60 protein-coding genes, 1 tRNA gene and 3 pseudogenes (1 of these 64 only partly in view) are annotated in these 57,132 nt (G+C 52.1%); 26 read left to right on the forward strand and 38 right to left on the reverse strand.

Translation table 11 applies throughout. From position 1 onward, the window contains the following. The first annotated feature begins 84 nt into the window (after positions 1 to 84). The 13 genes from DWY95_RS10855 (at position 85) to DWY95_RS17225 (ending at position 8,997) form a co-directional block, all read left to right on the forward strand. Positions 85 to 267, forward strand: coding sequence for a hypothetical protein (locus DWY95_RS10855; RefSeq protein WP_005945116.1), 183 nt, complete (start codon positions 85 to 87; stop codon positions 265 to 267). A gap of 195 nt (positions 268 to 462) precedes the next feature. Further along, positions 463 to 2,184, forward strand: a complete 1,722-nt coding sequence (locus tag DWY95_RS10865; RefSeq protein WP_347562036.1) for a recombinase family protein — start codon at positions 463 to 465, stop codon at positions 2,182 to 2,184. After that, positions 2,171 to 3,994, forward strand: coding sequence for a DNA topoisomerase (locus tag DWY95_RS10870; RefSeq protein ID WP_118553528.1), 1,824 nt, complete (start codon positions 2,171 to 2,173; stop codon positions 3,992 to 3,994). Before DWY95_RS10865 ends, DWY95_RS10870 begins: the two co-directional genes overlap by 14 nt. Further along, entirely contained in the window at positions 3,994 to 4,881 is an 888-nt protein-coding gene (locus tag DWY95_RS10875) for an LPD16 domain-containing protein (RefSeq protein WP_117533912.1), read from the forward strand. Before DWY95_RS10870 ends, DWY95_RS10875 begins: the two co-directional genes overlap by 1 nt. An 8-nt stretch (positions 4,882 to 4,889) precedes the next feature. Beyond that, a complete protein-coding gene (locus DWY95_RS10880) occupies positions 4,890 to 5,405 on the forward strand; it encodes a YodL domain-containing protein (protein ID WP_117533914.1) in 516 nt (171 codons plus the stop codon). Next, positions 5,395 to 5,598 (forward strand): transposon-transfer assisting family protein, encoded by a 204-nt coding sequence (locus DWY95_RS10885; protein WP_117533916.1) that lies wholly within the window; start codon positions 5,395 to 5,397, stop codon positions 5,596 to 5,598. Before DWY95_RS10880 ends, DWY95_RS10885 begins: the two co-directional genes overlap by 11 nt. A gap of 173 nt (positions 5,599 to 5,771) precedes the next feature. Continuing rightward, positions 5,772 to 6,119, forward strand: a complete 348-nt coding sequence (locus tag DWY95_RS10890; RefSeq protein ID WP_005921745.1) for a DUF6054 family protein — start codon at positions 5,772 to 5,774, stop codon at positions 6,117 to 6,119. Position 6,120: 1 nt separating this feature from the next. Then, complete coding sequence (locus tag DWY95_RS10895; RefSeq protein ID WP_117533918.1) at positions 6,121 to 6,480, forward strand: DUF2500 domain-containing protein; 360 nt, start codon at positions 6,121 to 6,123, stop codon at positions 6,478 to 6,480. Between the two features lie 34 nt (positions 6,481 to 6,514). Then, entirely contained in the window at positions 6,515 to 7,237 is a 723-nt protein-coding gene (locus tag DWY95_RS10900) for an AAA family ATPase (protein WP_005921747.1), read from the forward strand. Positions 7,238 to 7,258: 21 nt separating this feature from the next. After that, the gene (locus DWY95_RS10905) at positions 7,259 to 8,194 is read left to right on the forward strand and encodes a hypothetical protein (protein WP_117533920.1); all 936 of its coding nucleotides are present in this window, start codon (positions 7,259 to 7,261) and stop codon (positions 8,192 to 8,194) included. A gap of 17 nt (positions 8,195 to 8,211) precedes the next feature. After that, entirely contained in the window at positions 8,212 to 8,508 is a 297-nt protein-coding gene (locus DWY95_RS10910; RefSeq protein WP_117533922.1) for a hypothetical protein, read from the forward strand. Positions 8,509 to 8,549: 41 nt separating this feature from the next. Beyond that, positions 8,550 to 8,816, forward strand: coding sequence for a PF20097 family protein (locus DWY95_RS10915; protein WP_117948549.1), 267 nt, complete (start codon positions 8,550 to 8,552; stop codon positions 8,814 to 8,816). A 19-nt stretch (positions 8,817 to 8,835) separates the two neighbouring features. Then, positions 8,836 to 8,997, forward strand: coding sequence for a hypothetical protein (locus tag DWY95_RS17225; protein ID WP_015565631.1), 162 nt, complete (start codon positions 8,836 to 8,838; stop codon positions 8,995 to 8,997). A gap of 68 nt (positions 8,998 to 9,065) precedes the next feature. Here DWY95_RS17225 and DWY95_RS17390 read toward each other — a convergent pair whose 3' ends face one another. Further along, positions 9,066 to 9,851: a hypothetical protein gene (locus DWY95_RS17390; protein WP_207666270.1), complete on the reverse strand. Its 786-nt coding sequence runs from the start codon at positions 9,849 to 9,851 to the stop codon at positions 9,066 to 9,068. 1 nt (position 9,852) lies between these two features. Between DWY95_RS17390 and DWY95_RS17395 the strand changes: the two genes are divergently transcribed. The 5 genes and pseudogenes from DWY95_RS17395 (at position 9,853) to DWY95_RS10935 (ending at position 18,249) form a co-directional block, all read left to right on the forward strand. Beyond that, positions 9,853 to 10,209 (forward strand): TnpV protein, encoded by a 357-nt coding sequence (locus DWY95_RS17395; protein WP_207666269.1) that lies wholly within the window; start codon positions 9,853 to 9,855, stop codon positions 10,207 to 10,209. A 1,019-nt stretch (positions 10,210 to 11,228) separates the two neighbouring features. Next, positions 11,229 to 16,094: pseudogene (locus tag DWY95_RS10920) on the forward strand (SNF2-related protein); the annotation flags it as partial. Beyond that, a complete protein-coding gene (gene mobC / locus DWY95_RS10925; protein ID WP_117506238.1) occupies positions 16,091 to 16,423 on the forward strand; it encodes a plasmid mobilization relaxosome protein MobC in 333 nt (110 codons plus the stop codon). The pseudogene DWY95_RS10920 and the gene mobC, both read left to right, overlap by 4 nt. 109 nt (positions 16,424 to 16,532) lie before the next feature. Then, on the forward strand, positions 16,533 to 16,811 hold the full coding sequence (locus DWY95_RS10930) for a hypothetical protein (RefSeq protein ID WP_117506243.1): 279 nt from the start codon (positions 16,533 to 16,535) through the stop codon (positions 16,809 to 16,811). Between the two features lie 55 nt (positions 16,812 to 16,866). Beyond that, complete coding sequence (locus DWY95_RS10935; protein WP_118553530.1) at positions 16,867 to 18,249, forward strand: relaxase/mobilization nuclease domain-containing protein; 1,383 nt, start codon at positions 16,867 to 16,869, stop codon at positions 18,247 to 18,249. A gap of 63 nt (positions 18,250 to 18,312) precedes the next feature. Here DWY95_RS10935 and DWY95_RS10940 read toward each other — a convergent pair whose 3' ends face one another. The 36 genes and pseudogenes from DWY95_RS10940 to DWY95_RS17405 all read right to left on the reverse strand — a co-directional run bounded on the left by DWY95_RS10940 (position 18,313) and on the right by DWY95_RS17405 (position 50,360). Beyond that, entirely contained in the window at positions 18,313 to 20,205 is a 1,893-nt protein-coding gene (locus tag DWY95_RS10940) for a hypothetical protein (protein ID WP_199665510.1), read from the reverse strand. Between the two features lie 688 nt (positions 20,206 to 20,893). After that, positions 20,894 to 21,109 (reverse strand): annotated as a pseudogene (locus DWY95_RS10950) (spondin); the annotation flags it as partial. A gap of 26 nt (positions 21,110 to 21,135) precedes the next feature. After that, complete coding sequence (locus DWY95_RS10955; RefSeq protein WP_006059615.1) at positions 21,136 to 21,915, reverse strand: hypothetical protein; 780 nt, start codon at positions 21,913 to 21,915, stop codon at positions 21,136 to 21,138. A gap of 27 nt (positions 21,916 to 21,942) precedes the next feature. After that, positions 21,943 to 22,587, reverse strand: coding sequence for a DUF3885 domain-containing protein (locus tag DWY95_RS10960; protein WP_008723402.1), 645 nt, complete (start codon positions 22,585 to 22,587; stop codon positions 21,943 to 21,945). Positions 22,588 to 22,602: 15 nt separating this feature from the next. Next, positions 22,603 to 22,962: a hypothetical protein gene (locus DWY95_RS10965; protein WP_006059613.1), complete on the reverse strand. Its 360-nt coding sequence runs from the start codon at positions 22,960 to 22,962 to the stop codon at positions 22,603 to 22,605. Between the two features lie 11 nt (positions 22,963 to 22,973). Beyond that, entirely contained in the window at positions 22,974 to 23,510 is a 537-nt protein-coding gene (locus tag DWY95_RS10970; protein ID WP_006059612.1) for a hypothetical protein, read from the reverse strand. 26 nt (positions 23,511 to 23,536) lie between these two features. Continuing rightward, entirely contained in the window at positions 23,537 to 24,088 is a 552-nt protein-coding gene (locus DWY95_RS10975; protein ID WP_006059611.1) for a DUF4304 domain-containing protein, read from the reverse strand. Between the two features lie 9 nt (positions 24,089 to 24,097). Next, positions 24,098 to 24,961: a CbrC family protein gene (locus DWY95_RS10980; protein WP_117948556.1), complete on the reverse strand. Its 864-nt coding sequence runs from the start codon at positions 24,959 to 24,961 to the stop codon at positions 24,098 to 24,100. Positions 24,962 to 24,976: 15 nt separating this feature from the next. After that, on the reverse strand, positions 24,977 to 31,669 hold the full coding sequence (locus DWY95_RS10985; RefSeq protein WP_118553532.1) for a DUF2185 domain-containing protein: 6,693 nt from the start codon (positions 31,667 to 31,669) through the stop codon (positions 24,977 to 24,979). A gap of 42 nt (positions 31,670 to 31,711) precedes the next feature. Beyond that, entirely contained in the window at positions 31,712 to 32,689 is a 978-nt protein-coding gene (locus tag DWY95_RS10990) for a hypothetical protein (RefSeq protein ID WP_118553533.1), read from the reverse strand. Between the two features lie 11 nt (positions 32,690 to 32,700). After that, on the reverse strand, positions 32,701 to 33,111 hold the full coding sequence (locus DWY95_RS10995) for a hypothetical protein (protein WP_117529870.1): 411 nt from the start codon (positions 33,109 to 33,111) through the stop codon (positions 32,701 to 32,703). Between the two features lie 14 nt (positions 33,112 to 33,125). After that, positions 33,126 to 33,824, reverse strand: coding sequence for a hypothetical protein (locus DWY95_RS11000; RefSeq protein ID WP_118553534.1), 699 nt, complete (start codon positions 33,822 to 33,824; stop codon positions 33,126 to 33,128). Between the two features lie 46 nt (positions 33,825 to 33,870). Next, entirely contained in the window at positions 33,871 to 34,248 is a 378-nt protein-coding gene (locus DWY95_RS11005; protein WP_118553535.1) for a hypothetical protein, read from the reverse strand. Positions 34,249 to 34,290: 42 nt separating this feature from the next. Further along, entirely contained in the window at positions 34,291 to 35,316 is a 1,026-nt protein-coding gene (locus DWY95_RS11010) for a hypothetical protein (protein WP_118553536.1), read from the reverse strand. Positions 35,317 to 35,325: 9 nt separating this feature from the next. Then, a complete protein-coding gene (locus DWY95_RS11015; protein WP_118553537.1) occupies positions 35,326 to 37,758 on the reverse strand; it encodes a hypothetical protein in 2,433 nt (810 codons plus the stop codon). A 47-nt stretch (positions 37,759 to 37,805) separates the two neighbouring features. Beyond that, entirely contained in the window at positions 37,806 to 38,339 is a 534-nt protein-coding gene (locus tag DWY95_RS11020) for an SUKH-3 domain-containing protein (protein WP_118553538.1), read from the reverse strand. A gap of 22 nt (positions 38,340 to 38,361) precedes the next feature. After that, on the reverse strand, positions 38,362 to 38,964 hold the full coding sequence (locus DWY95_RS11025; protein WP_118553539.1) for a hypothetical protein: 603 nt from the start codon (positions 38,962 to 38,964) through the stop codon (positions 38,362 to 38,364). Positions 38,965 to 39,013: 49 nt separating this feature from the next. Next, positions 39,014 to 39,424 (reverse strand): hypothetical protein, encoded by a 411-nt coding sequence (locus DWY95_RS11030; RefSeq protein ID WP_006773016.1) that lies wholly within the window; start codon positions 39,422 to 39,424, stop codon positions 39,014 to 39,016. A 9-nt stretch (positions 39,425 to 39,433) separates the two neighbouring features. Further along, positions 39,434 to 40,273, reverse strand: a complete 840-nt coding sequence (locus DWY95_RS11035; protein ID WP_118553540.1) for a DUF2262 domain-containing protein — start codon at positions 40,271 to 40,273, stop codon at positions 39,434 to 39,436. A gap of 14 nt (positions 40,274 to 40,287) precedes the next feature. After that, a complete protein-coding gene (locus DWY95_RS11040; protein ID WP_025543787.1) occupies positions 40,288 to 40,878 on the reverse strand; it encodes a hypothetical protein in 591 nt (196 codons plus the stop codon). A 12-nt stretch (positions 40,879 to 40,890) separates the two neighbouring features. Next, positions 40,891 to 41,511: a hypothetical protein gene (locus DWY95_RS11045; RefSeq protein WP_025543788.1), complete on the reverse strand. Its 621-nt coding sequence runs from the start codon at positions 41,509 to 41,511 to the stop codon at positions 40,891 to 40,893. Positions 41,512 to 41,515: 4 nt separating this feature from the next. Continuing rightward, positions 41,516 to 42,595, reverse strand: a complete 1,080-nt coding sequence (locus DWY95_RS11050; protein WP_118553541.1) for an ankyrin repeat domain-containing protein — start codon at positions 42,593 to 42,595, stop codon at positions 41,516 to 41,518. A gap of 7 nt (positions 42,596 to 42,602) precedes the next feature. Then, positions 42,603 to 42,944 (reverse strand): hypothetical protein, encoded by a 342-nt coding sequence (locus DWY95_RS11055; protein ID WP_006773019.1) that lies wholly within the window; start codon positions 42,942 to 42,944, stop codon positions 42,603 to 42,605. Between the two features lie 41 nt (positions 42,945 to 42,985). Next, positions 42,986 to 43,528 (reverse strand): hypothetical protein, encoded by a 543-nt coding sequence (locus DWY95_RS11060; protein WP_118553542.1) that lies wholly within the window; start codon positions 43,526 to 43,528, stop codon positions 42,986 to 42,988. A 13-nt stretch (positions 43,529 to 43,541) separates the two neighbouring features. Then, positions 43,542 to 43,775, reverse strand: a complete 234-nt coding sequence (locus DWY95_RS11065; RefSeq protein ID WP_015563522.1) for an immunity 17 family protein — start codon at positions 43,773 to 43,775, stop codon at positions 43,542 to 43,544. Then, on the reverse strand, positions 43,772 to 44,284 hold the full coding sequence (locus tag DWY95_RS11070; RefSeq protein WP_243082722.1) for a hypothetical protein: 513 nt from the start codon (positions 44,282 to 44,284) through the stop codon (positions 43,772 to 43,774). Before DWY95_RS11070 ends, DWY95_RS11065 begins: the two co-directional genes overlap by 4 nt. A gap of 18 nt (positions 44,285 to 44,302) precedes the next feature. Beyond that, positions 44,303 to 44,581 carry a hypothetical protein gene (locus DWY95_RS11075; protein WP_118553543.1) on the reverse strand — a complete coding sequence of 93 codons (279 nt, stop codon included), beginning with the start codon at positions 44,579 to 44,581 and terminating at the stop codon, positions 44,303 to 44,305. A gap of 13 nt (positions 44,582 to 44,594) precedes the next feature. After that, on the reverse strand, positions 44,595 to 45,977 hold the full coding sequence (locus DWY95_RS11080) for a DUF6138 family protein (protein WP_117440286.1): 1,383 nt from the start codon (positions 45,975 to 45,977) through the stop codon (positions 44,595 to 44,597). 14 nt (positions 45,978 to 45,991) lie between these two features. Continuing rightward, the gene (locus tag DWY95_RS11085) at positions 45,992 to 47,107 is read right to left on the reverse strand and encodes a hypothetical protein (RefSeq protein WP_118553544.1); all 1,116 of its coding nucleotides are present in this window, start codon (positions 47,105 to 47,107) and stop codon (positions 45,992 to 45,994) included. A gap of 15 nt (positions 47,108 to 47,122) precedes the next feature. Further along, complete coding sequence (locus DWY95_RS17230) at positions 47,123 to 47,293, reverse strand: hypothetical protein (protein WP_166437330.1); 171 nt, start codon at positions 47,291 to 47,293, stop codon at positions 47,123 to 47,125. A gap of 107 nt (positions 47,294 to 47,400) precedes the next feature. Continuing rightward, positions 47,401 to 47,712, reverse strand: a pseudogene (locus DWY95_RS11090) (SLOG family protein); the annotation flags it as partial. A gap of 7 nt (positions 47,713 to 47,719) precedes the next feature. Then, positions 47,720 to 48,508 carry a DUF975 family protein gene (locus DWY95_RS11095; protein WP_118553545.1) on the reverse strand — a complete coding sequence of 263 codons (789 nt, stop codon included), beginning with the start codon at positions 48,506 to 48,508 and terminating at the stop codon, positions 47,720 to 47,722. Positions 48,509 to 48,699: 191 nt separating this feature from the next. Beyond that, the gene (locus tag DWY95_RS11100) at positions 48,700 to 49,035 is read right to left on the reverse strand and encodes a hypothetical protein (RefSeq protein ID WP_015565819.1); all 336 of its coding nucleotides are present in this window, start codon (positions 49,033 to 49,035) and stop codon (positions 48,700 to 48,702) included. Positions 49,036 to 49,310: 275 nt separating this feature from the next. Continuing rightward, positions 49,311 to 49,514 carry a helix-turn-helix transcriptional regulator gene (locus tag DWY95_RS11105; protein ID WP_223383275.1) on the reverse strand — a complete coding sequence of 68 codons (204 nt, stop codon included), beginning with the start codon at positions 49,512 to 49,514 and terminating at the stop codon, positions 49,311 to 49,313. Positions 49,515 to 49,533: 19 nt separating this feature from the next. Continuing rightward, the gene (locus tag DWY95_RS17400; protein ID WP_243082724.1) at positions 49,534 to 50,010 is read right to left on the reverse strand and encodes a S24 family peptidase; all 477 of its coding nucleotides are present in this window, start codon (positions 50,008 to 50,010) and stop codon (positions 49,534 to 49,536) included. Then, positions 50,001 to 50,360 carry a helix-turn-helix transcriptional regulator gene (locus tag DWY95_RS17405; RefSeq protein WP_243082726.1) on the reverse strand — a complete coding sequence of 120 codons (360 nt, stop codon included), beginning with the start codon at positions 50,358 to 50,360 and terminating at the stop codon, positions 50,001 to 50,003. The genes DWY95_RS17400 and DWY95_RS17405 overlap by 10 nt, the downstream gene beginning before the upstream one ends. Before the next feature lie 113 nt (positions 50,361 to 50,473). Between DWY95_RS17405 and DWY95_RS11115 the strand changes: the two genes are divergently transcribed. The 7 genes from DWY95_RS11115 to DWY95_RS11150 all read left to right on the forward strand — a co-directional run bounded on the left by DWY95_RS11115 (position 50,474) and on the right by DWY95_RS11150 (position 56,629). Next, positions 50,474 to 50,755: a hypothetical protein gene (locus DWY95_RS11115; protein ID WP_055189751.1), complete on the forward strand. Its 282-nt coding sequence runs from the start codon at positions 50,474 to 50,476 to the stop codon at positions 50,753 to 50,755. Positions 50,756 to 51,997: 1,242 nt separating this feature from the next. Then, on the forward strand, positions 51,998 to 52,471 hold the full coding sequence (locus tag DWY95_RS11125) for a sigma factor-like helix-turn-helix DNA-binding protein (protein ID WP_118553546.1): 474 nt from the start codon (positions 51,998 to 52,000) through the stop codon (positions 52,469 to 52,471). Between the two features lie 390 nt (positions 52,472 to 52,861). Beyond that, positions 52,862 to 53,089: a hypothetical protein gene (locus DWY95_RS11130; RefSeq protein ID WP_118553547.1), complete on the forward strand. Its 228-nt coding sequence runs from the start codon at positions 52,862 to 52,864 to the stop codon at positions 53,087 to 53,089. An 87-nt stretch (positions 53,090 to 53,176) separates the two neighbouring features. Next, entirely contained in the window at positions 53,177 to 53,851 is a 675-nt protein-coding gene (locus DWY95_RS11135) for a type II toxin-antitoxin system PemK/MazF family toxin (RefSeq protein ID WP_118553548.1), read from the forward strand. Then, complete coding sequence (locus tag DWY95_RS11140) at positions 53,842 to 54,651, forward strand: DUF6551 family protein (protein ID WP_118553549.1); 810 nt, start codon at positions 53,842 to 53,844, stop codon at positions 54,649 to 54,651. The genes DWY95_RS11135 and DWY95_RS11140 overlap by 10 nt, the downstream gene beginning before the upstream one ends. A gap of 113 nt (positions 54,652 to 54,764) precedes the next feature. Further along, positions 54,765 to 55,130, forward strand: coding sequence for a helix-turn-helix domain-containing protein (locus DWY95_RS11145; protein ID WP_243082728.1), 366 nt, complete (start codon positions 54,765 to 54,767; stop codon positions 55,128 to 55,130). A 2-nt stretch (positions 55,131 to 55,132) separates the two neighbouring features. After that, positions 55,133 to 56,629 (forward strand): site-specific integrase, encoded by a 1,497-nt coding sequence (locus tag DWY95_RS11150; RefSeq protein WP_097775163.1) that lies wholly within the window; start codon positions 55,133 to 55,135, stop codon positions 56,627 to 56,629. A 62-nt stretch (positions 56,630 to 56,691) separates the two neighbouring features. On the opposite strand, the gene DWY95_RS11155 is transcribed toward DWY95_RS11150, so the two are convergent. Continuing rightward, positions 56,692 to 56,770, reverse strand: a tRNA-Leu gene (locus DWY95_RS11155). Positions 56,771 to 57,118: 348 nt separating this feature from the next. Here DWY95_RS11155 and DWY95_RS11160 point away from each other — a divergent pair. Then, on the forward strand, positions 57,119 to 57,132 hold the start of the coding sequence (locus tag DWY95_RS11160) for a hypothetical protein (protein ID WP_118553550.1). It continues 466 nt past the right edge of the window; 14 of the gene's 480 nt are visible here — the first part of the coding sequence; its start codon is at positions 57,119 to 57,121; the stop codon falls past the right edge of the window.

Genomic DNA, 57,132 nt, shown 5'->3' on the forward strand with positions numbered 1-57,132 from the left:
ACGTAATAAAACAAAAAGAGAAAAACGAATAGAATCCATCCATTCCTTTCCGTATTTGCGCCACATGAATGAGGAGGTCTGCCCTTGAACAAAGAAAAATCTGAGAAGAAGCCTACCACACGCAAACGTGCGCCGAGAAGTCCGAAGTCCGTGCGCCTGATCGTGGAACGCCATTATATCGGCAATGTGCCGATGAATACGCTTTTTCAGCGGCTTGTGGAAGAAGAAATTCGTAAAACTGCCGAATCGTATCTCGCCGCTGGCTAATTGGACGTTTTACTGCGGAAAAGGGCTTGCATCATCACGCAGCATCCGCTACAATGTGATTGATGAGGTCTCTTTTCCATTATGGAGGTACGCATGGAAAAGGACAAAAAAGTAACTGCTTTATACTGCCGGCTGTCAAAAGATGACGGTTCAAACAGCGAAAGCCTGAGCATCCGCACTCAAAAGGCGATGCTTATGGAGTATGCCACACGCAACGGTTTCGGGAATTGCCAGTACTATGTCGATGATGGTTACAGCGGCACGAACTCTGACCGCCCTGCCTTTCAGGAACTTCTGGATGAAATCCGGGATGGAAAGGTAGCGACCGTCATTACCAAAGACCAGTCCCGACTTGGACGCAACCACATCGAAACCGGAACGTATATAATGCTTATGGAGTATGCCACACGCAACGGTTTCGGGAATTGCCAGTACTATGTTGATGATGGTTACAGCGGTACGAACTCTGACCGCCCTGCCTTTCAGGAACTTCTGGATGATATCCGGGAAGGAAAGGTGGCAACAGTCATTACCAAAGACCAGTCCCGACTTGGACGCAACCACATCGAAACCGGAACGTATATGGAAATCTTCTTTCCTGAACACGGTGTCCGCTATATTGCAATCAACGATGGTTATGATTCCAACGAGCAATCTCAGATGGATATTGCCCCGTTCCGAAACATCATCAATGAAATGTACGCCAAAGACACTTCCCGAAAGATCAAGAGTGCCCTTCGGACACGCAAGAAAAGTGGAAAGTATATCTCCAGCGGCGCACCGTTTGGCTACCAGAAAGACCCTGCCGACCACAATCACCTTGTGATCGACCCGAACACCGCCCCCGTTGTTGAGTATATCTATTCAATGGCAGAGGAAGGGCTGGGGCTTCACCGCATCGCCAAGCGGCTCCACGATGAAAAAGTCTTGAAGCCGTGTTACTACAAGAAAGAGATGTTTGGCCGCTTTATTGATGATGAAAAGATGTATGATTGGGACAGTGCCTATATCAGTCAGGTTCTGCACAGCCCAGTCTACGCCGGACACATCATCTACGAAGCCAAGCCCACCGTGTCCATGAAATCCAAAAAGCGGCGTTATATTCCGTTTGAAGAACGCGCTATCGTTCCGAATACACATGAAGCAATCATCCCACAAGACCGTTGGGAGAACGTGCAGCGAATCCTTTACAGCCGTTCCAGTAGTTTTATGTGCGATAAGACCGACTACGACAATATCTTCAAAGGCATCGTCCGCTGTGCAGACTGCGGCAGAACGATGTTAGTCAAGGTCGAGCACAGGCGCAAACGTAACAGTGTTCTGGATCAGACCTTTTATTGTTGCAGCACTTATCGGAAATATGGTGCGAAAGCCTGTGACTCGCATAATTTGGAAGCCCGTGTTCTGCATGAAGCTGTCTTTGCGGACATTCAGGCACACGCAAAGGCCGCTGTGAGCAATCGGGAAGCCCTTGTGAAGAAGATTGCAAATCAGATGCACCTCCGGGTGTCCTCTGACCGGGCGCAGCACAAACGGGATTTGAAGCAGTGTAAAGCACGAATCGCAGAAATCGAAGACCTGTATGCAAAACTTTATGAGGACGTATCAAAGGGACTTCTCCCGGAGAAACGTTTTCAAATGCTTGCAGATCGCTACGACAAAGAACAGGCTGAACTGACCGAGAAGATTGAGCAGTACGAGCGGGAAGGCCGTGCTGAACACGATCAGCTGGACAAGATTCAGGATTTTATTGATGAAGTCAGCAAGTACGCTGGCATCACCGAACTGAACTATAAGATTCTGCATCAGCTGATTGACAAGATTCTGGTATCCAAAGCGGAAAAGGTCGATGGCGAATACGTCCAGAAAATCCAGATTTTCTACCGCTTTATCGGCCCATTGGATGCCATCGAGTAACAAAGTCAGAAAAGTCACCTCCGAGAACTATCCTACAGATGCAGGGCGTGAGGGCGAACTAATCTTCCGCCTTGTCTACCAGCAAGCGGGCTGCAAAAAGCCCTTTTCCCGCCTGTGGCTGTCCAGCATGGAGGAAAACGCCATCCGAGAGGGGTTCGCCCATCTCAAACCGTCAACTGAATACGATGCGCTGTACAACGCAGCACTTTGCCGGGAACGTGCCGACTGGATGGTCGGCATCAATGCGTCCCGGCTTTTTTCATGTCTGTACGGTCAACCTTTAGCGGTCGGTCGGGTCATGACTCCGGTGCTTGCCATGACGGTGGTGCGGGAGGCTGCGATAGCCGCTTTTGTGCCGGAAAAGTTCTACACGGTGGATCTGGAACTGACCAGCGGATGCACGGCATCCAGCCGCCGCATTCCTGAAAAATCCGTTGCAGAAAACCTGCTGGAAGCCTGTCGAAGGGAGATGGTGGCAACGATCCAGCGCATCACCCGCAAGGAAAAATCCGAGAATCCGCCGCCGCTGTACGACCTGACCACCCTTCAGCGGGACGCCAACCGCCTGCTGGGGTACAGCGCACAGCAGACGCTGGACTATGTGCAGAGCCTGTATGAGAAGAAACTTACCACTTATCCCCGGACTGATAGCTGCTATATCACCGACGATGACGAGGAAATGCTGGAGGTGCTGACCGAGGAACTGGAAGGCTTTTTTGACATTACCCCAGAAGATGTGGACGAGGCTGTACCCCGGACACGGCGCACCGTCAACCGGGAAAAAGTCACCGACCACCACGCCATCCTGCCCACCCGCAGTATGCTGCAAGCCGATCTGGAAGCGCTGCCTAAAGGCGAGCAGAACGTTCTGAAGCTCATCATCGCCCGGACGCTGATGGCAGTCAGCAAGCCCTTCCGGTATCTGGAAACCCTGCTGACCACCGAATGTGCCGGGGAGGAATTTACCGCCAAGGGCAAGGAGGTTCTGGAAGAAGGCTGGAAAGCGGTGGAACGTAAGGTGCTTGCCGACATCCTGAACCGAAAACAGGAACTCACCGCCCTGCCCAATGCGGCAGAAAACGAGTGCGGCATCCTTAACGCAGAGCTGAAGGAGGGTCAAACGTCCCCGCCGAAGCACTTTACCGAGGACACCCTGCTGCACGCTATGGAGACCGCCAGTGCGGACAGTATGCCGGAGGGCGTGGAGCGTCAGGGCATCGGTACCCCGGCAACCAGAGCCGCCACCATCGAAAAACTGGTGCAGAAGGGTTTTCTGGAACGCAAGGGCACCAAGAAAAACAAGGTGCTTCTGCCCACGGACAAGGGCAAAGCCCTCATTACTGTGATGCCCGAAGAGATCCAATCCCCGGAAATGACCGCCGATTGGGAAACGAAGCTGCTGCGTATTGAGCGCAGCGAAATGGAGCCGGGTGAATTTATGACTGAGATCAATACGATGATTACCGAACTGGTAAAGAACACGGAAATGAAAAAAGGAGCGAATGCACTTATGAAAAGCAAGATTATTGGTGTCTGTCCGAACTGTGGGAAGCCTGTCGTGGAACGTGAAAAGGGCTGGTTCTGTGAGAACAGGGAGTGCCGTTTCGTTCTGTGGAAGGACAATGCGTTCTTCAAGCGTCTGGGCAAGCGGCTGGACGCTCATGTGGCGGACAAGCTGCTGCGGGATGGGCGTGTCCGCCTGAAGGACTGCAAGAGCGCCAAGGGCAAGACCTACAATGCCACCGTGCTGCTGTCCTGTGAAGCCGATGGCCGCAGCAAGTTTTCGCTGGAATTTGAAGGTGGGTGCTGATGGAGCAGATAAAAGAAGCGGTCTACCTTATCAACGATGAACGCTATCTGCATCTCAGGGAAAACGGTGCAGGGGTCGGCTTTGCCACTTATAACAAGGTAACTGGCGAGCCGCTGGAAAGTGGGCAGATCTCGGAAAAGAATCTGCCGCCAGATGGACAAAACACCATCCCTGCCGCCCGGAACTGGTATCTGTTTGAACTTTCGGACGATGACCGTAAGGCCATCCAACAGGAAAGCGTAAATATCCTCGAAAACATCCCACAGGCGGGCATCGGCAGGCGGCGCATCTGGGAGCCGGAAACGCTGCCGAAGGATATTCGTCTCATCAACAGCCACTATGACGACCTCTACCGCATTCCCGATGGCGGAGTGATTCAGGTGGATTACCCGGATGGGCGCAGTTTTACGGCACGGGTGGAACATCTGGATGATTATCACTTTGACATGGGCGGTCTGGGCAATGTGTTCCACATCTGCCAGTTTGCCGAGGTCATGGAGCGGAACCATGCAGACTTCTACCCCGAAATTCAGACACAGGACGAGCAGGCCGCATGGGAACTGGGTGGCAAAGGTTATCTTGCCATCCAGTCCTGTGAGGATGGATGGGACTACACCATTTACCACAGCGATTTTTCCGTGATGGACGGCGGGCAGTTGGATGCCCCGGAACTGACCATTCAGGAAGCCCGTGAGCAGATTCTGGAAGCACACCACATGGAAAAGGGGCGGCGGCTGTTGCAGGACTACGATGCCGTCATGGATAAGGTTGCGGAAGCCGAGGAACTGGGTGCAGACCATCGCCCTTCCACACTGGAAAAGCTGGCAGAACTGGCAAGTGATACGTCTGCGCCAAAATCCTCTGCACGTTCTGCACCGGAACTGTGAGGTGGATGATGCAGCAAAAATGGAACCAGAATTTTGACGATGAACCCATGACGGACATCCCGCAGAAGTTTCTGAACGCAGGGTGCGATGTTTATATGGTGATGCAGCTGCGGCATGACGAAAAAATCCTCGATGAAAGATTTGCTTCCATGCGGGAACTGCATCGTCGGGGCAAAACGCCAGACCCGGAGCATTACGAGGTCACCTACTATGCTGATCTGCCCGCCATGTGGCAGGATGTGCCGAACAACGAGGTTTTGGAAGAACTATTTCAGATGTTCAACCTCTCCCGTCCGCAGGATTTTGAGGGGCACAGCCTGTCGGTCAGCGATGTGATCGCACTTAAACGCAATGGCGAGGTGTCTGTGCATTATGTGGACAGCATCGGCTTCAAAGATTTACAGGGGTTTCTGGACAAGCAGCCGGAACGCCCTTCGGTGCTGATGAATCTCAAGGAAAAGTGCGATGCCCCGGAGTGTAACCCAACTGGAAGCCGGAAAGCGAGGACTGAACATGAACTTTGACCATGAAGAACTCATGCTGATGATGCTTTACAACACCGGCACCCGACTGGGGCTTATCCACGAACTGCGGCTCATGCAGTGCTACCTGATGCCGGATGAAACCGCCCTGCGGGAACTGTCCGAGGGTGTTATCGAAAAGCTGAAACTGCTGACCGATGCGGAATTTGCCGAACTGGAATTTCCACTGGATTGACTTTTGCCGCCTGCGGGCGGCGTACATAAAGTATTTTGTTCTTCCAAAAGATATGCTATAATCAAATCAGACAAAATTCCTTTCTTCAAGCGATTTCTCCGCAATTTTCCTGTGGCTCTGCTCGTATCAAAAATAAGGGACCGATTTTTAATTGTCAGAACGGAGGAACCATTATGGCAATCTTTGAAAAGACCATCCGAAACAAGAATTTTGACAAACTGCTTCGGAAGCTGGAAAATGAAATCCCGGACAGCAGTTGGTCGGCAGATTTAGAGGCAGGCAGTGATTTCAAAGAGGGCGATGCCCGGTGCAGTGTCCGTGTGTTTGAACGGTACAGCATGATGGGCGGCAACCGCCTGAGTCTGACACTGACCATGTTCCAGAATGGAGATAGCCCGATTCGGCTGTCTGCAATTACAGCGGGCGGCAGTCAAGCGGTGTTCTTCAAGGTGAACACCCTCGGAGAAGAATCTTTTCTGGACGATGTAAAGGACCTGCTGGAAGAAATTTTGGAGGAATAAGATGTTTTACGCTGGAATTGATCTGCTGTTCAGTATCCTGTTTCCCATCCTGTTCCTTGTGGTTTTGGGCATGATCCTGTGTGCCATCATCGGAAATATCAGCACATGGAATAAGAACAACCATTCACCGCGGCTGACCGTTCCGGCAACGGTGGTGGCAAAGCGCACGGAAGTTTCTCGCCACCATACGGACAATACGATGATGCATACGTTCACGACCTATTATGTGACCTTTCAGGTGGAAAGCGGCGACCGCATGGAACTTACCGTAAGTGGTTCGGACTACGGAATGCTTGTGGAGGGCGACATTGGAAAGCTGAGTTTTCAGGGCACCCGCTATCTTGGGTTTGAGCGGAACTAAGCGTTCTCCTACATTATATAGTAAGGAGTACTGTATGAACGATCTGTTTATCCAAGGGCTGACCATCGACTGGAACAGAGTTCGCCCATACAATTATGTTCGTCAGATTCCTGCCATCAGTGGAATCGACACTTTTACATTCCATAAGCCCATTACGTTCTTTGTTGGCGAAAATGGAAGTGGAAAATCTACGCTTCTGGAAGCAATCGCTGTTGCTTACGGCTTCAACGCAGAGGGTGGAACGAAGAACTATTCATTTTCCACATACAACTCCCATTCGGAACTATGTGAGGCTATGACGATTTCCAAGGGGTATCGCAGACCAAAGTTCGGGTATTTTCTCCGAGCAGAGAGTTTCTATAATGTAGCCACCAAGGAAATCGACTATTCCGATGACGATCATCCCTCCAAAGGCTATCACCAAAAATCACACGGTGAAAGTTTCCTCGCCATTGCGCAGGACTACATGGGTGCAGATGGAGTCTATATTTTTGACGAGCCGGAAGCCGCTTTATCCCCGCAGCGGCAGCTCACGTTACTGATCAACATTTATCGGTGTGCCCAAGAAGGGGCGCAATTCATTATCGTATCACATTCACCCATTCTCCTCGGAATGCCTGATGCTGAGATTTTTAGCTTCGACAATGGCACGATTCATCCTTGTCAGTATGAAGATACGGACAGCTACGTTATCACCAAAACATTTGTAAATAATCGGCAGCATTTTTTGAACCAGCTTCTGAATGAAGAAACGTAATTCCGGGAAAGGACATTCCATATGAATGATTCTACGTTGAAAGAGCTTTGGCAGCAGGTCGCTGAAAAGAAAAGCTGCGAAGCAAAGCAGAAAGAACTGACCGCCCAGAGAGATACGCTTGCTGACCGCCTGAAAATGCTGGAAAAATCCAAGCTGGCAGAGCAGGCTGATGTGGACCGTCTGGAGGGACACAGCCTTGCCGCATTTTTCTATCAGGTCATCGGAAAGATGGATGAAAAGCTGGACAAAGAACGGCAGGAAGCCTATGCAGCCCGTGTCAAGTACGATGCGGCTCTCCATGACCTTTCTTCCGTTGATGCTGATTTAGCACAAATTCAAAATAGGTTGGCACGGCTGTCCGATTGCGAAAGGCAGTATCAAGCTGCTCTTTCCGAAAAAATCAAAAGCATCAAAGCATCTGCCCACCCTGCCGCACAGCAGGTTGCGGAAAGCGAAAGCCGTATTGCCGCGCTGAAAGTCCAAAAACGGGAGCTGCTGGAAGCTATCAACGCCGGAAAGACCGCCCTGCATACGGTCAATGAAGTTCTGGAAACCCTCGACAATGCCGAGGGCTGGAGTACATGGGACGTAATGGGCGGCGGTTTGATGGCCGATCTTGCCAAGTATGAGGAACTGGACGATGCACAGGAACAAATCGAACAGCTCCAAGTGGAACTGCGGCGGTTCAAAACTGAACTTTCCGATGTTGAAATCACCGCAGACCTTCAGGTTACGGTGGACAGCTTTTTGAAATTTGCGGATTTCTTCTTTGACGGCCTCTTTGCAGACTGGGCAGTTCTGGATCACATCAATCAGGCACAGAGCAGGGTGGAAAACACCAAGGGTCAAATCAAGCGAGTCCTCGCACTTCTGAAAAAGATGCGCGAAGATATTGACGTCCAAATCGCTGACGAAAAAGAAAAACAGGAGCAGCTTGCGGTGGAAACCGAACTGTAGGTTTGGAGTGTCTGTGTATGAAACGAAAATTCCCAAAGATTTTGGATGTCGCTATTCATTCCATAAATCTTATTCTTATCAATTATGCGCTATCGAATATGATGGCTTTTTTTCGGAGCAGCCTCCTTTACATTTTGTTTTTCACCTCTGAAATGTGGGTCTTTGTCCAATACCGAAAAAATATTGAAGAATTGAGCGACAGTAAAGCTCTTGCAAATCTTCTGCTGATAATCTGTGTTGCTATCGAAATCGGGCTTTTGTATTTCTTTGGGATTGTTTCTGGCGAACTGATTCCATTTAAGATCAAGTGGTGAAATCAAATCTTTTAGTGTACTATTGATTAGGAGACGCTGATATGAAATGTCCTATTTGTGGAGAAGAAATGCTTGCGGGAGGATTGATTTCCGCTGGTATCTCAGTTGGGTGGGTTCCAAAAGACGAGTTTGATAAAAAAGGACTTAGAAGAATTTCCTATCAGGAATGGCACAGTATTGGCAATTCCAGCATTTTATTAGGACAGACAAAGATACCAAACGCTTTTCTATGCAAAAAATACAATAAAGTCATTGGCGTGTTTGATGTTCGCAAAACATTTTCTCATTATGAAGCTGTAACTTTATAGATTAAGGAGATGAATTCTCATGAGTTATGGATGGGCAACTGTTTTCACTTTAGCGGCATGGTTTGCAGGGCTTGTGATTGATGTAAATGTGCGGGTCGGCGACCTCGGTTTACGAACCGTGCTTCCCGTCATCGTGATGGGGTGCTGCGTTATGAAGTACATAAAGGACAATAGCAAATAATCTTATCTCAATACACTTTCCAGCGGGCAACCCCAAAATGGTTGCCCGCTATTTTTATACCCTAAAATCTAAAAAAGGAGGCAAAAATGCCAAGCAAAACCGAAGAATATCTCGCCCTTGCCCAGCGCACGGCCAACGGCCTGACCCGGTATTGGGAAAGCTGGACGGACTACCTGACCACCGCATCCCGGCTGTACAAGTACCCTTTTGCCGACCAGCTCATGATCTACGCCCAGCGCCCGGATGCCACCGCCTGCGCCGACTTCGACATCTGGAACAATCGGATGAACCGCTATGTGCGCCGAGGTGCCAAGGGCATCGCTCTGCTGGACGAATCCAGCGGCTTCCCCCGGCTGCACTACGTCTTTGACGTAAGCGACACCGGGGTGCGCCGCAATTCCCGTGACCCGGAGGTGTGGCAGCTCGGTCCCGATTTGGTGCAGCCGGTTTCGGAAATGTTGAGCAAGACCTACGGCATCAGCGGCGAGCGTGTCAGCCAGCAGCTTGCGGATGTTGCGGGGAAACTGGTGGCGGATTACTGGGACAACAACGGCGGGGACATTCGTGCCATCGTTGACGGTTCGCTCTTGATGGATTATGATGAAGCCGGGGTGGAGATGCAGTTCAAGTCTGCCGCCGCCATCAGCGTCACCTACACGCTGCTGGAACGCTGCGGCATTGAGCCTGCCGGGTGGTTCGACAAGGACGATTTTCAGGCAATCTACAATTTTTCCACCCCGGATAGTGTCTACGCCCTCGGCGCAGCCGTCAGCGACATGAGCCGGGAGGTGCTGCGTAACATCGAGCGCACCGTAAAAACAACCATTCGCCGCCGCAATGCAGAAAGGAGCCAATATGAATACGAACAGCAGGAACGTGACTTACTCGACCGTCGGGGACTACCAGCTCCCGAACCTAACCCTGAACCAGCCCCGGAAGCCGCTGGGCAAGTACGGCAGGCTGCGCCGGACGTACCTGATGCAGTATCGCCCGGTACTGTACAATTCGATGCTCCTGAACGGGACGCTGTACCCGCATCTGATGGAACTGGAGCAGACAGCAGAGAGCCGGATGCAGCAGACCATGGAGCAGCTTCTGAAGCAGGACCCAGCCCCGGACAAAGCGCAGAACCAACTGATGTGGGTGCAGCACATGAACAGTCTGAAAGCGCAGGCAGAGGAACTGGTGATGACGGAGCTGATCTACAGCTAAGTTTTCTGGATGCGAACATCCCCACCGAAGCCCAGCAAATTGAGAAGATCGACCAAGCGGAGAGCGAAAAAACGCCCTCCGCTTTTGTTTTGTCGCAGGCTGAAATTGAGAACGAGCTGCGGCGGCATGGTTCAGGGTTTACAGGCGGCAAACAGCGCATTATTGCGCTGTACCAGACCCAGCCTGACCGCAAACTCTGTGCCAAAGCACTGGCAAAGGAGTACGGCATCGGTGGGCACTCCCACGATTATCTGGATGGCAGTCGAGGCTTCGTCAACCACGACTGGAAGGGTCTGGAATTTGTTCATTATCCCGACCACCAGAAAATCACCCTGAAATGGGCGCAGGTGGAAAAGTATATCGACCTTATGATTCAGTCCGACCGCTATCTGACAGATGAGGAAAAGGAACAGCGTGCTACCAGACAGGAAGCATCCAACTACAATGTCGGGGATGAAGTTGTGGTAGACCTGCCCACCAGAACGATTGAAGGTACCATCGGCTATGTTGGCGAAACCGATGTGCGCATCGACACCAGTGCGCACGGGCAGTCTTGGGACAATGAGGTTATTAACAAGCAGCAGTTTGAGCAGGGGCTGCGACAGAGTGCGACTGCTCAGCGTGTGGATAAAATGCTGGCGCAGGCAGAAGCCATCGCCAAGGAATCCGAAGTGCCTGAATACGAACGTTTCTCTGTCCGAAAAGTCGTTGACGGTAAAATGCCGCTTTTTGCTATCTGGGATGATCTTTATGATGACTACTATGAAACCAATCACGCCGTTCCACAGTTTTCTAACGAGAAGCAGGCAGAATCTTATCTGGAAAATCTGAAAAAAGAAGTTGCAGACAGAGAAGCCGCCGAGTGGCTCAAAGTCGAACACGCAAAATTTTTAGCAGACAAGGACGAGCCGGAGCCGTCTGACGAAGAACTGGACGAACTGCCCATCTCTGCTGTAATGGACGGAGAGGTGCAGACCTTCCCGGATGCCGCTGCCTTGGATGAAGCCTTGAACGCTGCGCCTGCCGGGAACTTCCGCATCACAGACGACCATTTGGGCGAGGGCGGTGCAAAGCAGAAATATGCCCGGAACATCGAAGCCATCCGAACTCTGTTTCGTTTGGAGGAGGAGCACCGGGGTGCCACCGCCGAGGAACAGCAGGTGCTTTCACAGTATGTGGGCTGGGGCGGTCTGGCAGACGCTTTTGACCCCGGCAAAGATAGTTGGGCAAAGGAATACGCCGAACTGAAAGGGCTGCTCTCCGAGGACGAGTATGCCGCCGCACGTTCCAGCACCCTGAACGCCCACTACACCAGCCCCACCGTGATCCGTGGTATCTACGATGCGGTGGAGCGCATGGGTTTCCGCAGCGGTAACATTCTGGAACCTAGTATGGGCGTGGGCAACTTCTTCGGTATGCTGCCGGACACCATGCAGGACAGCCGTCTGTACGGCGTAGAGCTGGATTCCATCACCGGGCGCATCGCCAAAAAGCTGTACCCGCAGGCCGACATTACCGTGGCGGGCTTTGAGACCACAGACCGCCGTGATTTCTACGATCTGGCGGTGGGCAACGTGCCCTTCGGCAACTACAAGGTCAACGACAAGGCGTACAACAAGTTGGGATTCAGCATCCACAACTACTTTTTCGCCAAGGCCATTGACCAAGTGCGTCCGGGCGGCGTGGTGGCGTTCGTCACCAGCCGCTACACCATGGATAGCAAGGACAGCACCGCCCGCAAGCACATGGCAGAGCGTGCTGACCTGTTGGGAGCTATCCGTCTGCCGAATAATGCGTTCAAGGCAAACGCAGGCACGGATGTTGTGAGTGACATTATCTTTTTGCAGAAGCGTGACCGCCCTGCGGACATCGAACCTGCATGGGTGCAGCTTGGCAAGACCGAGGACGGCTTTGCCATCAACCAGTATTTCGTGGACCACCCGGAGATGATTCTGGGCGAACTGACCACCGAAAGCACCCAATACGGACGGGAGGAACTGACGGTTGCCCCCATCGAGGGCGCAGTGCTGGCCGACCAGCTTGCCGAAGCGGTACAGCATATTGAGGGCCAGTATGTTGAAGTCGAGGTGGAAACACCAGATGTTGCGGATGCAGAAGTCGAGCGCAAGACGCTCCCCGCTGACCCAGATGTAAAGAATTTCTCCTATGCCGTGGTGGACGGTGAGGTGTACTACCGAGAAAATTCGATTATGACGCAGGTGGAGTTGTCCGATAATGCCAAAGGCCGTGTAGCTGGTATGGTGGAGTTGCGGCAAATCGTCAACGAACTGATTGACCAGCAGTTGGACTTCCCGGACGAGGATATTAAGGCATCGCAAGCAAAATTGAACGCCGCCTACGATGCCTTTACCGCAAAATACGGGCTGATCAACGACAAGAAAAATGCCCGCCTGTTCGATGATGACAGTTCCTACTATCTGCTCTGCTCTTTGGAAAATCTCGATGAGAATAAACAGCTCAAAAGCAAGGCGGATATGTTCACCAAGCGAACGATTCGCCCGGAGCGCACCGTCACCAGCGTGGACACCCCCAGCGAAGCACTGGCAGTGTCCATTGGAGAACATGGCCGTGTTGATCTGCCCTATATGGCGGAACTTCTCGGCTCTCCCGGCGATTATGAGCGTATTACCACAGAGCTGCAAGGCGTGATTTTCAAAGACCCTTCTGCGGATGCAGATGAGCCGGAAGCAGGCTGGCAGACTGCGGACGAGTATCTTTCCGGCAATGTGCGGAATAAACTGCGCATGGCTCAGCTTGCCGCTGAAAGCCACCCGGAGTTCAAGATCAATGTGGAGGCTTTGACCAAAGCGCAGCCGAAGGACCTTGAAGCATCAGAAATCGACATCCGACTGGGTGCCACATGGCTGAATCCCGCCATTGTGCAGCAGTTTATGATGGAGACTTTTCAGCCGCCCTACCGCATCCGCTATAACAACCTGATCCAAGTCCGCTACTCTCCATTTACGTCCGAATGGCGCATCGGCAACAAATCTGCCGCCGGAATGTATGATATCATGTCCACCGAAACCTACGGCACCCACCGGGCCAACGCCTACAAGATTTTGGAGGACACCTTGAATTTGCGGGACTGCCGCATTTATGATACCATTGAGGAGGACGGTAAAGAGCGGCGTGTCCTGAACCAGAAGGAGACGATGCTTGCCCAGCAGAAGCAGCAGGCCATCAAGGATACCTTTGCAGGCTGGGTTTGGCAAGACCCGCAGCGGCGGAATCTGCTGGTGAAGCAATATAACGAGTTGTTCAATAGTACCCGGCCCCGCGAGTATGACGGAAGCCATATCCATTTTGTCGGTATGAACCCGGAGATCAATCTGCAGGAACATCAGCGCAATGCAGTTGCTCATGTGCTTTATGGTGGGAACACCCTGCTCGCCCACGAGGTGGGTGCCGGCAAAAGTTTTGAGATGGCAGCTTCGGCAATGGAATCTAAGCGTTTGGGCCTGTGTCAGAAAAGCCTGTTCGTGGTACCCAACCATCTGACCGAGCAGTGGGCCAGCGAGTTCCTGCGGCTATACCCCAATGCAAAGCTGCTCGTTACCAGCAAGAAAGACTTTGAACCCGCCAATCGAAAGCGTTTTTGCGCCCGCATCGCAACCGGCGACTACGATGCCGTCATTATCGGCCACTCGCAGTTTGAGAAAATCCCTCTTTCTGCGGAACGGCAGGCACGGATCATCGAAGATCAGATCGAGGAAATCGAAAAAGCCATTGCAGAGGCCAAAGAACAGTCCGGTGAGCATTTTACCGTGAAACAGATGGAAAAGACACGGAAAACACTGGAGGTGAAACTGAAAAAGCTACAGTCCACCGACCGCAAGGATGATGTGGTCACATTTGAACAATTAGGCGTAGATAGGTTATTTGTGGACGAGAGCCAGAACTACAAGAACCTATATCTTTACACCAAGATGCGCAATGTTGCTGGCCTTTCTACCTCCGAAGCACAGAAGTCCAGCGATATGTTCGGCAAGTGTCGTTATCTGGATGAAGTGACTGGCGGGCGCGGCGTGATTTTCGCAACGGGAACGCCCATCAGCAACTCCATGACGGAAATGTACACACTGATGCGCTATTTGCAGTACAGCACTCTCCAGCAGAAACAACTGACCCACTTTGATGCATGGGCTTCTACGTTTGGCGAGACCACCACGGCCATTGAGCTTGCGCCGGAAGGAACCGGCTACCGTGCGCGCACACGTTTTGCCAAGTTCTTTAATCTGCCGGAGCTGATGAATATGTTCAAGGAGGCAGCGGACATCAAGACTTCCGACCAGTTGCATCTGCCTGTTCCGGAAGCCAAGTTTGAAACTGTCGTGGTCAAACCCTCGGAAATCCAGCAGGACATGGTGAAATCCCTGAGCGAACGTGCTGCTGAGGTGCATAGCGGTGCGGTTGACCCCTCGGTGGACAATATGCTGAAGATCACCTCGGACGGACGTAAAACCGGCCTTGACCAGCGGCTGATGAATCCGCTCACCCCGGATGACCCGGACAGCAAGCTGAATGCCTGCGTCGACAATGTTCTGCGTATCTGGAACGAAACCAAAGAGGATAATCTGACGCAGCTGATTTTCTGCGATATGTCCACGCCCAAGGGAGACGGCTCGTTCAATGTCTACGATGATATTCGCACAAAGCTGCTTGCCGCCGGGGTGCCGGAATCGGAGGTCGAGTTCATCCACAACGCTGATACTGAAGGTAAGAAAGCGGATTTGTTCTCCAAAGTCCGCAGCGGCAAGGTGCGTGTCCTGCTGGGCAGCACTGCAAAGATGGGCGCAGGCACCAATGTCCAGACCCTGCTGGTGGCCGTGCATCATCTGGATGTAGGCTGGCGACCGTCCGATATGACCCAACGCAACGGCCGAATCATCCGTCAGGGCAACAAAAACAAACAAGTTTACGTCTATAATTACGTCACGGAGGGGACATTCGACGCCTACCTCTGGCAAACGCTGGAAAACAAGCAGAAGTTTATTTCGCAGATCATGACGAGCAAATCTCCGATGCGCTCCTGTGATGATGTGGATGAGCAGGCTCTTTCGTATGCCGAGGTCAAGGCCCTATGCGCAGGCGACCCGCGCATCCGGGAAAAGATGGATCTGGATGTGCAGGTAGCAAAGCTCAAGGTGCTGCGCTCGGATTACCAGCACCAGAAATATCGTCTGGAAGATAAGCTGCTCAAGCATTACCCGGAGGAAATTCAGAAAGCGAAGAACCGTATTGCGGCTCTGAAAAACGATGCCCAAATCGCAGACGCACACCCGCAGGATAAGGAGAACTTCTGCGGCATGACGATCAAGGGCATGGTGTTCGATGAGAAAAAAGCCGCTGGTGAGCGGCTGATGCTCGCCTGCAAGGAGATGCCGAATGCGGATATGATGCTGCTGGGCACCTATCGCGGCTTTGAGCTGAACATTCGCTTTGACAGTTTCAAGAATGAGCATCAAATCGTTCTCCGCGGCGAGCTGAGTTATCCGGTACCGCTGGGCGATGACCCTCGCGGCAACATCGTCCGTCTGGACAATGCCATCGGCAATTTTGCCGACCGCATTGCCGATGCTGATGCCGCACTGGATTCTCTGGAACAGCAGAAGCAGGCCGCAGAGGTTGAAATCGCCAAGCCGTTTGCGCAGGAGGAAGAACTGCAAACCAAATCTGCCCGCCTTGCAGAATTGGATGCGCTGTTGAACATGGAGCATCAGTCCAGCCGGACAGAACCCGAAGCGGAAGAAAAGCCGGATGCCCGCCCCTCTGTGCTGGCAGCTCTGGAAGAAAAGGCTGATAAAGTGGAGCCTGTCCGACCATTCAAATCTTACTTGGATAAGGATGGTGATGCCCGGTGACGGAGCACCGTGACCAGCAGATCCATTTTCGTGTCAGCAAAGTCGAACTGGAACGCATTCGTCAGAAGATGGAAAGTTGCGGTATTTTGAGCATTGGCTCTTATCTGCGAAAAATGGCTCTGGATGGTTACTGCCTGAATCTTGATTTACCACAGCTGCGTCGGATGGCGTACCTTCTTCAGAATTGCAGCAACAACCTGAATCAGGTGGCGAAACGGGCCAGTGAAAGCGGGCAGCTCTATGCCGCCGATTTAGAGGACTTGCGTAGTCGGTTGGATGAGCTGATAGCTATTGGCAAGCAACTTCTCGCCAAACTCACCGAACTCTAAAAAATTTCCCGCAGTAGGAGGCTGCGGGTTTACATAACGGTTGACACCCTTGCAAGGCAAGGGGCGATACCTTTATAATAGGGGCGAAAAAGAAAGGCTGGTGTTTGATATGAGGTTTTTATTCAAGATGATGCTTGCCCCGATCTCTCTGTTCGTGGCTTTTCTGGCTCTGATGGCAAAGTGGCTGCTTACTCTGTCCAGCTATGTTGTCGCGCCGTTGATGCTGTATATCTTTGGCTGCGGCATCTACACCGTCTACCGCCAGACTTGGGATCAATTTCTGATTCTGCTGGTTGCCGAATTTCTCTGCTTTGTCCTTTTTGTCGGCGCAACTGCAATGGTGGAGGGCGTTGAGAAATTCAGCGGTTGGCTCCGGGACCTGATTTGATTTTGAATCTTCTTGCCGCCTTCGGGCGGCTTTTTCATTTAGGAGGTGATCTGCTCTGGCTGCTACTCGTCTGATCGCACTGCATCAGCACAAAGGAAAATCTATCGCCGCCTGCCTGAAAGACCGCACTGATTATGCGCAGAATCCCGACAAGACTGAAAAAGGCGAACTTGTCAGCAGCTATCAATGCAGCCCGCTTACTGTGGACGAGGAGTTCATGCTCACAAAAAAGCTGTACGAGCAGGCCACCGGGCGCAGCCAAAAAAGTAACATTATCGCCTATCAGATACGGCAATCTTTCCGACCTGGTGAAATTACGGCTGAAGAAGCAAACCGCATCGGTTATGAGTTGGCCTCCCGGTTTCTGAAAGGCAAACACGCTTTTATCGTTGCAACGCATACCGATCGGGAACACATTCACAATCACATTATCTATAACTCGACCACTCTGGACGGCACAAGAAAATTCCGGGATTTTTTCTTTTCCGGTCTGGCAGTGCAGCGGTTGAGCGACCTGATTTGTCTGGAGCATCAGCTGTCAGTCATTGAAAAGAAGCCTTACCGGGAACGGCAGAAGCGCATCACTTACCCACCAAAGGAGAGCAACCGCGACCGGCTGTGCAGTGTAATCGACGAGATTTTGCAGCAGAAGCCCACCGACTACGAAGATTTTCTGCAAAAGCTGGAACAGCAGGGCTATGAAATCAAACGCGGCAAATACACTTCCGTTAAAGGCGCACGGCAGAAACGCTTTATCCGGTTAAAGACACTGGGTGCCGGGTACAGCGAGGATGAAATCAAAGCAGTCATTGCCGGAAAAGCCGAACACCGCCCACATCAGAAGCAACCTCCCAAAGAGCAGCCGTTCCAGTTGCTGGTTGACATTCAAGCAAAACTTGCCGAGGGCAAAGGTGGCGGCTACGAACGCTGGGCGAAGAAGTACAACTTGAAAGAGATGTCCAAAACGCTGATTTTTTTGCAGGAGCAGAAAATCGGCAGTGCGGATGACCTGAAAGAGCGTGCTGATGCTGCACTTTCTCGCTATCACAAACTGGGCGATTCCATCAAGGCCGCCGAGAAGCGTATGGCAGAAATCGCCGTCCTCCGGGCGCACATCGTCAACTATGCCAAGACCCGGCCTGTATACGATGCTTACCGCAAATCCGGGTACAGCTCCAAATTTTTGGAAGCGCACCGGGAAGAAGTCACGCTGCATAAGACGGCGAAAGCCGCTTTCAATGAATCCGGCCTGAAAAAGCTGCCCAAAGTGAAAGACCTGAATGCAGAGTATTCGGCTTTGCTCACCAAGAAAAAAGCACTCTACCCAGAGTACCGAAAGACACTGGATGAGATGCAGGAAATCGTAAAAGCACAGAAGAATGTGGAACTGTTCTTTGCGGAGGAAAAGGACTCCAAGCAAGTCGAGCAGATCCGATAAAACAGTCCCTGAGAACTTTGCCGCTTATCCGGCAGGGTTCTCAGGGTCTTTTTTGCTTATTGCTCAGTCTATACTTGGAACGGCTTTTCCGGCAGTTTCAATTTGTTTGGCAACCATATTTTCCAATTCCCCCGTAATCGTTGCACAATTTGCAACACGATAATTCCAGAAGTAAGAAACGCCTTCACACTCCTCAACGGACAAATCGCTGTTGACCAAAAGCAGTCGGTCGGAGGTTACTTTCAGCTTTTCGCACAGAGCAGCATATTTTCCATAATCAATGCTTCGGCTGGACGATTTGGCTTCCACCCAGAAGAATTTTCCGTTGATGGAAAACGCAACATCCAGTTCATGCGTGCTCCCTGCGGATGCCGCTTCTGAAAGAATCACATTGGAGCAAAGCGAAACTTCTGCGCCCTGCTCCTCCTGATAGCGATTCAAAATCTGCTGAACCTGATGCTCCACAAAAAGTTCCAGCCACTTCCCGCTCAGGAAATGCCGGACAGTCTCATTTTGCGCAAGCTCATAGACGATATTCTGCGGATAGATCACAATGGATGCAAAAAGTCCCATTTTATCCCACGTCTGAGCGATTTCCGAAAGTGTGGCAAACGAATTCTTGGAAGTACCCTTTGGGATACGAAACGAAAAAGAGCCGTCACTCTGCATATGTGTCCGAATAAACTGCAAGAAATCCACCACTACCGGGTCGCAAAGAGCTTCGCCTGTTTTCCATGCCATCCGCTGAACGGCAATCGGCGGAAGTTTTTTCGGTACGACCTGCTGAACGATTCTATACCCACAGCGTTCCAGATGCTCCAATGCGGTCAAAGGCTTCGGAGGGATTTTTTCTTTAACTTCGGACTTTTCTGCACCGGATGTATTCTCAGTCAGATAGTTAAACTTCCATCCGTATTCCCAAGCAGGCGAACGGGTCAACACACCAACTGCATGAAATCCGCTGTCCGGTTCCTCCATCGGAAATGTGATTTTGTTCTTTTGGATATTGATTTGGAGCGTTTTATTTTTCAGCGCTATCTGATAAGCGTCAAGAAGGAATTCCTTTCCCTTATATGTCAGCTCACTGGAACTATTTGCAGAAAGGCCAGCATTTTTTGCCAAAGAGAGAAGCAGACAGGTCGCTTTGGGCAGCTCAAGGATATGCTCCATCTGCGCAGTGTCCGGAATCACTTCCGCATTTGCGTTATCGGGCTGCGGCAATTCGTCTGCCGGAGTCTCCTTTGCTGGTGCAGAAACTTCGGGTGTCATTTTTGAAGCAGCCTCAGATTTTCCAGACTTGGGCAAAGGTTTCGGCTCCGTATAGACCTCAGCAATAAATAATTCATAGGAATCGATGCACGAAAGTTTTCCTGCCGCTGCAAGTCCCACATAAATCGCAGCCGCCCGTGAGGAATCGCCATAATACTTTTTAGAATCCGCTGCGGCAGCAATATCAGAAAAAGCATTATATCTGCTCAGCGGCTCCGCCTTTTCCGGGAACTGCTTCAACGCACGGCAGTAGAGCCACTCAAAGAACGAATCCATGTACGGCTCTGTCGGATACTCGTTTCCTTCCAGAGAGTAACGTAGCAGCTCTCCACTGGTTCGCAGCCGAGTGTCCTTATGGACTTTGGGTGGCTCACAGGTCAGAAGGTCAGCGAATGGCCCACCATGTTCAAACACTTTGGTGGCTTCAAAAACCGTGCTGATGGGTACATCCTGCGCAACAGAATCCAGATGCAGCAAAAGCCGCAGAGAAGAAACAGCTTCACCCTCCGGCTGAACGGATGCAGAGCTGACTTCCAGAATCGAAACATCAGGGTCTGTTGTATGGACGGCATCATGGACGGCACGGATATTCTGCCGCTTGCTGCCTTTTATCCATGTGAATGTCACCGGCTGTTCTCTGCAATAGGGATAGCCGGATATGGGAAAACAAATGGTTCGTGTTGCCATGAACACCTCCAACTTTTTAGGACAAACAAGTTTATGTAAATCAAGTATAGCACAATCCCGGATGTGCTGCATAGCACTATTTTCTGCTTCCGGGAATCCATCTGTGCAAAAAGTGCCGATACCACAGGCATCGGCACTCAGATTAAAAAGCATTTTTCAAAAATGTGCAGCCTGCATCCACTGGATGCAGAACACAAGGGGTTTGGGCACAGCCCAACAAGCATTTTGAATTTGATTTTTAGAAATCGGATTCAAAAATTGCAAGTTGGTACCAGCTTGCACTGCTTGCCACAACAATGCGTCCTTTTTGTCCGCAATTTGTAATTTTCAGATTGGAGAAAAACGCCATGGCAAAGACGAAGGCTGAAGAAAAAGCTCTCAACCTTGATTAGATTTTGTTTAACTGCCGGGATTATCTGCGCGCTGCGCGCAACTCCGGCTCGTTCTTTGAAAAGCGTGATATCCCCCGCAGTACAGCCCCGAAGTTCTCAAAAAGGTCATGGAACAGGTAGAGAACTTTGAGGAGAACAATTAAGCATTTTCTCGTTTTAACGTGGGATTAGATTGCTGTAGACCTTAATACAAAAAGATAGATAATGAAAATCTGGTGTCTGCTGGTACCAAAAAGCAGTTTGGCATCCTGAAAGACCTGATGAACCGCTCCGACGTGGATATCATCGTCAATGCCTGTGAAGCCCACCTCCACATTCCCATGGCCGATTTCGTAGTCTATGTAGTTGTAGCGGCTCCGGTCAAACCAGATCTGATAGGTCAGCCCGTTTTTCATTTTCTTTTTGAAGTCGCCCTTTTTCAGACGCTTCCAGCCCTTTTCCTCCAGGCCCAGGCCGTTCCACAGGTAGTCCAGAAGTTCCTGAATTATATCTGCCGGCCGTTTTTGTTCCACGGTCTCCACCCCCTGACGAATTCTCTTTAATAGTCAAGCAGGATAGGCACCTGCTGCTCCTCGGCAAACCGCATGGCCCGCCAGAACACGGAGAAGGCAAACTTGGCCAAGGATTGGGTGTCATACTGGGTGTGTTCCGGGATGTCTGCCTTGCTGTACTGTCCATCTGAGTCTACGGTTCCGTCTACCGGGTATCCCTCCGTGTCTGCCCAACCAAGGATAGTGTCCTCATCGGCCTGCCATGCCAGCTGGTTCAGCTTTTCCAGCTCCTTCCGCAGTCCGCCCAAGGTGGCGATCATCGTCTGATCATCGGTGGGCAGAGGGCCTTGGAATAGAAAGCTGTCGGTGAGGGGAAGCCACCAAGTCGCGCCCCGAAGCAGGGACCACACCCGCTCCTCGTCCGATGCAAGGCGGGCAATCAGGGGATGCTCCCCGAAGTCCCAGTCCTTCTCCACGGTGAGAGGCACCGGTTCCTCGTATGTATGACAGGCGGCCACCAGCAGCATAGCGCCAAAGGCATCCCAATCCGGCTTATCGGTGTAATAGGGCCGCTCGTTGTCCTCCGGCCATGGAGTGTAGTGCGGCTGGTTCGGCTGGGAAATGGCGGCTAAGATCTGATCCCGCCAGTCCTCCACTGCCGCCTGGATCTCAGCCGGGGACAGCTCCTCCTCGTTGTCGGCGGGTTCTCCATCCGGGGTGATCCGGTTAAAGGTGTATCCGTTTTCCTCCGCCCACTGCTGAACAACAGTTTTCCAGTTGTGAGAATAGTACCGGGTCAGCGGCCCGGCGTAAATATCAAGTCCCATAGCAATGTCTCCTTTTCTGTTATGCAGTCATTCTTTTGCTGGAGCGAACATCTGGTCAATCTTCTCCAGATCGTATTCCAAAATCCAGTCATGAAATTGATGATAGAGAGGCAATAGCAGCTTCTGTGAGCCGCCCAGCACATCCAGCCCACGGTCATCGTACAAATGGTAGAGGAACGGCCCCGGCCCAGCCAGATAGACGCTGGACACAAAGCCGTTCCAGCCGCCGATGTCCCCCAGAATGATTTCCCGAAGAAGCAGCTCTGGTTGAAAGCTGATCTTGCTGAGATCCCAGTAAAACTGCACTTGTGCATGGGTATCCCCATCTTCATCCTGCTCTGTGGCCGAAAGTTGTTCATCGGGAACTGGGAGGCCCACTCGCTGCCGGATAACGGTCAGCAGGGACTCGGCGGGTTCTTCATCGGGATACCCGTCGATCCGCAGAAGGTCCGGCACCGCCGGAAGTGCCCGATAGATCGCGGCGGCTCGGTCCAGCGCCCCCTGAACATAAGCGGGGTTGGTTTTCAGCTTCGCCGCACGCCTATCCAGATAGATTGGTTCCTCCCCGCCGATCTTAAAACGAATGCCCACCGGTGCATGGTAGAACAGAGGGTGTTCCAGCCCAGCCATGCCCAGATCATGTAAAATGTGTTCAAACCGCTTTGCCAGCATGGTATCCCTCCGTTCTCATGTCATTTCATACAGCAGAGCAGCATCGCCCTGCACCAGTTCCAGATGGGAGCGCAGCGTATTAAGCCCGCTTTGCACCGCCTCGGTGGGCAGATCCCAGTCCGGGGCAATTTCAGCGGCCAGCTCCGGGAGATCCTGCTCCCGCAGAGCTGCCAGCAGTTGAGACGCCAGCTCTCCCTCCAGCAGAGCGCAGTCCAGGGTGTCTTCCGTCTGGGGAGCAGGAAAACGGACATCCAGATCCAGTTCGCTCTCACACCAGTCCCAGATGGCCATATAGACCGCGCCGGAGCAGTCACCGTCGGACAACTCCTGCCGCTGGTTATTTTTTATCAGATAAAAGGACGCGATCTGTGACATGGTGGTTCCTCCTAAATGTTATTCGCTTCCATCAGCCCTTCGGCCTGCAACCGGATCACATAGAAAGCCCGCACCCAGTCCAGTTCCTGCTCCATGGAGTCCTCCAAAGCCAGCAGGCGGCGCTTGCCAAGCCTGCGATCCAGAAGGGCAAAGATACGGACAAGGGGATTCTCGCTGACAAGGCTTTTCTCGATGCTCTGGTTGTCAAAGATCCCAAACGCCTCATAGAACACCTTTTGGTCAAAGGTGCCCTGCTCCAGCGCATAGGCATGAGCCTGATTGATGGCCTCTTTTGCGGAGTCGTGATCTTTCAGCGTGGTGGAGCGCAAGTGATGAAATTTCGTCCACACATTTTCAAAATAGGTGTAGTAGTTGCTCCGCAGCACTTCCACGCCGTCCACACGAATGGCGGCCCGGCCCTCATGGTCGGCGCTTTTGCTGTAACTGGTGGCAAAATACTGGATGTGGCCCCGGAGTGCCGGGCACAGGTAGTCATTCTCCAATTTGTTCCGGATTCCACTCCAAGTGGATACTCTACTGTTTGACATAGGTGTTGTTTCCTTTCTGCTGATTCCTACTGCTTTTGGAGATACTCCCGGAAGCATTCGATGAACTCCCGATTCCGCTTAGGGACATCGAACCCCTTCCGATGGGGGAAGAACCCCTCCTGTTCCACATCGTCCAGCAGCTTGGGCAGATTGGAAAACCGGGCAAAGAATGGTAGTGCATAGTCCTGGATCTGCCCGGAAATTTCCTGGATAGAGCGTTCCCGCTCCAGCAGAGTAGATACCTCATAGCGGGGGAAGTCATCATACCGGTGGGTCAGCCGGGCGATGGAGGTACCCACGATACCATCATAGGTTTCCTCCGTCCCTTCCTGCTCACTGCGCCACTGGGCAATCACCGGGGAACTCACATCGAAGAAGGCAGTAAAAGTGGTGGAGCCAAAGCGGATGGAGGGGGAAAAGTAAAAGGAGAACACAAAGATGCCGTCTTTTTTGTAGATGTCATTTTTGCTCTTGCGGTATTTGTAGCCCAGCGGGTTCAAAGGCTCCGCGATCCGCTCACAGGTATAGACGAAGATCTCACGGGGCTTGGTTCCCTTGGGAAAATCCTTCTTCTCCATGTTGCCACCTCAATCAAAATCCATCCAGACCAGGTGTTTTCCGCAGTGGAGGCACTGGAACAGATAGCATTGCAGATGCCCGCCATTGACGGATTCCCGGATCATTCCCTTCTGCTCCTCGTCCCACATGGGGTCGTCCAGCACCTCCTCCAGCACACCCAGTGCCCGCAGTTCTCTGGCGCCCACATAGCCCCAAAAGGCGCAGTAATCGCCACAGTGGGCCCGCCAGTATTCCTGCTGCCAGCCGGAGTAGCCGGGAGTACGGTGGATCAGCTCGTCCAGCTTCTCCGGATCGTCTACGCCATCGTCCACAGAGAAATCATCTTGAAAGCTGCCGTCATATTTCCGGGCCGCCTCGCCGCTGGCGATACACGCCGGGCACAGATATGCAATATCCTCCACGGAAAAGAACGGATTGGTATAGAAAATATGGGTCGTCTTGCCACAGCAGTCGCAGACAACGCCGTCTGCGGATTCCTCAAAAGCCCCAGTTTCCAGAGGGTTTGGGTGATACCGGAAGGCGGGCAGGCCCAGCTGGGCCTGCCGTTCCTTTTCTTTCTGCTTTTCCTCCGGCGTTTTGGGCTTGGGGAGGGCATAATGATTGCCCCAGTTTTCCGCATAGTCCTTCAGCGTGCCCAGCCGCTTGAGGGTCTTTTTATCGGAACGATTTCCAATTTGGCAAAGCAGCTCGTAGGCGTCCTTCTTAAAGTCCAGCAGGTCATATACATCCACCAGCACTTCTTTGGCCTGCTGATCCTCACTCTGCTCAAGTTCTTCCTTGAAGGTATATAGAGCGCGGACACTGTCCGGACCTTCATTGGTCGCAACAAACTGTTTTTTTAGTTCGATATAGGTTTTCTGATATTCTGTCATTGGTCGCACCTCCCATCAATCCCACCAGAAATACCAGACGGTGGACTGCCACAGGACATCTGCCAAGGAGCCAATGCTTCCATCCTCATTCTGATCCAGATCTGGGCAGAAACCATATTGCTCCACAGCCACCTCCATAGCTCTTTCCTTGGAGATCGGAGTTGGAAGTTCAAACTCCAATTCATCGTGGCTCATGGCGGCAGGGATGGCACCATGTTGCTCGAACCAGTATTTCGCCACTGCCATCAGGTCCGGTGTGTCGGGACACTCATTCCAATTTCCAAAGGGCAGGTAGGCGAAGATCTCCCAGGGGTCCTTTACCGGAATTTTAGCCAGAATGAGCGGATATGTCATTCCGGTATCATCGTTCCAATAGTTTGCGAAGCGGTCGTTGGGTTCTCCGCCCTCCATCTCGCCCAGGACTTCCTCCTCCCAGTCCAGATCATCGTCCTCGGCTTCTTCCTTGCGCTGGCCGGTCAATTCCTCCAAAACCGCCTTTCCGTCCTTGATGGGAGCGGAGAGCATCTTCTTCCGGTACTCCTCTACCGTTTTGAGGTCAAATTCATAGCAGTCCGCATCATGCTCCGGGTCGGCGTTCATTACCAGACATTCCAACAGCGTTTCATCATCCGCCTGGATAAGTACGGGAACAAAGCCCTCCCGTACCCCCAGCCGCTGGGCGTAGCTGTATGCCGACATGATGGGGTCATCATCTGCCATGGATGGGAAATAGGTACACTCGCAGTCCAGATACTCCATGATGGCCTGAGCAACCTCGGAAGGCTCCAGCGTGTCCTCGTCGAAGTCCTGTCCCTGCCAGTTTTCAAAGCGTTCCTCAATCACTTGAGCCATGGTCTGATAGTATTTCTCATCAAATGGGATGAATAAGTATGCCTCCTGTTGAAATTCATTGGAGTGGTATCGGGACGGACCAAAATATTTCAGGGCATAGTCATCAATGTCGGCAGGATAGTAGGGGCTGTCGCCCTCTCCGTAGTAATAGCCTGCAAAGGCACGGCCTTGCTGATTGAACAGCACAGAGAACAGACAGCCGTCCAGCTCATCCCGGATAAACTCCCTCAGATCCACATTGGCAGGATCAGCTTTGACCTGTTTGGTCACTTCGCTGTATTCTTTCAAGAAGTCCTCGCCCATCAGGTCGTTCTCCATACACCAGCGCAGGTAGATGGCCATGTGGTTATAAGCATTGATGGGGTCAATAGGCAGTTCCTTCTCCTCAATGCTCTCGATATGATAGGAAGCATCGTCCATCTCACCGTCAAAATCATCATTGGAAAGGGTGCCACGGGTGATAGCATCCTGACGATCAGGCTCCACCACAAAGCTGATGCCGTTCATTTTGCCCAGCAGGGCGTCCGCGTCATGGGCCAGCTTATATTCCAATTCATCCCGGTAGAGAGGAATCACCTGATAGAAGTTGACCTCCTCGCCGCCCGGCAGAGTGCAGACCTCGCTGCCATCTTCGGTATCCTGGGGACCAGTCAGAATGGCGGCGCACAGCTTTGTGTCCTTTGCAAAATCCTCCTCATTGTCCATGGTATGGCCGAAGCCCAGCCAGGTATCGCTGGCAATGGGAAGGCGGGCCAAGGATTTCAGCAGGCGGATGGGCCAGTACCACTTTTCGTCTTTCATGGACTCCTGATCCAGCTTCCAGTCCGCAGGCAGGGCAATGGCCAGCTCCGCCCGCTCCAGCTTATATTCCGCCAGTTCCTCCGGCACATTCATCCGGTGAGCGCCCATGCCCATGGTGACCAGGGTGCAGTAGTCCCGCTCCTCAGAGGGCGGCACCACGCAGATGTCCACATGGATGTCGGGAGAAACCAGCTCATGGAACACATTCTCGAACTTGCCGAAATACTGCTCAATGTGCCCCTCGACGGCTTCCATCTCCTCCTCGGTGTAGACTTCGGGATTACTGAATTCTTCCTCATCCTGCGTGTCATCATTGTCTGAGTGGTCGCAGCTGTCATCCTCCGGATCTCCCTTTATAGGCTCGTAACCGATCTTCAGGGTCATCTGTTCCTCCGGCAGGGAGACGCCGGGGCTGCGGGTGATGGTGTGCTTATCGTCCGCAGAAAAACCGATGGTCTCGCCGTCTTGCAGTGTCACATCACACGCCAGCACATAGGAGGCAAGGCTGGCCAAAAAGTCCCGCAGTTCCTCCGGCTCAGCGTCGGTGTTCAACACCTCCATTTCCTCCTTGCCAAACACATCCATGCCGTAGGTGTAGCCGTTTAGGCCCCCCTCGCTCCGGTACAGGCCGAACCAAACCCAGTTGAAGATGGGCAGTTCGTCCTCTTTGAGCATATCGGCAAGGCCCTCATAGAAACGAGGCTCAAATACCACGCCGCTGGTGTAGACACCGGTGGCATATTTCTGCTTGCAGCACACTGCCATCGCCTTAGTGAACAGCTTACCCCGTTCCAGCAGTTTTTCCTCCTCGCCCAACACAGCCACCATGATATGGGCCTTGTGCGCTTTGGCCACCTCTACGGCCTCTGGCCACATATAGTTGTTTTCGGCGTTGATCTCTGCTTCATTGTCCGGGATGTGACCGTGGAATAGTGTCACGATCAGCATCATATTGCCGACCCGCATTACCACAGCGTCATCGCTGTTCTCAACATCTTCGTCGCCCTCATCCGGCTCCTCATCTACGATACCCCATTCTTCCCGCAGATCTCGAATCAACTGCTCCTTGTCCCACTCTGCTTTGGAGAGGAGCACAGATCCGGCAAAGGAACCCTTATGGTCGGTTTCCTCCTCGTCGGCGTCATCCTCAAGACCCTCTGCATCTTCATCCGGATCATAGAGGGATTCATGCTCCAGTCCGCGGATAAATTCCTCAAAGCTATCTGCCAGATGGGTAATTTTATAGTCATTTTCCTGATCCACATGGACTACCGCAGGCTCTCCCTGGGGACCGCAAGCCCGGTAGTCCAGGAAAATCATATCGTGTCCGGCGCTTGGACAGTCGCAGATGGCCACACCGATGGCAGGATACTCCCACTCATCGATCATAAACTGGCTGCCCAGCTCTCCACAGAGGGAGCAGCTCTTTTCCCGTCCGATTCCGAAAATGCCGGTGATGGCCACATGATCATCTGACCAACAGGTAGGCTCATCGCAGGGATAGCAGGTGTTCACCGGAATGCCGCCGTTGTGCTGCTTCATCAGCCAGATGTAGGCGGCGGGCAGCTTGTAGCCCAGTTCCTCCTCCACGCTGGCAATCAGCTCATCGGAAGGCGGATCACTGACATATTCTTTCAGTGCATACCAATTATCATCCCAGAAGTTGGTGAGGTCGAAGCCCTCAAATGGGGTATCACCGGGCACGAATTTGGCCTTCTTCTTCCGGCTGCGCTGGCGTTTCCGGATCTCCGCCTTACACTCCCGAATTACCGCCGGAGCATTTTCATCCTCCGGGTCCAGCTCCGCCCACCGCTCGGCGTAGGGAATGGCCTTTTCCTCCTGGCCGTAGAGATACTGATAGCCATAGGCCATCCGCATATTCCACTGGGCCTTGTTCTGGCCTTCCTCCCGGACGGACTCCAGCACCTCAATGGCCCTCAGAAGGGCTTTGTCTCCCTTGGATTTCAAAGTACCTTCGTCATGGTCCCCGATGATGGCGTAGTTCTCCAGTGCACGGGCCAGGGCGTAGGCGGTGCGGTAGTTCCTCCAGTTCTCCGGGATGGCATTCAGTGCCTGGATACAGCGGGTGTACTCATCCTCGTCGTTCCACTGCTCCAGCTGAGCGAAGAATGCTTCGGCGTTCTGTTGGGTGTAAGGAATATAGTCCATGCCCGTCAGCGTTTCGTCCAACTCGTCATCCTGATTCTCAGTTTCTGTCCCATCATCTTGTTGCTTTAGGGATACAGAACCGGCTTCACGGCGGAAGGTGTGGAAGATGGCCCATGGGATGTCCGTGCCTTCAAAGAACTCTTTCGCCATGTTCAGCGCCTCTTGGATGTCCCAGGCGATGAAGTCCACATAGCCACAGTAGAGGCCGGTAGCCCCGCCGGTGAGAGTGAGCACTTCCGAACCATCCCCGCCGGTGAGCACTTCCTCCAGTTTGTCCCGGAAGTCGAAAATTTTCTGACTGCCTTCCTCCTCCCGCAGGGTATCCAGGGGATAGCAGAAGAAGCCCGCCACCGCGCCGTCGGCATGGGGATCGTCCATAAAATCATTGTCGGCATTCAGATAGCCGTTGATGAGCGGCACACAGCAGGTGGAACCGGCCATTACATCCAGCCGCCAATCGGCGTCCGGGTCCTGTTTGGGTTCCATTTTGTAACCAAGGTAGCTCTCCAGATAGGCTTCCGGGTCGGTGGAGAGCTCCAGGCCCTGCTCCCGCAGTTTGTCGGGCAGCTGGGACAGGAGGAAGGACGGCTCTGCCTTGGGTTCCTCCAGCACATCAAAGCTGTCTATGTATCTCATGTGGGAGATCTCGCCCAGCACTTGGTCGGTGAGGGTAGTGAGCATCCACCAGGCCCGGCCTTCTTCCTCCCGGAGCATAGGCAGCAGCTTTTCGCAGTAGGCGGAGATGGCGAAGCTGTTTTCACCCTGCTCCTCCAGCCAGATCTGCACATCCTCCCCGGAGATGTCCCAGCCATCCTCAGTACGCAGGCCGATGTTCTGGAGAGGCTGACGGCCCACAAGGATATTCCAGTGCTCCAGCACCTCCTTGGGGGCGTGCTTCTGGAAGTAGACCAGCTCAAACAGTTTGACCTTATCCCCCTCCGGGGTGAGGATCAGCTCATGCTTTTCGCCGTTGAAGCCCATCTCGAAGGAAATCTCGTCAAAAACCAAATTCAGGGTTTCCTCCATTTGGGCCACGATCTCCGCACCGCGGGTGTGATCTTTGTCCTCGTCCATCATCTGGCGCAGCTCTGCTTCCATCTCGGCAAAGGTTTCCCACCAGTTCTCTGTCCGTTCCCGGAAGCACTCCCAGAACTGCGGCAGAGAAATACCCTTTTTGCACGAGTCAATTAGTTCCTCCATGTCCTGTCGGGTGTTGAGCTTAGGATCATCACCTGGATGCAGTTCCAGAGCTTTTTCAAAATGCCGCAGAGCGCGGCCCTCCTGATCCAGATAATAATAGGCATACCCCATACGGAAATTCCAGGAATAAGTATCTCCCAGTTCCTCCTCATGGGACTGCATCAGTTCCAGTGCCTGGTGAAGCAGCTTCCTTCCCTCCGGCTCGCTGGAGTCCGCCAGATTGTTGTAGGCGCGGGCCAGCTCCATATCCATTTCCGGGGTACGCTCCTCGGCAGAGATTGCCTCCAGTGCGTCAACGATTTTCTGGTGTTTGTCCTCCTCATGCCACTTCTGGCACTGCTTCAAAATATCCATATCAGGGTCCTCCTCGTCCTCATCTGGTTTCCAGTCTTTGATCTGCTGGAACACGCCATTTTCATCCCGCTCAAAGGCGCAGGGAGCGGGGGTGTTCAGCAAAGGGATGATGTCGGGATCGTCATTGCAGATCGTGTTCAGCTTGTAGATCCCGGCGTTGTTAGGGTCGTCCATGTACTCGTCGCTCTCATCACCGGCGGTAAAGCGCCAGCCGCTGTCCCAGCCGCCGTCCGGCTCCTCCCTGTAGCAGTAGCCCACCTTGCGGCCCTCTACTGTGATGCGGTTGGTGGCGATGCAGCCATCGGCACCCTTCCAGTCAGGGAGCAGAGATTTCACATCCTCCGCTTTCACATGGTAGTCCCGGTTGCGGCCAGCGGCCTCGTACAGTTCCTTCCGCAGCGCCTCCACATCCCGAGCCATCTCCTGGATCTCCTCGTTGTCCATCATCTCACTGAGGTCATATTCCAGCGGATTCTGGGCAAAATCCGCCAGGGACTTGTTCATGGCGTCGTGTTCCTCTGGCGTGGCGGTGATGCGAATGCGGCGGGCAGGGGTGTTGTACTCGTCCAGATCCTGAAGGTTTACACTGCCGCTGACGCTGCACTCCAGCAGGATGGCGGCCAGATCAGTGACCACATCAATGGCGAAGTGGAAGTCCATCTCCACGCCATCGGAGTGTGTAAACTCCAGATACTCCACGGTCTGGCGGAAGTCCCAGTTTTGTTTGTCCAGCCCAATCTTGGCAAATATCTCGCTGAGGGGGATCTCCTCTTTCTTCTGGTCTTCCAAAAATGCCACAAGGTTCAGACTGTCATCGGAACCGCCAATAAAGTTGCCCCAGTATTTTTTGATATACATTTGTCGTGCCTCCTGTTCTGAATCCAGTCGATCAATGAGCTGATTCAAGTGTTCCAACCACGCAGGAGCGATCTCACCGCTGTCCTCGTTCTTCCAAAGATCCACAATCTCACGGATGCCGTCCTCGTCCGGCACCTCGTTTTTGATGTCGGTGAGCTGCCGCAGCAGGAAAGCAAGGGCTTCTTTGGATGCTGTGAAACCGGTGACTTTATCCCATATAGCTTCTTCATGATCGTAGTCCAGTTTGCTGTTATCCTTCCATTGGAAATACAGCTCCGCCAGAGCCATCGCAGTATTGTCAAAGAGGAAGTCGATTTGTGAGAAGTCAGATCCCAGCATGACTTCCTCTTTCATCAGTTCGATCATCTCGCCCAGATCCATTACCGGATGCTCCGGTACATATTCATTTTTGAGGATGTCCAGTACATCCAGCCCTTCGTCACGCTCTAATGCTTTTATGCCCCATGCTCCCATGTCGGCACCTCTCTTTCTTTATTTCGTATCAAGCTTCTATTGTCAATCATGGTTCTCCACCCGGATAATGGGCCGGTAGAAGTCATAATCTCCGTTTAGTTCCTTGTCCTCCTGCACTTCCGGCTTACAGTGGGGCGAACAGGGTAGGAAACCGAGAAATGGGCCCAGCCCGCCGCAGATATTGCACCCGCCGTCACCGCCGCAGGTGGTAAGTCTATCAGCCTGCACCACTTCCCGCATATAGGGATCGTAGGCGATGGACAGGCCGAAGAAGTTGGGTTCCTCCATATCATAGGGTCGGTTCTCATCCTCATCCATGTCCTCAAACCAGCGCAGACGCATGGAGTAGTCTAACCCATCTCCCCATGGGAACAGGGTCCGACATCCGCCGCCGCACAGGTAGGCCCACTCGTCCGCTGTGGGCAGCGAAAGTCCCTGCTTTTCCAGCCCGGCAAGAAGCGCATCGTAGTCTGTGCAGTGATAAATCCAGGTCTGAAATCCATCTTCTGTCCGTTCTATGCGGGCCGACTGATGCAAGGTAAGACTGCTGCTGTCACTCCAAGCAAAATCACGGAATTCCTTCAGCCAGTCAGGGTGGGCAGTCAGCCTAGGATCGTCCATCTTGACCGGCTCCCAGCACAGTTCCTCCAGCTCCCGGCCCACCAGCATGGGGCCAATGACCGCCTGCCGAACGGGAGCCATGCTTTCCCGGATCATCTCCTCCGGGTTCTGCGGTTCCATTTCCCATTCCCGGAACAGATACTCCAATTCCTCCCGGCTCTCCTGATTCAGTCCCACGGCAAACTGCTCCCAGCCCAGGGTGACGGTATCGCCGGGAACAAAGACAAACTTCCGGCCATCTTTTTCGAATATGCCGGTGGTGCTGCTCTGGCCCCAGCGGTCAAAAGTATGTAGATCAAGAAAGGTCATATTATAACGAGCAGCCAGGCTTTCCATCAGTGTCTGCTTCTCGGTGGTGTCCATTTGATTGAATTGGGGACGGGACAGTTTTTCGTTCATAGCAAGTCCTCCTACAGCCTATCCAGATTCTCCTGCAAATCGCCCTGCATCAAGTGCTGGGCAATGGCTTGGTTCAGTGCCTTATGGGGGTGATAGGCTGCCTGCTCTACATCGTGCAGGCACTCCTCCATCAATGCCTCCGGAGAAATGCCTTCCCGTTTGCCATAAAGATGGCCGAAGGCATAGCACACGGACTTGAGAAAGCCGAAAATATAGTCGTGATTTCCACGCATACTGGGCAGGTCGTTGAACGAGCCCATACCTCCGTATGCCCGAAGATGGTGGGCAACCTCCCGCTGCTGGTTCCAGTCCTGAATGTCCCGCTCCAGCCAGCCGATCCAGTTTTTGAATTCCGGGTGGTCTGTCTGTAAAATCGACCGCAGACAGATCAGAGCCTCAGTATAAATATCTGTCTGTTTCATCAGATTCCTCCCAACTATTTTCCGAAATGCTCCAGATACAACTCCCGCACGGAATAGGGGCCTACAAGGTCCGTTTCCTGCCGGCCATCCCAGGAATACACATGAATTTTGCCCTCGTCCCCAATGTACTGCTGCTCCTCAAAGGCTGCTGGAAAGGGAAAGCTCTCTACCATGCTCCAGTCGATCCTGGGTTTCAGCTCATCAAACTCCTCGCGCTTGAGCCTTTTGAAGTTAAACACCAGTGCAGCACCAATCCCATCGAACAGCAAGTCTGCGTATTCTCTGGGGGTGATGCTCTCGCTTACATTGGCAGCGTCAACATTGACATCCAGAACTTTGTTGCCGCAGTTTGTCCAGATTTTATCAGGAGAGAACCAAGTGGTGCGATACTCAGTGTCTGCAAAATTCTCACGGGGATACCATCCGTTTGCGCTGTCCGGCTTGACGCCTTCCAGAAGCGGCCCATTATACGGGGAAAGCGGATAATATCGGTGCCGCACCGGATCAAATCGGTGAAAAGAAATTTTCAGCAGATACCTATGCTTTTCGCTGCGCATGAGCTTATGGGGCTTCACGATATGTTCTTCGATCAAACTCCAAATGTACTCATCCACACGGATGGATACACGAGGGCGACTGAATAATGTGATTTTGTAGTGATCCTCTCTGTCCATTCTCTCCGTATTGAACCAAATACGATGAATTTTAACCATAGTTATCCCCTCGCATGATTTCTGCAAACGACACTTCTGTTTCAGCCTAAAAAAGCAGTTCACCGAAAAACAGCCTGAGAGTCACGGCAGATAATGTTTCAAGCTGTGGCTTGCTGAGAGGAGTGTAGTGAAGGACAATTTCTCCATACAACTCCGTGTTGATGTGGTGTTCTTCCAGATACCGCAGAACCTTTCGGTTGTTCCGCATGATATTTAGACGAAACCTGGTATTATCAAGGGCATATTCAAAACAGTCCGGGTCAATCAACTGACCATTGGCTGGATCATTCATTTCCAAGCGGAGTGCTTCCGCGCCGGTCTTGCGGGAGAGTGTAAAGTAACCATCCTCCAGTTCAAAGGACAGGCAGGACAGCCCTTCATCATTGTCCAGCTCCCAAGTCATTCTTTTTGCAAATAATTCCATTGGCTTACCTCATATCAACGCTATCATACTCAGCCCTCATAACTACTCCAAGGTCATTTCACAAAGAACCAGCTTGTCTTTCTCATCGCTGAGAAATGCCCGATTTCCCCATACATCCAGCACATGGAAGGAAGCGTATCCACGGGGCATGGCAAGGTCGATCAGCACCAAATCCGAAAGGCACAGCACCTTTTGTTTACCCTTCCAGTCATCATTCTTAAAAATGGGAGATAGGATCAGGCAAGTCCTGTCACCGGAGAATTTTCCGCGCATCCCATGTTTTCCGGGCAGGCGGCTTAAATTATCTTTACCCCACAGTTTCTTTTTGAATAGTCCGTTTTCCTCCAGTTCCAGATACCAATAGTAGCCCATGAGAGAAAGACCCGCCGGATTGATAGTGCTGCTTTCCAAAAAGGCATAAAACTGTCCATTCTGTTCCAGTATGGAGCCAATCATAGGATAGTTGTAGTGAAAGTCTGCCTGGGCAAAATTGCCGCCAGCTCGCTCTACCGCCGCCAAATGGGTCTGTCGGGTTCCTGCTTTGCTGTATACACAAGAGCCGCTTTCTGCCCAGTGTGCAGTTATGGCTTCAAAGTCTACCGTCAGGCTGGTAAAACTGTTGGTCGCATCAGCGGAGTTGTCCACTCGGCACACAATAGGGAAAACGCTATGGCTTCCGGTGACTGCCACCGGCTTGGGAATACCCTGGGCACACCAGTTATCCATGGGGATCGGAATCCACTCTCCATCCATCTGCGGCATCCACCAAAGGGATTTACTGGCTGGGCAAACCAACAGTATTCCTCTGTCGCATGAGAGCAAGACAGGAACTTCCCAAACATCTTGCTGCTCTTTCGGCTCTGGGCTGGGAATCCACCTGGAAACTTCGCCTTTGACCCACAAAACGCCGCTGCACTTTTGCAAGAGATGATAGGTCCAAAACACAATTTCATCCTCGCTGCGGGCTACCATACCCTTGCATCCAGTCGGGCTGTATTTGAAGGAAGTTCCCGTCAGTTCAAATTCCTCGAACTCCCAGTTCTTTATCACTTTTAGTTTCTCTTTCATACTTTCACCTCACAGCAAGTCTACCTTGATACTGCACCGTTCCAGAACCGGCAGCACCTGTTCTGGCTTGGAGGACATGAGAGTAATATGTTTGAGATTGGGGAACTGGCGCAGTTCCGCCTCAGTAACGGTATTAAGATCAAAGGCTCCATCCTCGCCATCCCAGAACGGACAGAGCTGGGTATAAATCTCGCTGCCGCCATCCATCTCGATTTCTGTGACCTCCGGTGCCAGCCGCTCCGGGACAGGGTATTTCTCCAGCCACTTCCGAATCTCTGGGATGGGTTCATACCCTTCCGTGTCAATGTCGATTTTGCGTCGGCTATACTCTCTGGCAAACTCATGGGCATCCAGTTTAGGAGCCAGTAAGCCTTTCTCGTACATCAGGACTTCCATGACCGCCAGCTTGAAGTTGAAGCTGGTAAAGGTGAGCACTGGTTCAGTCGGCTTGGATAACTTGTATTTCTGTGCTTTCGCCGCCTTTTGCTCTGGCTCTTTCCAGCTGATCTGCACCATGGCGGAGAGGGCCTCCAGCTTTGCTTTCTGCGCTGACTGCTCCTCTGAAACAGGACCCGGCAAGCGGGTATAGACGGTAAAGCCGCCTAATTTGAGGGTATGGGCAAATCCGGCGAAATCCTTCCAGCTGGCCTCTCGGTAGTCCTTGGACCCGATCCAAACCGCTCCGTCAAATGTCTGCCGGACCGCATACTCTCCCTGTGCCGCTACCCGGACACCAATGGCTTTGATGGTCTGCTCATCTTCGTCCAACCAGCCCTGTAGTCCAAGCTCGTCCCACAAAGCAAGTGCCTGGGTATAGGGACTCTCTCGGCCAGTCATGGGGCTTTTCCGTGTTCCATTTTGCAGGACAATGTGGGCAGGCCCCAACTTTTCCGCCAGCTGCGACAGGGTAAACGGCGGCGTAAATACCGACCCCAGGATGGTCAGGCTGTCTTTTTTGAGAATGATTTTTCGCTCTGTGGCCTTGGGCGGTAGGAAGATGGGCAGATTTGGGTATACTTCTTTGTACTCCCGCCATTCCAGCTTTTTGGGCTTGTTTGCCGTCCGAAGGAAGCCCCAGAAGTCGATGGGATAACGGAACACCGGCCCAACCCTGTCCCGCCGGGTAACGATGACCACCGTGCCATCGGTGAGTATTCCAATGTGCTGCATTTTCTCCCCGCCGAACATTCCCGGACGGATACGCAGCACTTCACAGGTGTTCCTATTGATGAGCTGAGCAAAGTCATCGGAGAGGATTTCGCCGTTTCCCTGCACCAGCAGCCAGTCCCCGGTAAACCAGCGAAGTTTCAGCCCCTCGCCCATTCCGGGCAGGGGGGCGATGCGGCACCGCCCGGTGTCCATGTCCAGTTCCAGCAGGCATTCTTCCATCCGCCCCTTGCCACTGACTGCGTGGATCATGGTAATGCGGCCTGTGCCGGGAACGGGAACGGCCTCGGAGAGATGGTCGTATCCGTCCAGAGAGAAGGTGTGTTTTGTTACCTTGCCGTTTTCCCAGCGGTAAATCTGCCCCTTGTACCACTCGTTGGAAAAGTAGACCCGGCCCAGCCCGTCTGTCACGATGCCACAATGGTATTTGGTGCTCCATCCATCTTCCGGCAGGGGCCAGTTTTTCACATCCTGACAGGTGCCCCGGTCGGTGAGTTCAATCCGTGTGGCGTTGGTGGGATCGCCCACCCAGAGGGAATGGTCAGCCCAGCACAGGGTCCGGGGCGGACCGTCATATCCAATGGGGGACGGCTCGAACCAGTTGAGGGTAGCCGGATTCTTGCTCAGTAATGCCCGCCCAATAGTCCCGCTGCCAGCGGCTCTGGACGCGGCATAGAGTCCATTTTCTGCGGAATAAGTGAGGCACCCAAGGTGCGACAAACTGTGGGCGCGGGTCACCTGGGGCGGACGCTGGCGCAGATCGGCCACACAGCCGTTTTTCCATTCTTCTGCATCCTGGTTTTTCCATTCGCCCGCCGCAAAATCACCCGCCAGGGAGTTGAAGAAATAATCGTACTCATCCTGAAGTATGTATTCCTCGCAGGGCATCAGCTTCCCAGGGTCCTGCTCCTTGGCATGGTCGCCCCATTTTCGCCCTTGCTGTTTCATCAGGTGGCAATATTGCCCCTGCTTTTTGCAGTAGCGTTCCCATTCGCTGCGTTCTTCCTCTGGGATCAAGGCAAACAGATACTCGTCCTCATCATCCAGGTTATACAGCGCCCAGCCGAAGGCAGACAGCTCCTGCCCCAATGCCGCCGCCCCTTTTTCATGGGATAGCTTCATATACTGAACGCCAACGGCATCAAAGCGTTCATCCAGCAGCGCCGGGACCTGCGCGCCCCATTTTTCTCGCAGTTCCGCCAGAGTGTCCTGTACGGCTCCGTCAAATTTCAAAATGTCCAAGGCATCAGATATGATTTGTGCCCAGTCTGGCATAAAAGTACCCCCTCTTTTTGAGGATTTCAAAGTTTATTATCCAGTGCTTAAACAGTTTTCATGGCAACGGAATCAATCGTGCATTTTTTTAGTTCTCGCTCAATCAAGGCAAAAATATCTGAAAAGCACTCAATCTCATCCTGGTACTCATATTTCGCATACAATTTCCCGTACTCGGAGATCCAGACCTCCGCCGGGTAGTAGTAGCCAATATGACCGATAGGCTGGCATTTTTCACCGGCAGCCTGTTCGATCTCTGCCAGTTCACAGCCGGACATATCCCGGAAATAGGCGTCCTCCAAATGGTTTTTGATCCCATTGACTAGGTAAGGGAATAAAGCAAACTCAAAGTCAGCTGCCCATTTCAGCTTTTTCTGTGCCAAGTACCACTCGCAGCACAGGCCGAAATATTTGCGATAAAACCGCTGGGTGGTCTTCATCATCGGGACGCCATGATCGGCGTAATACTGCTCCGCAATGGAGATGTCCACACTGCGGCCTTCGTACCACCCGGCGTACTCCATCAGCTGCTTAACCTTGCTGCCCAGATCGCCAGAGATAGGGATGCGTTCTTTGATCATGGTAGTATCCTCCTGTTTTTCGTCACCACAGCCGATCGATCTGGGTATATATCTTATTCGGTTCTCTGTCCGTAAAACTGGTCAATGCGTCGGTGGGTTCTGCAAGCGGCATCACATTCAAAATATCCAGTACATAATACCAGACCCCAGTGTCCCAGTCTCGGAACCGCCCATTGCAGACAGCTCGACCATAATCACCAGGAATCAAATCCAGTGCCAGCTCATTGAGAGGCTGTTTCTGCCCGGTCTTATCGTAGGTATATCGCTCCGGTATCGCCCCGATGTGCCAATCATTGCGGTAACGCACATGGATTCCGGGCTCCTGCTGAATCAGTTCGAAAGGGTGAAGCCGTATTGTGCCATTCGGCTTCCATTCCATCAGCCTACGACAGTCCCTATCGATCTGAAATCCATCGGGCCTCTGTATGATAGATGCAAAGTGAGTAGGCAGACCAAAAGGATAATAGGAGAAGAAGTCTTTCGGCAGACGCATGGCTCTGGGATACTGGTTCCGCTGTGCGGCCGCATTTCCGCCCCGGCAGTCTTTATACCATTGCAGGCGGATCTGCTGAACCAGAAGTGTGGGCAGATGCTCCAACTGATGCTTATTCTGTTTCATCGCCATACCTCCTTCCTTGATAGATCCCTCCAATGGTCTTCCATGTTTCAGGCATTTACAACTCTGCTGCAAACTCATAGGAAACCGCAATGATGTTGTAAACATCATCGTATGTAAACAGCCGGTAGTGCCGATAGATGCCTTTGTCAAAGTCCTCCCGCACTGGCAGAGACTTCAGCCAGGTGCTGTCCTCAATTAAATCGAAGGAACTGCCATCCAGATACTCCGTCCCAGCCATATTTTCATAGGTGTCCAATTCACAGGTAAAATAGGCCAGCACCTGCCGGAAGGTGAGTGTATAGGGAAACCAGTCTTTTTCGTCCCTGCACTGGGAGATTAGATGGCCATTGATGTCCCCCGTAAAGGTCAGATTGTTCAGAGCATCCTGTTTCACCTGATCCAGATAGATGCAGTCCCGTCCCTTCAAAACACCTAAGCAGGTATTAACAGCAGTCGCTTTTTCCATAGACAACTCCTATCCCTCAATGTTGGCAGTTTTGAGGCCCTTTTTCAAGGAGCCGTAGACCGTCACCGCATGGTCGGTAAACATCTCGTCGCAGTCAAACCAGGCGGTGAAGCTGCCGCCGGAGGTGACGGACAGGCTGGTCATGCTGATCCGCCGGGCCAGTTCTTCCTCTGTGATGGGGTCGGTTTCCGGGTCACGGGGATTTTCTTCATCCTGGGAGAGCCAGTTGTTGGCCAGCTCGGTCAGGTTCTTTGCCGCAAGCTCCCGCATGGCCCTGTCCCAGGTTTCGCAGTCGGCCAGCAGCTTCTTGGCGGCACTGCGGGCGCGGGTCCAGGAGGGCTTGCTCTCGGCATTGACCTCCAGAGAAAGGCTTACACCCTTTCCGCACCACTGGATTTCGCCCTCGAAGGTATCATAGTCCTTGTCCAGCGTCAGTTCTCCCAGCATCTCGTCCTGGAGCACCACAGGCTTGTGGTACTCGTCCAGAACGGCCTGAAGTTCCGGGCAGTCCTCATGGGCCTTGACCACCTGGGAGATGCACCAGGGCCACGCCACCAGATCCTTTGCCCATTCTTCCTTCATTCGGCGGATCTTCAGGCGGCAGATCTGCTCCTTGCCAAAGCATCCCCAGCCCTTTTCGCTGTTACGCTCCTCATCGCTGACCGGCCAATCCAGCCGCTCCTCTTTGGTGCTGACCTTGCCGGTGTCACAGAACACCATACCCAGTGTCACAACGGTCATTTCCCAAAAGTTGCCTTTCCAGTTAAATCCGCCCCCAATGCAGCGATTGATCAGAGCGACCACTTCCTGCTCCTCGGGCTCGTACATCTCATAGAATTCTTCAAACATGGGTGTGATCTCCTTTACAGCAGTTCCCGCACTGCGGCAGCAGGCTGGGCAAACTCCGCCGGGACTTGCTCCAATACATCCTGGTAGGCTTTCACCGCTTGCCAGGAGTAGTAATAGAAGCTGTAGAACAGGTCATCGGGGAAGACCTCGTCCTCCTCGTAGCGCATCTCATCTTCTTCCTCGTCGTATTCCTCCGACCACAGATATTCTTCCTTCAGCAAATCGGAGAACAGCGGAAGCGCCTCGGCGTGTTCCATCTCATCCCCACCGTGGAAGCACTGGAGGATGCAGGCAAAGAAGTCCAGCAGTTCCCCGGCCAGGAAATGGGCCACGGGGTTCTGCCCGCTCTCTGCGAGGGCTTTCTCCAGAATCCGGTTCAGGAACACCATGCCGAAGGGGGTAGCGTGCCACAGGGTACTCTGGTGCTCCATGTTGGTGGTGAGCTCATAGAGGGACTTTTTGACTGTCTCTATATCCTCCATCTGCTCCAGCACCGCCAGATGCGCGGGAAAGTCCGTCCCCCGGCCATAGGCGGTGGTGAGCCGGTGCCACGGGACATCCGTGACCTTGAGATGGGTGATATAGGTTCTGTTTTCTTCTGTCATGTTGCCGCCTCCTTATTCTGCTGTTTGGCTGCGGTACTCCTTCTCCAGAGCGATGTACCACCGTTGCAGCATGGTTTCCAGACTGGTTTTTCCTTTCCGATCATAAAAAGCAAGGAACTTGTCCAGCAGCGCAGGAAACAAATTCTTACCGATATTTGTCAGATCCTGATTGAGATAGACCATCCGCAGGATACGGCCCTGCCGGTCCAGAGGGTTCTTTTTCAGCAGTTCCTTTTCAAAGCAGAAGCGCAGAAACACCACATTCTCGTCGTAGAAGTCCTCCACCACAGCCGCGCCAATGCTGGTGTATGTGATGTCGTACACCAACCGGCTCCAGTCAAATTTCTCGGCATAGAGCAGTTTCAGCGCCTTCTCCCAATGTTCCTCCGGGATCACCAGCATCCTGTGCTGGGCGGTGCTGGAGTAGCCGCAGTAGACGGGTTCCGGCTGTCCCAGCAGCTCACTCACGCTGTCGGCGTAGACGAAGCACAGCTCCTCATCGAACAGGCCGCCGATGAAGTTGCCATTGCAGTACAGCATATAATTCTTGGACTTGGCTGGAGAATAAGAGAGGCTGTATTCCTGCGAATCCAGGCTTTTATGTACTTTATTTAGAAAGTCTATGGATGTCATGGCTTTACTCCTCAAACTCACCCTCGATCATCCCGTTCAGATACCGGCCGGGATCTGCGATGAAGTCATCCCATTTGGCCAGAGAGTGGAATTCCTCATGCTCGATGTCCAGATACCACAGCTTTTTGTCCCTGGGGCTCCACAGCAGCAGGTAGTCGCTGTAATTGTCCATGGCCGCCATGAGGGAGAGCAGCTTCTTCCGTTTCCAGGTCATCTCCTGCACATCCATGTAGGCGTACAGCTCCGCCCATTTCACCCATTCCTGCTCCGGGAATTCCAAACGCAGGGGGCCGGTTTTCAAGTATTCCACCAGCTTGGCAGGCAGCTTGTAGGGCATAAGCTGCCGGACCTTTTCTTGTTCGTTGTGCCAGTCCTCCGGCTCCAGCGCCTTCAGGTAGTCGGCCATCTCTTGATTCTTGTTTTGAACTGCCACACTGTAAGGCCGGTCGCCGTATTTGTCAACAAGGGTGATATTCGCTCCCTGTTCCACCAGCCAGCGCACCATGGAGAAATTGTTGGAGCGGGCGGCCTCGGTGACAGGGGTGGAGGCGTAAGGGAACACCATGTCCGGCTTGTGGTAATTGATGTCTGCCCCTTTTTCCAGAAGCAGTCGGGCAAGTTTGGCATTGCCCTCGGACACAGCGGCCCGGAATGCCTCGCCGCCAAACTTATCCACTGTGATCCCAGCCTGCTCCAGCACCGGGATATTCTCCGGGCGCTTGCCCCAGCGTACTTCCTGAAAGGCCCGCTCTTTCTGCTTCAGGCTGAGTTTTGCAGCCTGTCCAGCAAAGAGCGCCACCACCTCCGGCCCACAACAGCGGGCAGCGGTAAGCAGCAGGGGCTGTTCCTCTGCCAGACCGGGATCAGCTCCATGCCCCAGTAGGAAGTGAATCATGGGCACATCATTCCGAAAAACCGCGATCTCCAGTGGTGTGAGTTTGATATACTCGCTGAGCTGAATGGGGTCATCTAAATCCAGACCGCCCTGGAGCAGTACCTCCAGCTTGGAAGTGTCATAGTCACAAATGGCGGCAGCCGTTTCCGGGAGGGTCTCCCAGCGGCCAATATATGCAATTTGGTACATAAGGCACCTACTTTCGTTGTTGTTTCACTTTATAGGGAACGGTTCGGCCCAGCACCCGGCCCTTGCCAACGGCATTGGCTCCCTCATAGATCAAAAATTCCGCATTGTTTTCCAGCGGGGCATAGTCAATGGTATCTGGATATAGGGGTTGGGCATTTCCCAAAGCTGGTGTATCAAATGTACACTCGGTTCCGTCCAGAAAGCATACACCCAAATATTCTGTAGTTCCTGTGACCACAAAATGGGGACAATACTTTCCGCTGACCAGGCTGGGTGGTATTTTTCGTTTGCCGCTCCAGAAGATGACCTCCACATGGAGCACCGCCCGGTTTTCATCTGTCCCGATCACGCTGTCGCCCTCCTTTATCCCGTCATCTGGCTGCGGTATACTCAGGCCAGCTCTGCGTCCAGGATCTGGACTGGTTTTCCTTTCTCGTTCACATAGTAAAGGGCGATATAGTCGATGCCGTCCCGCTTGGCCTGCTCCCACGGCATCCGTTCACCGTTGATCAGTTCCACGGTATCCGCCTCATCCGGTTCAAAGTTCTCTTTTTCGTTCTCATAGTCAATGCTGTACCCCAGCTCCAGCACCAACTTGGAGGCGGGGATCTCATACCGCTTGAGGGGGCGGTGCTCCAGCTCGGATGGATCATGTTCATCGCAGAACATATTGTCGTAGCCATGCCGTCCACCGTCAAAGATGACGAACTCCTCGCCGCTCTCCGGGTCACGGGCTGTCACCAGTCCGGGGGCCTCGTCGCTATCTATGATATAGGATTGGGGTTCTCCTTTCACCGTGAGCAGATCTCCGTAATACCAAACCTCCAGCAGTTCATTGCCGGTGGTGGAACAAAGTATCACGGTGGGCAAACGCTTCTCCGCCCATTCTTTCACATGGCCGATGAGCCAGGTGGGATATTTCTCAGTCATCATAGTCTTTCTCCTCCTATTTCAATTTCAGCACAAATCCCCAGATACTCACCACAATCAGGAGAACACCCAACAGAAAGAACACCACCCGCCGGTATCCTCTGCTGTGGCGGTGGGCATCCCGCGTACCAGTGGGGTCGCAGAGCCAGTTCCAGTTGCGGGTCGCTCCAATTAAAATCACGGCCCCGATGAGCACCGAGGCAATATACCAATGCTCTTGCAAAAATACTGTGATCTGTTCGCTGTTCATTTACATATAACCCCCTTTTCATCATCGGGAGTTTCCCGCCGAATAAATTCCTCCCGTTCTTTCAAATCTATTTCCAAGGCTTTTTCCTCCTCAAGATATTCCTCGCAGTCCCGAACCAGCTTTTGGGCGGCTGGGTCATCCGGGGCCAGGGCCAGCCAGCGTTTTGCGTATTCATAGGCGATGGCTGCGGAGCTATATGCCATCAGGCAGGAGTAGCCCATCCGGGCGTTCCAGTAGGGATCGTTCTCACCCTGGGTGCGGACGGACTCCAGCAGTCGGATGGCGTGCTGGATGAGATTTCCGTCCACTTCACTGTCGGTTCCGTGCTCTCCATGATCTCCCAGGACCGCCAGATTGCTGTAAGCCCGACTCAGCTTGACGGTCAGCAGATAGCCCCGCTCCTGTTCCGGGATGGCTTCGATGGCCCGGATACACCGGGAATACTCGTCCTTCTTATTCCATTGCTCAAGCTGCTCCAGCAGTTTTGTTTCTTCTGTCTGATTCATCATTTCACCGCCTTTTCTGTGTCATGCTTTGCCTTTTTTGAAGTGTCCACTGCCTCGCCAGGTGTTGACCACACAGGTGAAGATCTGGCCGCAGTGCTTGCACCTAATCATGTGAGCCATAATTTCGTCTGCCCAGCCATCCTCTGTCTTTACCTTCTCCAGTGGGCAGGTGGATTCCTCTTGCATCAGTTCAAATTCCCCCTCCGACACCAACTGCTGAATGTAAGCAATACAGGCCAGATAGTCCTTTGGGGCGTCAAATTTTCTCCATGTTTGAATGTTTCGGCAGTGCTCGCACATAGTGGACGCCTCCTTACGCAAATACCTGCTGGTATTTCTCTTTCAGTTCCTTGGGCGCTGTCTTGATGACCTTGCTGCCGCCGTTTTCAGAGGCTGTGCCCCAGATGGCCCAGAGCACATCACGCCACAGGTAGGCCAGCGCCCTTTTGTCATTGCCGGATTCTTCCGGCAGGTAATATTCCAGATGCCCTTTGATCTCCAGCAGAGCATCCAGGCTCTCCTCATTGGCGATCAGGGCGCGGAACTCCTTTGCGGGCTTCAGATTCTGCATGGACTGTACTCCGTGGACCAGCACCGGCAGGGACTGGGCAGTGAACCCGTACTGCTTGAACAGAATATGCAGGAACTTCTCCTGCAAAGAGGAGTGCTCGTCATCACATCGATCCAGGTAATCGCACACCAGCCGCCACCACTTCGGCCCTTCCAGTCCCAGGGCGAACACGGCAAAGGTGCCAGGCATGGCGCAGGCTTCATCCGCAAGGTTTTGATACCACTCAAACTCCCGCATAGCCAAACGAGCGTATCGCTCCATAGCCGGATGAAGATCAGGGTGCTGCACAGCACAGGCAAAGAGCTGATTGACGCCCTTTTGGGGCAAGCCGGGAATGGGCAGATAGAGTTTTTCCTTCCCACGGAACTCCACCGAGTAACTGCGGGGAAATTCCTCCTGCTCCAGCACCGCACACAGGTAGTCCAGGATTTCAGCATAGCACTCCTCCGTGGAGTCCCTGGCGGTGATGCGGATAGTGGCAAACGCATCATTGGCCGATGCGTTGAAATGCTCCGTCTTACGCTGCTGGATGTCCTTTGGTAATTTGCCGCTGCCGGCTGTTTTCAGCTGCTTCACCATATCTGGGCGAAGCTGGGAGACCAGGCCGAGGATGTGCTCGGTGGTGAGGGATTCAAAACTCTGCCCGTACACCGTATGGCAGACCGCCACATAGCAGGCAAAGCGCAGCAGGCCTTCATCCACATCCTCCGGCCGCAGCTCCGGCCACACAGTACAAGGCGGGTAAGGCGTAAAATCATCCTCTTTTTCTCCAGCCTCAAAATACCTTTCCTGCACCTGCTTTTCTATGTATTTCTCCAATGTATAGCGGATCTCCTGCCAGCCCACCAGCCGCCGCATGGCGTCGCAGAGAGAGGCAGCATCCTCACAGGGAAATCCTTTCAGCGGCAGCCCGGTCAGATACCGCTCCAGCAGCTGATCCGGGAGAAAGGGTGTTCCGTTATGATTTCGCACCACAGTCGGGTAGGCGGAGTGATTTTCACGAGCGGTTCCGTTCAGCACATCCTGAATGCAGAGATCCGCCTCCGCCAGCACCTCCAGGGAAGTGTCCGGCTTGTGGATCAGATAGTAGCGGTCATGTACGCCATCACGCTTTGGCAAACTCATGGCAAGGTCTCCTCTCAGGTTTGCTGATGCTGCATGGATACGATTTGGCAGTCTGGACAGAATTCCACATAGAGCGTGCCCTCCGCACAGTCAAACACCGTATCCCACTGAATCTGGGCCAGATATTTCATAGGTTTCCCGCAGTGGGGGCAGGTCGTATATTCCGCGTCCTGTACCCAGTTGGCAAAGCCACCCACCGTGTTCACATCTTGGCGGGCCGCACCGTAAAACAGGGGCACGGGCGCTTCGCCCAGCACAAAGGGATTTTCCGTGAGGGCCTTGTAGTCCTCGGGACTGACATAGCAATCCGTTTTCTCCGCCCCGTCAAAGAGCTCGGAGGGAAAGACTTCCACGCCGCCATCCAGGGTAAAACTGTTAAAGGCTGGACCTTTCAAGAATCCCACACAGTTGGGGCAGCAGGTGGCAGTCAGAATACCATCCAACCCCAGAAATTTCAGCCGCTCATCCCGGCCATCCAGCACCAGCATGTCCACCATGCGTCCGCCACAGTGGGGGCATGTGTCCTCCCGTGCCCGGCCAATGCGGACGGGAGATTTCTCGCTGGTGGTTCCTTTGACCATAGGATAGCAGGTATCGAAGTTGAGCTGGATTTTCTGGCCCTCCTTGTCGAAGGTCCAGCCTCCGATCTGCGCATAGCTGGATGGGTCTACATAGAGGCCCTTGCGCCAGGGCCGGGGATTTCGCTCCAGCTCCAGCAGAGTCTCCATTGCCTTGTCATCTCCTTGCATAGCAAGGCAACTCATCAGGTTGGAGGCCGCGCTGGAATATTCTGCGGACAACAGCGCATGGATCAGACCATCCCGCACATCGGCGGGAGCATGATAATAGATCTCACAGGGCCAGAACACCTCTGCGGCCAGTGCCACTCGCTGAATCTCCGGGGTGATGGCATCATGGTAGCCAAGCAGCTGCCAAAAGTCGGCGAACTCTGGGTCCTCCATATCAGCCAGCCTCTGGATGTTCTGTATCAAGTTTCTTTGTTTTTCGACAATTTGTTCCGGCATCCAGGCCAGAGCAGCTTGCCGTTCTTGCTCGCACTTACATTTCCAACACAATCCCTCATAACCCAATGGGGTTCCACAGCTGGGGCAGGTATATTTCAGACTCATGTTCTCATACTCCTTTCAGGCAATAAAAAAGCCCCACGCCGCACTGTCATAAAGACAGGCTGACGCAGGGCATGAAGAAGCCGCGTTGAAGGAGCCGCATCCACCAGCAGATGTAGTTTCTTCAACAACCAAAATAATTTTTTCGTATCTTAAAGCAGCAAATTGCTGTCCAATATATTTGTTCATAGCGGCACCATTTGTTCTGAGCGTAGTTTTATATCTTATTATATCACAGCACCCCTTCAATGAAAATATTTTGTTGGAAATGCTAATGAAAAATTTTTGTGAATTTGTTAAGGCGCAGGGGCTGTTATCTCCATAGTGTCTGGATGGATCAGAGTGATTACTTTTCCCTGATGCAAGGCATAGTTGACTGTCTGTGCTGTACCTGAGCGCAGCTTTTTCTGATTATCAAACACACCGATAAGGTACTCTGCATGATCGACCATATAATAATTTCTTTTTTTATAACTGGAAACATCCGCAGAATGTGAAATAACAATAGAATCGTTTGCGTTTTGGATCAGCTTTTTCAATCTATGTTTACTCTGATCCGGCCATTTAGAGTCATAGCCGATGAAGGGAACTACAACGATAATTTTAATATAAAAGTCAATATGCTTCATCCGGTTCGGTAGGTGCTGCGGTAATATCGCGGTAGAAAGTGGCCCATGCAGCTTCCTCATAGGGGCGTACAAAAAAGAAGCCAATGCTCAATGGAATTGTCAGCAGAAGAACAAGAGAAATCGCCAGAGCCTCTGAACCGGTGAAATATTTGAGAACCAGAAAACCCTCGGCATACAGTGGCATCGAACAGAGCAGCTCCCAGCCAATGAAGCTGAAATCCAGACAGAACAGCCGCCATTTGTTGCCATTCATGATCCGCCGGGATTCTGTGATCGCTTCATTTGCAGTCAACGAAGGATGCTCGGACATGATGTAAGGTGTCATCGCATAGCTGTATGTTTTCACGATTCCCGGAATCACCAACAGCAGCGACCAGAGGGCGATGTACAGACCCTGCAGGAATTTCATGCAGAAGCCATCCCACAGACGGTCTTTCTGAGAGAACAAGTCCGAGATGGCAGCATCATTTCCATCTACAAGGTTCAGATTAAAATGAGCATATCCCAGTTGAACTGCACCGCCCACGATCAGTTGGAGGACTGCCCACAGAACAATGCCGGCAAGCAGAACAGCAAGCAGCCGACCGCCGTTGGGCTGGGAGAACAGTTCAAAATGGATGTCCTTTGCCTGATTGGAATTGGATACGGCACTGTTGGAACTGCTCACAATGGTAGCACCGAGCGCACTGGCGGCAATACCTGTCAAAACAGCAGTTTTCCATTTTCCGCGCAGGGCATCGAGAGCGAGCATACGATAGTCGGCAGATACTTTCATAAAAGCAACCTCCTGTCTGAAAACGGCAAGGATTTGTGAAATAGGAAGATGATATGCCACTTTAATTTAGATACGTTTGAAAAGCTGAAAAAATTGCAGCATGAATGAAAAAGAGGCTGTTACACCGGTTTTATCCTTGTGCAACAGCCCCTTCCTTTACTTCAGCAGCTTGTCCAGTTCATCATATTGCATTACTGGAGCTTTGCAAGGATTTCTTCAGCCGTCATACCGCTGGCAAGCAGCTTCTTCAGCACATCTTCTGCTTCGCCCTTCTTTGCTTCTTCTGCTGCTTTTGCTTCGGCGGCAGCTTTTTTGTTTTCGGCTTTGGCAAGTTCCTTGGTGGCGGCTTTCAATTCTGCTTTCTTGGCTTTCAGCTGCGTCTTCAGATCATCGAGATTTGCAGTCAACGTAGCAACCTCAGATTCGATTTTCTCTTTTTTTGCGGCCTTTTCTGCAATGACTGCTACATAATCAACGCTGGCCTTTACAGTACGAGCCTTATTCTTGCTTCCCTTGGGTCTTGCCATAATAATTTCCTCCCATAAAGTGAAATAATTTGATACTTACAAGTATATTTCCAAATAGTCAGAATTGCAATAGGTAACATGAGCCGTCTTCAACTGCCAATGCAAATCTTATTCGGTATGCCCGAAGATCGTCGCAAATGTATTCCTTCAATGGTAACAATCATGGAGATTAGTGTTTATCTGGAGATTACCAAAGGATAAATAGAAGCAGTATTAAAGCCGTTCACCACGCAGATTTTCCAGCGTGGCGAACGGCTTTTTTGCTGCCCCTATATTTACAGGTAGGAGGAATCGAAGAAGTCTTTTAATGTAATTCCTAAACCCTGACAAATTCTTTCAATCGTCTCTACGCTTAACTGCCCTCCCCGACGGGCGGTGGTTTGAATCGTGGAGTACGATATTCCGCATTTCTTTGCCAATACACATAGATTCATATCACGCACTTGCATCAAATCCTGAACACGCTTGATCGTATCCACAAAAACTCCTCCCATCTTTTTAGTTCAAAACCTTTCCAACAATTTCGAATCTTTGCTCCGGAGATATAAGGATCAGCGAATATTTGGTGTTAAGAGAAACCAAAACCGGTTGGTTATGCACCACGCCATAGCTGTCGGTAAAGAACTCTGCTTGGGACTTATCTGGGGTATGTTCATCGTATTTTTTCAGATATCCGCAGTCATCATATACGAATATCCCGATATCTCCGCATTCAAGTTCTTCGCAGCGCTTTACCCATACGATCTGTCCGCTATGATAACGTGGCTCCATACTATCACCGCTAACGTATATCCCGAACTCGGCACCAGCCGGAACGCTACTGGCAGGCACTTGTATCTGCTGGAACATTTCACCCTCAAGAAAAGCTCCTAGACCTGCCGATACTGGCAACTCTGATACTGGCATCATTATGCAGTCGATTTTCGCAGGCTCTTCTGCGTCTGGCTGGTAGCGCCGGGATGCAATCAAGTCCATTTCGTACTCGGCAACTTTTTTTGCCCTATATCATTTAGAAGAGCGGGCTTCTGAAAATTCCTCGTAAAGTAGGAAGGTCCCTCTTTGATGTTCAATGCGTAGCAGATTGCAACTAGTTGATAGATGCTGGGGGTGGTGTAACCTTTTTCCCATTTGTTGATTCCCTTGTCACTGACATCGACGCCATAGTGACGGAGAAGTTCAGAGAACGCCACGAGTGAATAGCCATTCCTTTTTCGTATGCTTGCGAGAATCAGACCAACCTCATTACTGTCCCTTGCAGCGACTGCATCATAGCACACCGTAGATGGGGCTATGTGCATTTTGGTGAGCGCAGTTTTCTTTTTCATAGCAAGAACACTCCTTTGTGATCCGGTAAACGAAAAACAGCTCGTGGCACGCAGTATGATTCGCAAGTAATGCACGCTGCATTCTGATAAATCTGCAAAAAGGAGGAATTCTGATGTGTGGTGATTACAACCTTCGCCGTGAGAAAAGATACGTCGAAGTGGATGTTCGTTTTACTCCTGACGGTAAGATCCGTCCTCTTGCCATAAACTATGACAAAACTCGCACTTATGGAATTGACCGTGTTTTGGCAGTCAGGCATGGCACATCGCGCCTAGGCGGAAAAGGTCACTGCTTCACCTGTCTAATCTGCGGGCAGAAGCGAAATCTTTGGCTTGAGCAGGGCAAGTGGTTCGTGGAAGCCTACTGCTCTGTGCCGGAAAGCCGTGCTTCGTAATGGCAAGGTACTTATCCCGCGCAGATCTTTCGCACATAGCGGGTAAGTATATCGACCAGTACTATGCCCGTTTCGGGATCAGCAAAGATGACCCAGAACCCATTGACCCTGAACGGCTCGCAAGTTCTGTTCTTGGGCTGAATGTGAAAATGCTGCCGCTATGCAGCGATGGAAGTATTCTAGGATTGACTGTTTTCCAGAAATGCGGTTTTACCGTAACCTTGGGGGACGGGACAAAGCTTGTGGAGGTGTTCATGCCGAAGGACGTTGTAATCGATTCCGCCCTTGCGGCAGACGGCTGCACCGGATGCCGGAATTTCACGATAGCGCATGAGGCGGCTCACCATATTCTGGCTGACTAGTTTCCGAACGACTACGGAAAAGCAGTCAAGTGCCGTGGGCACATTGCCTATCGGGAACGAAACGGACAGCCCTCATGGGAAGAATGGCAGGCAAACACCCTTGCAGCAGAGCTGCTGATGCCAACATTTCTGGTCAACGCCGAAATAGAACGGGCAGCGCTGTGCCTGCCGAATGGAATCCTATACAAATCCGCATCTGACCCGAACTATGAAAAAATTCTGGAGATGGCTGTGCGGATGGGAGTATCGTGGTCCGCTATCAGGATCAGACTACAGCAGATGCAGGTCATAAAAGGCAAACCCATCCACTGCCATCCATTGGACATCATCCGATTTGGAGAATAAACATGATTCAGTCAAATAATCGTCCTTTCAAAAATAAACCGCTGAGCAATATACAGCAGGCACAATTCAGCATCGGCTGGAGGTTTTGCCCCGTTTGCGGACACAAGCTCTACCAAAAAGGTGAGAGCTGTTCAGGCACTATCCGCATAAAGTGCCTCAAGTGCGGCAACGTAGCAACGGTTGATTTAGCCTATCGCAGGCGTTGATTGCTTTATAGGCAAAACTCAATTTCAAAAATCGGGTGCATTGCACCCTGAGTATGGACTGTTCGTCACCGAGTAACGGGCCATTGCCGCAAGGCAATGTATGAAACGCGCACCAAATAGCCGGGCAACAGCTGATAGAGTGATTCTGCTTTAGAACCGCTCTGTTAGTTGGTTGTCCGGCTATTTTTTAGCCTTCAGGTAGCCTGCTCCCGTAAAAAGGAGCAGGCTTTATGTTTGTCCGTTTTTCGTGGATGCCCCAAGCGGCGAAATATCCGTAGCTTTCTAAATTTTCGACTTTTCACGACTTATCGAAAATTTGGAGGTTTACGATGTCTTTTAATAAGGGCTATGAGTTGAAGAAGTTTGAAGCACACTGGGAAAAGCTGTGCATCGAGTACGCGACTGCGGGAATGACGGAAGATGCTATCCAGAAGATGTATGACTATGACCGTCAGCAGTTCAATTCGGAGCGTACCTTCATCGAGCGGACACAGGAGTTCACTGCTCCTGCGTATGAAGGTTCCGAGGAAGAAGCATCTCCCTTGATGTTGCGCTATCAGGAGGCTATTACCACAACGGATACCTATCACGAAACTAAGAGCAAATTTGCATGGATCGGTGAAATCGAGAACGAGCGGTTGCTGTCTGCTCTTGAAAATTTATCGGAAGATGACCTCAAACTTTTGACGCTCTACGCCTATGAAGGTTACAACGAGAGCGAAATTTCTAAAGTTTTTAATATCTCACAGCCTGCAATTCATAAGAGAATAATGAAAATCACTATTTTTTTGAAGAAGTTTTGATTTTTTGTTATAATTTGACCATTTTCGTCGGCTACCAAGTGAAGGGACAATTTCCCAAGCGGCACCTGCCGCAGGGCAAAACGTCCGACCTGCGCACCTTGAAAACTGAATAGTTCCGTCATCTGGTACTCCGATAATGATACTTCCGTAATTCGCGGCCCGGTCACAAAGCAGACGGGGTGGCTGAAATGCCAATGAAGCGGTACAAGTCCGCTGCCAGATGTTCATGCCCCACTCGCAGGGGGCCGAGGGCGAATATGCGAGACCTTTAATCATATTGATCCGGGAACTGTCGGGCACGTTCCACGCATCCGGCAGTTCCCGTTTTTTACGTATTCTTATTTATTCTTTACCCGAATATCCACTTTTGATACATAGGAGGACACTTTTATGGACGAATTGAACCCCACGGTGCGCGAGCAGGAGATCTACGAGGAGATGGAGCTGACCCCTGAGATGGTCAAGTCCATCCGAACCCTCTGCGGTACCTGTCTGCGGCACTTTGTGGATGCAAAGGCTTTCAAGATCGCGCTTGTACCCAGCGTAGACCGGAGCATGGACACCTGCACCGTCTGCCAGATGCGGCGCGGCTACGATTATGTGGTCATGCACCGCTGACCCTAACAATACCACCATACCTTGAACGAAGCCCGCTGCGGAACATCCGGCAGCGGGCTTTGCACATAACAACATGGAGGTACAATTTTGCAGCAAAACTGGAAATTCCAACGCGGAGATATCTTCTTCACCCATTTCGGGGCGAGCACCGGCTCGGAACAGCACGGTGACCGCCCAGCGGTCATTCTTCAGAATGATGTGGGCAATTATCACTCTCCGACCCTGATCGTTGCGACCATGACAAGCAAGGCGGAAAAGAAAGTAAACCAGCCGACCCACTGCCTGTTGGAAAACGCAGGGTTGAATATGCCGTCCGTTGTGCAGGCAGAGCAGATCTTCACCATCGACAAGAGCCGGGCACTGAAGTATCTGGGGCATCTGACCCCAGAGGAGATGCGCAGGGTGGATGATGCAGTGCGTATCAGCCTTGCGCTGAACCCCATGGGCAGCATCCAGCAGATGGAGCCTATCCGGCGCTCTACGGCGCTTTACGCGCCGCCTGAGGTGGTGGATGGCAAACCACCTGTCTACCCCTATACGCCCATCAAATCGTCTTTTGAGAACGCCGGAAGCATCGAGGAAATGATGCTGTACACCGAGTTGCAATCCGCGGTTCATGCCGTGATCCAGCGGTTGGAATACAGCTTCACCTTCAATCCCAGCCTGCTCACCAGCCCGAAGCGGAAGCAGCAGGTGGCTGAGATCTTAGAGGAAGCCGAGAAGTACATTTGGAGAATCAAGGAGGAAATGCGATGCGCCTGAACGAAAACAATACTTTCATTGGTATCAACCCGCCGTACCAGCTTTCGGTCATCCACAGCAGCAAGCTGATCTATCCCCGCGAGATCTACCAGCGGGGCGTAGAGCGCAAGAGGGTGGAGCTGATTGCAAGGGACTTCAACGAGTACATCGTTAACGAGCCGAAGGTCAGCTTCCGCAACGGCAGGTACTATGTAATGGATGGGCAGCACACCATCGAGGGCTGCATCCTCCTCAACGGCGGCGAGGACCGCCCGATCCTCTGCAAGGTCTACACCGGTCTGACGATGGAGCAGGAAGCCCTGCTCTTTGCGGAGCAGAACGGTCACGCCGCACCCCTGTCGGCGGGCATCAAGCTGCGCGCCAAGGTGGTGGGCGGCGATGCGCCTTCCAAGGCGTTTGTCGCAGCCACTAACCGGGCGGGGCTTTCCCTCAACTACGACAGTATGCAGCTGAGCGACTACCGCATCGGCTGCGTGGGCACGGCGCTGAAGCTGTACGACCAGCTGGGCGAAGAGATCTACTGCGAAGCTCTGCGGCACATCGTGGAAGCGTGGGAGGGCAAACCGGATTCCTTCCGGGCGGCTGTCCTGCGGGGCGTGATGTACTTTGTGCAGCTGTATCATGGGCAGTACAGCGAGGAGCGGCTTGTCCGTGCGCTGAGCGGCGTCCATCCCATGGAGCTCTACCGTGTCAGCCGGGATAACCCCGCCAAGCTTCCGGGCTGGCGGCGGTACGTTTACCCCATCTACACCACCTACAACGGCAAGTGCAGGAAAGACGCACTGCCGATGAAGTTCTAAGCTCAAATATCTCCTTTGGCAAGTGAGATGGTCCCCGAAAAAGACCATCACACTTTACATATAGTATTTTCTGCTGAATAATCGACATATTGAACTAGAAAGAGAGGACAGGAATGAGCGAGATCGCAGCCTGCACTTTGATTCAGGAAGAGCCTGACCGAAAGACGGAGAGGTACCTGACGATGTTCAAGGGCTACCCGGATGTGGTGACGGTGGAGCATCTTCAGGAAATGCTTGGCATCTGCCGGAAGAATGCGTATCTGTTGGTCAAGCAGAATAAGATCCACTCGGCGCGTGTAGGACGCAGCTATAAGATACCAAAACTCTGCGTGGTAGAGTACCTGCTCGATCAGGATCGGCAACTTGGAGGGATGCACCTTTCAAACTCCCTTGTGCCATCCTTGCAAAACACTCCAGAATCTTCTAAACTTATGATGCCTAAGCAAAGGACGTTTGGCTGCGAACAGAAAGGAGCATAACTATGACAAATGTGGCCGGACATTTAAGAGAACAAAACGGTATGTATCAGATGATTCTGAGCTGGAAAGACACAGATGGAAAGCGCAGAACCAAATCCATCAGCACAGGACTTCCTGTTAAAGGAAACAAAAAAAGAGCTGAATCTCTGTTGCGTAAAACACAAAAAGAGTTTAACCCTGAAACGATGCAGCAGGTTTCCGACCTGCCGGTATCGGAATATCTGAACCGCTGGCTTCGGGAAAGCGTGATGAACCTTCCGCCCGAAACCTATGGCAGATATGCTTATGATCTGGGAAGAGTAGTTGTCCCATACTTTGAAAAGAAGCGGCTGTCTTTGAAAGCACTCTCTCCGCGCGATCTGGAAACGTTCTTCCGCTATGAGCGTCAGCAGGAGGAGGCCAGTGTACAGCAGCTTCTGGATTGGCACAAGGAGTTGACCGATGCCCTACAATATGCCGTTGACAATAATTGGCTGAAGGTCAGCCCCATCAAAGAAGTTGACCCCTGCCTTGATAACTCCCCGGTACTTTTCACCGACTTCATCACGGACTGGTTGAAAATGATGAAGTCACGAGTGGAAATCACAACCTATACCAGCTATGAAAGAGCAATCGTTCACAAGATCGTCCCATATTTTGAACCGCTCCACTATACATTGCAGGATATGGAACAGCATCCCAAATACATCCAAGACTTCTACCAGCATGAGTTGGATCGTGGCCTTACGGCAAACACCGTCATTCACTATCACGCCAACATCCGCAAATGCTTGCAGTACGCTTTTCAAATCGGCATGATCCGTTCCAACCCGGCAGATCGCGTTGAACGTCCTCGTAAGGAAAAGTTCAAGTCGGAGATTTACAGCGGTGAAGAACTGGAGCAGCTTTTCAAAGCGATTCAAGGTGACCCTTCGGAGTTTGGCGTTATCATGGCTGCATTCTACGGCCTGCGGCGCAGTGAAGTTGTTGGCTTGAAATGGGATGCCATTGACTTTGAAAACAAGAAAATCAGCATTCAGCATACGGTTGTGACCGCAAAGGTCAACGGAACGCTAACAGAAATCGCACGAGATAAGACAAAAACAAAGTCGAGCTGCCGGACACTTCCCCTAATCCCTGCCTGTGAGCAGATGCTCAATAAAATGAAAAAGGAGCAGGAGCAGAATCGGAAGGTCTGCGGCAAAAGCTATTGCACCGATTATCTTGACTATATCTATGTAGACCCGATGGGAAAACGGATTCGGCCCGATTTCCTGAGCCAACATTTCCCGGATTTTCTGGTCGCACACCAGATGAAGCGTATCCGCTTTCACGATCTGCGCCATAGCTGCGCCAGTCTGCTCTATGCCAATGGCGTGAGCCTGAAGGAGATTCAGGAGTGGCTGGGGCACAGCGACATCAGCACGACAAGCAACATTTATACACATCTGGATTTCTCCAGTAAGGTATCTTCGGCGAATGCAATCGTCAATATCTTCCCAGAAAACGCCAAAGTATAAAAAATGGACAAAAAAGAAAAACAGCCTAAAATCTTTCGATCCTAAGCTGTTTTATGATGAAGTGCCGATGGTGGGACTCGAACCCACATGGTTTCCCGAACGATTTTGAGTCGTTTGCGTCTGCCATTCCGCCACATCGGCTGATATTCAATTTTGAGACATTCGTACCGGTTTCTGAAGATTGGAGGGATGTTCAGGAGGGATGTAAGAAATCCTGCTTCGACAAACCTTCAAAATTCAACGCACACTCGTGAATTTCTCGTACAGACAAGAAAAATCACGAAGCGGATTTTGAGTCCCCCTCGTCTGCCATTCCGACACACCGGCTGATTCCATACAGAACAGTGATATTATAATCTATTTTTGCCGCAAAATCAAGCCGGAAAAATATTTTTTTCAAAAACGGCCCGATCTCTGGTCAGCTTCGGGTTTTTCGTGTATACTGAATGCACCATTCCGGGGAGAGTTCCCCGATCAAAAGGAGGATCTATGGATTCACTGCT

Origin of the sequence: Faecalibacterium sp. AF28-13AC (assembly GCF_003478405.1) — a bacterium.
GTDB classification, from domain to species: Bacteria; Bacillota; Clostridia; order Oscillospirales; family Ruminococcaceae; genus Faecalibacterium; species Faecalibacterium prausnitzii_E.

Coding starts and splice junctions, on each gene's coding strand:
- DWY95_RS11050 (WP_118553541.1), bottom strand. CDS start 42,595: ATGTACCAAATTGCATATATTGGCCGCTGGGAGACCCTCCCGGAAACG.
- DWY95_RS11095 (WP_118553545.1), bottom strand. CDS start 48,508: ATGAAAGTATCTGCCGACTATCGTATGCTCGCTCTCGATGCCCTGCGC.
- DWY95_RS11060 (WP_118553542.1), bottom strand. CDS start 43,528: ATGATGACTGAGAAATATCCCACCTGGCTCATCGGCCATGTGAAAGAA.
- DWY95_RS10870 (WP_118553528.1), top strand. CDS start 2,171: ATGCCATCGAGTAACAAAGTCAGAAAAGTCACCTCCGAGAACTATCCT.
- DWY95_RS11080 (WP_117440286.1), bottom strand. CDS start 45,977: ATGAGTTTGCCAAAGCGTGATGGCGTACATGACCGCTACTATCTGATC.
- DWY95_RS10960 (WP_008723402.1), bottom strand. CDS start 22,587: ATGCTGGCAAAGCGGTTTGAACACATTTTACATGATCTGGGCATGGCT.
- DWY95_RS11030 (WP_006773016.1), bottom strand. CDS start 39,424: ATGGAAAAAGCGACTGCTGTTAATACCTGCTTAGGTGTTTTGAAGGGA.
- DWY95_RS10865 (WP_347562036.1), top strand. CDS start 463: ATGGAGTATGCCACACGCAACGGTTTCGGGAATTGCCAGTACTATGTC.
- DWY95_RS11145 (WP_243082728.1), top strand. CDS start 54,765: ATGAGCGAGATCGCAGCCTGCACTTTGATTCAGGAAGAGCCTGACCGA.
- DWY95_RS11125 (WP_118553546.1), top strand. CDS start 51,998: ATGTCTTTTAATAAGGGCTATGAGTTGAAGAAGTTTGAAGCACACTGG.
- DWY95_RS10910 (WP_117533922.1), top strand. CDS start 8,212: ATGAAACGAAAATTCCCAAAGATTTTGGATGTCGCTATTCATTCCATA.
- DWY95_RS10985 (WP_118553532.1), bottom strand. CDS start 31,669: ATGGGAGCATGGGGCATAAAAGCATTAGAGCGTGACGAAGGGCTGGAT.
- DWY95_RS17225 (WP_015565631.1), top strand. CDS start 8,836: ATGAGTTATGGATGGGCAACTGTTTTCACTTTAGCGGCATGGTTTGCA.
- DWY95_RS11020 (WP_118553538.1), bottom strand. CDS start 38,339: ATGATCAAAGAACGCATCCCTATCTCTGGCGATCTGGGCAGCAAGGTT.
- DWY95_RS10965 (WP_006059613.1), bottom strand. CDS start 22,962: ATGTCACAGATCGCGTCCTTTTATCTGATAAAAAATAACCAGCGGCAG.
- DWY95_RS11085 (WP_118553544.1), bottom strand. CDS start 47,107: ATGAGTCTGAAATATACCTGCCCCAGCTGTGGAACCCCATTGGGTTAT.
- DWY95_RS10990 (WP_118553533.1), bottom strand. CDS start 32,689: ATGAACGAAAAACTGTCCCGTCCCCAATTCAATCAAATGGACACCACC.
- DWY95_RS11130 (WP_118553547.1), top strand. CDS start 52,862: ATGGACGAATTGAACCCCACGGTGCGCGAGCAGGAGATCTACGAGGAG.
- DWY95_RS11100 (WP_015565819.1), bottom strand. CDS start 49,035: ATGGCAAGACCCAAGGGAAGCAAGAATAAGGCTCGTACTGTAAAGGCC.
- DWY95_RS17400 (WP_243082724.1), bottom strand. CDS start 50,010: ATGGACTTGATTGCATCCCGGCGCTACCAGCCAGACGCAGAAGAGCCT.
- DWY95_RS10980 (WP_117948556.1), bottom strand. CDS start 24,961: ATGACAGAATATCAGAAAACCTATATCGAACTAAAAAAACAGTTTGTT.
- DWY95_RS10905 (WP_117533920.1), top strand. CDS start 7,259: ATGAATGATTCTACGTTGAAAGAGCTTTGGCAGCAGGTCGCTGAAAAG.
- DWY95_RS10940 (WP_199665510.1), bottom strand. CDS start 20,205: ATGGCAACACGAACCATTTGTTTTCCCATATCCGGCTATCCCTATTGC.
- DWY95_RS10890 (WP_005921745.1), top strand. CDS start 5,772: ATGGCAATCTTTGAAAAGACCATCCGAAACAAGAATTTTGACAAACTG.
- DWY95_RS11035 (WP_118553540.1), bottom strand. CDS start 40,273: ATGTTTGAAGAATTCTATGAGATGTACGAGCCCGAGGAGCAGGAAGTG.
- DWY95_RS11045 (WP_025543788.1), bottom strand. CDS start 41,511: ATGACATCCATAGACTTTCTAAATAAAGTACATAAAAGCCTGGATTCG.
- DWY95_RS11140 (WP_118553549.1), top strand. CDS start 53,842: ATGCGCCTGAACGAAAACAATACTTTCATTGGTATCAACCCGCCGTAC.
- DWY95_RS10875 (WP_117533912.1), top strand. CDS start 3,994: ATGGAGCAGATAAAAGAAGCGGTCTACCTTATCAACGATGAACGCTAT.
- DWY95_RS11070 (WP_243082722.1), bottom strand. CDS start 44,284: ATGATGAATCAGACAGAAGAAACAAAACTGCTGGAGCAGCTTGAGCAA.
- DWY95_RS11025 (WP_118553539.1), bottom strand. CDS start 38,964: ATGGCGATGAAACAGAATAAGCATCAGTTGGAGCATCTGCCCACACTT.
- DWY95_RS11000 (WP_118553534.1), bottom strand. CDS start 33,824: ATGGTTAAAATTCATCGTATTTGGTTCAATACGGAGAGAATGGACAGA.
- DWY95_RS10895 (WP_117533918.1), top strand. CDS start 6,121: ATGTTTTACGCTGGAATTGATCTGCTGTTCAGTATCCTGTTTCCCATC.
- DWY95_RS17405 (WP_243082726.1), bottom strand. CDS start 50,360: ATGAAAAAGAAAACTGCGCTCACCAAAATGCACATAGCCCCATCTACG.
- DWY95_RS10970 (WP_006059612.1), bottom strand. CDS start 23,510: ATGTCAAACAGTAGAGTATCCACTTGGAGTGGAATCCGGAACAAATTG.
- DWY95_RS10885 (WP_117533916.1), top strand. CDS start 5,395: ATGAACTTTGACCATGAAGAACTCATGCTGATGATGCTTTACAACACC.
- DWY95_RS17230 (WP_166437330.1), bottom strand. CDS start 47,293: ATGAACAAATATATTGGACAGCAATTTGCTGCTTTAAGATACGAAAAA.
- DWY95_RS10955 (WP_006059615.1), bottom strand. CDS start 21,915: ATGGGACTTGATATTTACGCCGGGCCGCTGACCCGGTACTATTCTCAC.
- DWY95_RS10900 (WP_005921747.1), top strand. CDS start 6,515: ATGAACGATCTGTTTATCCAAGGGCTGACCATCGACTGGAACAGAGTT.
- DWY95_RS10915 (WP_117948549.1), top strand. CDS start 8,550: ATGAAATGTCCTATTTGTGGAGAAGAAATGCTTGCGGGAGGATTGATT.
- DWY95_RS11150 (WP_097775163.1), top strand. CDS start 55,133: ATGACAAATGTGGCCGGACATTTAAGAGAACAAAACGGTATGTATCAG.
- DWY95_RS10930 (WP_117506243.1), top strand. CDS start 16,533: ATGAGGTTTTTATTCAAGATGATGCTTGCCCCGATCTCTCTGTTCGTG.
- DWY95_RS11015 (WP_118553537.1), bottom strand. CDS start 37,758: ATGCCAGACTGGGCACAAATCATATCTGATGCCTTGGACATTTTGAAA.
- DWY95_RS10975 (WP_006059611.1), bottom strand. CDS start 24,088: ATGGAGAAGAAGGATTTTCCCAAGGGAACCAAGCCCCGTGAGATCTTC.
- DWY95_RS10880 (WP_117533914.1), top strand. CDS start 4,890: ATGCAGCAAAAATGGAACCAGAATTTTGACGATGAACCCATGACGGAC.
- DWY95_RS11005 (WP_118553535.1), bottom strand. CDS start 34,248: ATGGAATTATTTGCAAAAAGAATGACTTGGGAGCTGGACAATGATGAA.
- DWY95_RS11065 (WP_015563522.1), bottom strand. CDS start 43,775: ATGAACAGCGAACAGATCACAGTATTTTTGCAAGAGCATTGGTATATT.
- DWY95_RS11115 (WP_055189751.1), top strand. CDS start 50,474: ATGTGTGGTGATTACAACCTTCGCCGTGAGAAAAGATACGTCGAAGTG.
- DWY95_RS17395 (WP_207666269.1), top strand. CDS start 9,853: ATGAATACGAACAGCAGGAACGTGACTTACTCGACCGTCGGGGACTAC.
- DWY95_RS11075 (WP_118553543.1), bottom strand. CDS start 44,581: ATGTGCGAGCACTGCCGAAACATTCAAACATGGAGAAAATTTGACGCC.
- DWY95_RS11010 (WP_118553536.1), bottom strand. CDS start 35,316: ATGAAAGAGAAACTAAAAGTGATAAAGAACTGGGAGTTCGAGGAATTT.
- DWY95_RS10995 (WP_117529870.1), bottom strand. CDS start 33,111: ATGAAACAGACAGATATTTATACTGAGGCTCTGATCTGTCTGCGGTCG.
- DWY95_RS11040 (WP_025543787.1), bottom strand. CDS start 40,878: ATGACAGAAGAAAACAGAACCTATATCACCCATCTCAAGGTCACGGAT.